This window comes from Paenibacillus paeoniae, from assembly GCF_003388735.1.
Classification (GTDB): Bacteria; Bacillota; Bacilli; order Paenibacillales; family Paenibacillaceae; genus Pristimantibacillus; species Pristimantibacillus paeoniae.
In genome coordinates this window covers 1-57,671 of record NZ_QUBQ01000002.1, presented here as the reverse complement: position 1 = coordinate 57,671, position 57,671 = coordinate 1, and the positions used below count along the sequence as shown (strand labels likewise).

At 49.5% G+C, this 57,671-nt stretch carries 51 protein-coding genes, 1 rRNA gene and 1 riboswitch (1 of these 53 running past the window's edge); of the genes, 41 read left to right on the top strand and 11 right to left on the bottom strand.

Annotated elements, in window-relative coordinates; all coding sequences use genetic code 11:
* The 6 genes from DX130_RS12710 to DX130_RS12685 all read left to right on the top strand — a co-directional run.
* Positions 1-603 carry the 3' portion of an AraC family transcriptional regulator gene (locus tag DX130_RS12710; protein ID WP_116046037.1) on the top strand. It extends 1,356 nt beyond the left edge of the window, so 603 of the gene's 1,959 nt are visible here — the last part of the coding sequence; the start codon falls outside the window, past its left edge; it ends in the stop codon at positions 601-603.
* Between the two features lie 68 nt (positions 604-671).
* A complete protein-coding gene (locus DX130_RS12705; protein WP_116046036.1) occupies positions 672-2,387 on the top strand; it encodes an ABC transporter ATP-binding protein in 1,716 nt (571 codons plus the stop codon).
* Between the two features lie 74 nt (positions 2,388-2,461).
* Positions 2,462-3,523 carry a FecCD family ABC transporter permease gene (locus tag DX130_RS12700; RefSeq protein WP_116046034.1) on the top strand — a complete coding sequence of 354 codons (1,062 nt, stop codon included), beginning with the start codon at positions 2,462-2,464 and terminating at the stop codon, positions 3,521-3,523.
* A complete protein-coding gene (locus DX130_RS12695) occupies positions 3,523-4,554 on the top strand; it encodes a FecCD family ABC transporter permease (protein WP_116046032.1) in 1,032 nt (343 codons plus the stop codon). The genes DX130_RS12700 and DX130_RS12695 overlap by 1 nt, the downstream gene beginning before the upstream one ends.
* 71 nt (positions 4,555-4,625) lie before the next feature.
* A complete protein-coding gene (locus DX130_RS12690; protein WP_116046030.1) occupies positions 4,626-5,678 on the top strand; it encodes an NAD(P)/FAD-dependent oxidoreductase in 1,053 nt (350 codons plus the stop codon).
* A gap of 200 nt (positions 5,679-5,878) precedes the next feature.
* A complete protein-coding gene (locus tag DX130_RS12685) occupies positions 5,879-7,735 on the top strand; it encodes an SLC13 family permease (protein WP_165861322.1) in 1,857 nt (618 codons plus the stop codon).
* 59 nt (positions 7,736-7,794) lie between these two features.
* On the opposite strand, the gene DX130_RS12680 is transcribed toward DX130_RS12685, so the two are convergent.
* The 5 genes from DX130_RS12680 to corA form a co-directional block, all read right to left on the bottom strand.
* Positions 7,795-8,103, bottom strand: coding sequence for a winged helix-turn-helix transcriptional regulator (locus DX130_RS12680; protein WP_116046026.1), 309 nt, complete (start codon positions 8,101-8,103; stop codon positions 7,795-7,797).
* Positions 8,104-8,358: 255 nt separating this feature from the next.
* A complete protein-coding gene (locus tag DX130_RS12675) occupies positions 8,359-9,204 on the bottom strand; it encodes a DMT family transporter (RefSeq protein WP_116046024.1) in 846 nt (281 codons plus the stop codon).
* 222 nt (positions 9,205-9,426) lie between these two features.
* Positions 9,427-10,236, bottom strand: a complete 810-nt coding sequence (locus DX130_RS12670; protein ID WP_116046022.1) for a histidinol-phosphatase — start codon at positions 10,234-10,236, stop codon at positions 9,427-9,429.
* Between the two features lie 11 nt (positions 10,237-10,247).
* Positions 10,248-11,150, bottom strand: a complete 903-nt coding sequence (locus tag DX130_RS12665; protein ID WP_116046020.1) for a LysR family transcriptional regulator — start codon at positions 11,148-11,150, stop codon at positions 10,248-10,250.
* 84 nt (positions 11,151-11,234) lie between these two features.
* Positions 11,235-12,170, bottom strand: coding sequence for a magnesium/cobalt transporter CorA (corA, locus tag DX130_RS12660; RefSeq protein ID WP_116046018.1), 936 nt, complete (start codon positions 12,168-12,170; stop codon positions 11,235-11,237).
* 394 nt (positions 12,171-12,564) lie between these two features.
* A riboswitch (SAM riboswitch) is annotated at positions 12,565-12,671 on the top strand.
* A 104-nt stretch (positions 12,672-12,775) separates the two neighbouring features.
* Here corA and metA point away from each other — a divergent pair.
* The 21 genes from metA to serC all read left to right on the top strand — a co-directional run bounded on the left by metA (position 12,776) and on the right by serC (position 36,248).
* Positions 12,776-13,699: a homoserine O-acetyltransferase MetA gene (metA, locus tag DX130_RS12655; RefSeq protein ID WP_116046016.1), complete on the top strand. Its 924-nt coding sequence runs from the start codon at positions 12,776-12,778 to the stop codon at positions 13,697-13,699.
* Between the two features lie 145 nt (positions 13,700-13,844).
* Positions 13,845-15,005 (top strand): aminotransferase class I/II-fold pyridoxal phosphate-dependent enzyme, encoded by a 1,161-nt coding sequence (locus DX130_RS12650; protein WP_116046014.1) that lies wholly within the window; start codon positions 13,845-13,847, stop codon positions 15,003-15,005.
* A 175-nt stretch (positions 15,006-15,180) separates the two neighbouring features.
* Complete coding sequence (gene mqnC / locus DX130_RS12645) at positions 15,181-16,317, top strand: cyclic dehypoxanthinyl futalosine synthase (RefSeq protein ID WP_116046012.1); 1,137 nt, start codon at positions 15,181-15,183, stop codon at positions 16,315-16,317.
* A gap of 205 nt (positions 16,318-16,522) precedes the next feature.
* Entirely contained in the window at positions 16,523-16,813 is a 291-nt protein-coding gene (locus DX130_RS12640) for a hypothetical protein (RefSeq protein WP_116046010.1), read from the top strand.
* A 151-nt stretch (positions 16,814-16,964) separates the two neighbouring features.
* Positions 16,965-17,573, top strand: a complete 609-nt coding sequence (locus tag DX130_RS12635) for a hypothetical protein (RefSeq protein WP_116046008.1) — start codon at positions 16,965-16,967, stop codon at positions 17,571-17,573.
* A 4-nt stretch (positions 17,574-17,577) separates the two neighbouring features.
* A complete protein-coding gene (locus DX130_RS12630) occupies positions 17,578-18,501 on the top strand; it encodes a putative sporulation protein YtxC (protein ID WP_116046006.1) in 924 nt (307 codons plus the stop codon).
* 413 nt (positions 18,502-18,914) lie between these two features.
* Positions 18,915-20,849 (top strand): threonine--tRNA ligase, encoded by a 1,935-nt coding sequence (thrS, locus tag DX130_RS12625; RefSeq protein WP_116046004.1) that lies wholly within the window; start codon positions 18,915-18,917, stop codon positions 20,847-20,849.
* Positions 20,850-20,919: 70 nt separating this feature from the next.
* Positions 20,920-21,486 carry a 3D domain-containing protein gene (locus tag DX130_RS12620; RefSeq protein WP_206098819.1) on the top strand — a complete coding sequence of 189 codons (567 nt, stop codon included), beginning with the start codon at positions 20,920-20,922 and terminating at the stop codon, positions 21,484-21,486.
* A 58-nt stretch (positions 21,487-21,544) separates the two neighbouring features.
* Positions 21,545-21,700 (top strand): hypothetical protein, encoded by a 156-nt coding sequence (locus tag DX130_RS26460; protein WP_165861263.1) that lies wholly within the window; start codon positions 21,545-21,547, stop codon positions 21,698-21,700.
* Positions 21,701-21,834: 134 nt separating this feature from the next.
* Positions 21,835-23,223, top strand: coding sequence for a methyl-accepting chemotaxis protein (locus tag DX130_RS12615; protein ID WP_116046003.1), 1,389 nt, complete (start codon positions 21,835-21,837; stop codon positions 23,221-23,223).
* Positions 23,224-23,401: 178 nt separating this feature from the next.
* Positions 23,402-24,421: a cell wall-active antibiotics response protein LiaF gene (gene liaF / locus DX130_RS12610; RefSeq protein ID WP_116046001.1), complete on the top strand. Its 1,020-nt coding sequence runs from the start codon at positions 23,402-23,404 to the stop codon at positions 24,419-24,421.
* A gap of 7 nt (positions 24,422-24,428) precedes the next feature.
* Positions 24,429-25,466 (top strand): sensor histidine kinase, encoded by a 1,038-nt coding sequence (locus DX130_RS12605; protein ID WP_116045999.1) that lies wholly within the window; start codon positions 24,429-24,431, stop codon positions 25,464-25,466.
* Positions 25,463-26,128, top strand: coding sequence for a response regulator (locus DX130_RS12600; RefSeq protein ID WP_116045997.1), 666 nt, complete (start codon positions 25,463-25,465; stop codon positions 26,126-26,128). The genes DX130_RS12605 and DX130_RS12600 overlap by 4 nt, the downstream gene beginning before the upstream one ends.
* Before the next feature lie 71 nt (positions 26,129-26,199).
* A complete protein-coding gene (locus DX130_RS12595; RefSeq protein WP_116045995.1) occupies positions 26,200-26,613 on the top strand; it encodes a YugN family protein in 414 nt (137 codons plus the stop codon).
* A 505-nt stretch (positions 26,614-27,118) separates the two neighbouring features.
* Entirely contained in the window at positions 27,119-28,702 is a 1,584-nt protein-coding gene (locus tag DX130_RS12585) for a trypsin-like peptidase domain-containing protein (protein ID WP_116045991.1), read from the top strand.
* A gap of 79 nt (positions 28,703-28,781) precedes the next feature.
* Positions 28,782-29,477 carry a response regulator transcription factor gene (locus DX130_RS12580; RefSeq protein WP_116045989.1) on the top strand — a complete coding sequence of 232 codons (696 nt, stop codon included), beginning with the start codon at positions 28,782-28,784 and terminating at the stop codon, positions 29,475-29,477.
* A 4-nt stretch (positions 29,478-29,481) separates the two neighbouring features.
* Positions 29,482-31,014 carry a sensor histidine kinase gene (locus DX130_RS12575; RefSeq protein WP_116045988.1) on the top strand — a complete coding sequence of 511 codons (1,533 nt, stop codon included), beginning with the start codon at positions 29,482-29,484 and terminating at the stop codon, positions 31,012-31,014.
* Positions 31,015-31,055: 41 nt separating this feature from the next.
* A complete protein-coding gene (locus DX130_RS12570) occupies positions 31,056-32,024 on the top strand; it encodes a 4-hydroxy-3-methylbut-2-enyl diphosphate reductase (protein WP_116045986.1) in 969 nt (322 codons plus the stop codon).
* Positions 32,025-32,205: 181 nt separating this feature from the next.
* Positions 32,206-33,270: a 3-deoxy-7-phosphoheptulonate synthase gene (aroF, locus tag DX130_RS12565; protein ID WP_116045985.1), complete on the top strand. Its 1,065-nt coding sequence runs from the start codon at positions 32,206-32,208 to the stop codon at positions 33,268-33,270.
* Between the two features lie 255 nt (positions 33,271-33,525).
* Positions 33,526-34,950 (top strand): type I glutamate--ammonia ligase, encoded by a 1,425-nt coding sequence (glnA, locus tag DX130_RS12560; protein WP_116045983.1) that lies wholly within the window; start codon positions 33,526-33,528, stop codon positions 34,948-34,950.
* Positions 34,951-35,162: 212 nt separating this feature from the next.
* Complete coding sequence (gene serC, locus DX130_RS12555; RefSeq protein ID WP_116045982.1) at positions 35,163-36,248, top strand: 3-phosphoserine/phosphohydroxythreonine transaminase; 1,086 nt, start codon at positions 35,163-35,165, stop codon at positions 36,246-36,248.
* 77 nt (positions 36,249-36,325) lie between these two features.
* On the opposite strand, the gene DX130_RS12550 is transcribed toward serC, so the two are convergent.
* A complete protein-coding gene (locus tag DX130_RS12550; protein ID WP_116045980.1) occupies positions 36,326-37,045 on the bottom strand; it encodes a response regulator transcription factor in 720 nt (239 codons plus the stop codon).
* A 122-nt stretch (positions 37,046-37,167) separates the two neighbouring features.
* On the opposite strand from DX130_RS12550, the gene trmL reads away from it, so the two are divergent.
* The 3 genes from trmL (at position 37,168) to DX130_RS12535 (ending at position 39,603) form a co-directional block, all read left to right on the top strand.
* Positions 37,168-37,632 carry a tRNA (uridine(34)/cytosine(34)/5-carboxymethylaminomethyluridine(34)-2'-O)-methyltransferase TrmL gene (gene trmL / locus DX130_RS12545; protein WP_116045978.1) on the top strand — a complete coding sequence of 155 codons (465 nt, stop codon included), beginning with the start codon at positions 37,168-37,170 and terminating at the stop codon, positions 37,630-37,632.
* A gap of 118 nt (positions 37,633-37,750) precedes the next feature.
* Entirely contained in the window at positions 37,751-37,999 is a 249-nt protein-coding gene (locus DX130_RS12540) for an AbrB/MazE/SpoVT family DNA-binding domain-containing protein (protein WP_116045976.1), read from the top strand.
* A 410-nt stretch (positions 38,000-38,409) separates the two neighbouring features.
* A complete protein-coding gene (locus DX130_RS12535) occupies positions 38,410-39,603 on the top strand; it encodes an aminotransferase-like domain-containing protein (RefSeq protein WP_116045974.1) in 1,194 nt (397 codons plus the stop codon).
* Here DX130_RS12535 and DX130_RS12530 read toward each other — a convergent pair.
* A complete protein-coding gene (locus DX130_RS12530) occupies positions 39,587-40,306 on the bottom strand; it encodes a DUF2161 family putative PD-(D/E)XK-type phosphodiesterase (RefSeq protein WP_116045972.1) in 720 nt (239 codons plus the stop codon). The two genes, DX130_RS12535 and DX130_RS12530, sit on opposite strands and share 17 nt — an antisense overlap.
* Positions 40,307-40,543: 237 nt before the next feature.
* Here DX130_RS12530 and DX130_RS12525 point away from each other — a divergent pair, with 237 nt between their 5' ends.
* The 7 genes from DX130_RS12525 to DX130_RS12495 all read left to right on the top strand — a co-directional run bounded on the left by DX130_RS12525 (position 40,544) and on the right by DX130_RS12495 (position 48,245).
* The gene (locus DX130_RS12525; RefSeq protein ID WP_116045970.1) at positions 40,544-42,439 is read left to right on the top strand and encodes a PrkA family serine protein kinase; all 1,896 of its coding nucleotides are present in this window, start codon (positions 40,544-40,546) and stop codon (positions 42,437-42,439) included.
* 199 nt (positions 42,440-42,638) lie between these two features.
* Positions 42,639-42,941, top strand: coding sequence for a rhodanese-like domain-containing protein (locus tag DX130_RS12520; protein ID WP_116045968.1), 303 nt, complete (start codon positions 42,639-42,641; stop codon positions 42,939-42,941).
* Between the two features lie 112 nt (positions 42,942-43,053).
* Complete coding sequence (locus DX130_RS12515; protein ID WP_116045966.1) at positions 43,054-44,067, top strand: globin-coupled sensor protein; 1,014 nt, start codon at positions 43,054-43,056, stop codon at positions 44,065-44,067.
* Between the two features lie 222 nt (positions 44,068-44,289).
* Positions 44,290-45,747 carry a circularly permuted type 2 ATP-grasp protein gene (locus tag DX130_RS12510; protein WP_116045965.1) on the top strand — a complete coding sequence of 486 codons (1,458 nt, stop codon included), beginning with the start codon at positions 44,290-44,292 and terminating at the stop codon, positions 45,745-45,747.
* A 13-nt stretch (positions 45,748-45,760) separates the two neighbouring features.
* Positions 45,761-46,744, top strand: coding sequence for an alpha-E domain-containing protein (locus tag DX130_RS12505; protein ID WP_338068638.1), 984 nt, complete (start codon positions 45,761-45,763; stop codon positions 46,742-46,744).
* On the top strand, positions 46,741-47,637 hold the full coding sequence (locus DX130_RS12500; RefSeq protein ID WP_116045961.1) for a transglutaminase family protein: 897 nt from the start codon (positions 46,741-46,743) through the stop codon (positions 47,635-47,637). Before DX130_RS12505 ends, DX130_RS12500 begins: the two co-directional genes overlap by 4 nt.
* A gap of 65 nt (positions 47,638-47,702) precedes the next feature.
* The gene (locus DX130_RS12495) at positions 47,703-48,245 is read left to right on the top strand and encodes a YhcN/YlaJ family sporulation lipoprotein (RefSeq protein ID WP_116045960.1); all 543 of its coding nucleotides are present in this window, start codon (positions 47,703-47,705) and stop codon (positions 48,243-48,245) included.
* Between the two features lie 70 nt (positions 48,246-48,315).
* Here DX130_RS12495 and DX130_RS12490 read toward each other — a convergent pair whose 3' ends face one another.
* The 3 genes from DX130_RS12490 to DX130_RS12480 all read right to left on the bottom strand — a co-directional run bounded on the left by DX130_RS12490 (position 48,316) and on the right by DX130_RS12480 (position 51,424).
* Positions 48,316-48,825, bottom strand: a complete 510-nt coding sequence (locus DX130_RS12490; RefSeq protein ID WP_116045958.1) for a WGxxGxxG family protein — start codon at positions 48,823-48,825, stop codon at positions 48,316-48,318.
* 117 nt (positions 48,826-48,942) lie between these two features.
* Positions 48,943-50,397 carry a SpoVR family protein gene (locus DX130_RS12485; RefSeq protein WP_116045957.1) on the bottom strand — a complete coding sequence of 485 codons (1,455 nt, stop codon included), beginning with the start codon at positions 50,395-50,397 and terminating at the stop codon, positions 48,943-48,945.
* Positions 50,398-50,515: 118 nt separating this feature from the next.
* Positions 50,516-51,424 carry a GGDEF domain-containing protein gene (locus tag DX130_RS12480; RefSeq protein ID WP_165861262.1) on the bottom strand — a complete coding sequence of 303 codons (909 nt, stop codon included), beginning with the start codon at positions 51,422-51,424 and terminating at the stop codon, positions 50,516-50,518.
* A gap of 260 nt (positions 51,425-51,684) precedes the next feature.
* Here DX130_RS12480 and DX130_RS12475 point away from each other — a divergent pair, with 260 nt between their 5' ends.
* From DX130_RS12475 to DX130_RS12465, 3 genes are all read left to right on the top strand, one after another.
* Positions 51,685-53,412, top strand: a complete 1,728-nt coding sequence (locus DX130_RS12475) for an ABC transporter ATP-binding protein (protein ID WP_116045953.1) — start codon at positions 51,685-51,687, stop codon at positions 53,410-53,412.
* The gene (locus DX130_RS12470) at positions 53,405-55,240 is read left to right on the top strand and encodes an ABC transporter ATP-binding protein (RefSeq protein WP_116045952.1); all 1,836 of its coding nucleotides are present in this window, start codon (positions 53,405-53,407) and stop codon (positions 55,238-55,240) included. Before DX130_RS12475 ends, DX130_RS12470 begins: the two co-directional genes overlap by 8 nt.
* A 79-nt stretch (positions 55,241-55,319) precedes the next feature.
* Positions 55,320-55,802, top strand: a complete 483-nt coding sequence (locus DX130_RS12465; protein WP_240644484.1) for a YkvA family protein — start codon at positions 55,320-55,322, stop codon at positions 55,800-55,802.
* Positions 55,803-55,937: 135 nt separating this feature from the next.
* Here DX130_RS12465 and glsA read toward each other — a convergent pair whose 3' ends face one another.
* Complete coding sequence (glsA, locus tag DX130_RS12460) at positions 55,938-56,894, bottom strand: glutaminase A (protein WP_116045950.1); 957 nt, start codon at positions 56,892-56,894, stop codon at positions 55,938-55,940.
* Between the two features lie 574 nt (positions 56,895-57,468).
* Here glsA and DX130_RS12455 point away from each other — a divergent pair.
* Positions 57,469-57,671: ribosomal RNA gene (locus DX130_RS12455) — 16S ribosomal RNA — on the top strand; the annotation flags it as partial.

Sequence of the window (57,671 nt, the reverse complement as noted above, 5' to 3'; positions counted from 1 at the left end):
GATCTGATCGTAACAGGCGCTTCGATGGACGATGCCAGATACGAACAGTTGTCCAAAATCGCGCCAACGCTGTCCGTCCCCTATGGCAATTTGAAAAACGCCCAGGAGGAACTGACGTATTTCGGAGAGCTGCTTGGCAAGGAGAAGGAAGCGAAGGCATGGCTCGAAGATTACGACCGCCGGATTGCTGCTGCGAAAGAGAAAGCCCATCAAGCGGTGTCGGAGGGAGCGTCCTTCTCGATTATCGAGTGGGCCGATAATTCGATTTACGTATACGGTGACAACTTCGGGAGAGGCGGACAACCCGTCTACCAAGCGCTTGGCTTCAATCCTCCATCGGGAGTCGCATCCGAAATTATGGAGAAGCAATGGGCCAGCTTGTCCAATGAAGTGTTGCCGAAGTATGCCGGCGACTACATTATTCTGACCTCCAACGATCGTTCCTTAGAGGATGTGAAGGCCGATCCCATCTGGGGCACGCTTGACGCGGTGAAGAATGACCGGGTTTATGTGTGGAAGGAAGAGCGTTCGTGGTATTACGATCCGCTTGCCGTCTTGTCCCAGACGGAAGAACTCGCTGACTGGCTGGCGGGGCAAAAATAAGGAGCAGCATAGCGCTTGAGAGAAATCAGGCCATTTTAGATTGATTATACACACCGTTGGAGGTAGTCATGTTACGTCGTTTTTTTGAGTATTATCGTCCCTATAAGGGCCTGTTTATATTGGATTTTTCATGTGCGATACTAGCTGCCTTGCTGGAGCTGGCATTCCCGCTTGCAGTCCACCGTGTCGTTGATGATTTGCTGCCCAGCGGCAATTGGGTGTGGATCTTATATTCTTGCCTCGGTTTGCTTGGCATCTACATCATCAGCTCCGCCCTTCATTATGTCGTGACGTATTGGGGCCATAAGCTGGGCATTAATATTGAGTCGGATATGCGGAAGAGGCTATTCGATCGGGTTCAAAAGCTGTCATTCCGGTTTTTCGACAATAATAAGACCGGGCATCTCGTCTCCCGTATGACCAATGATTTGATGGATATCGGCGAGATTGCCCATCACGGTCCAGAGGACTTGGTAATCGCCATCATGACGTTGGCTGGAGCCTTCGGCATCATGCTGGGCATTAATTGGCAGTTGGCAGTAATGACGTTTATTATCGTACCGCTTATGATTTATTTGTCCATGTATTTCGGTAAGAAAATGTCGGCTGCCTTCAAACGAATGTTCTCGGACATCGCTGACTATAACGCAAGGGTTGAGAACAACGTCAGCGGCATTCGCGTTGTTCAAGCATTTGCAAATGAAAAGCATGAAATTAACCGTTTTGCACAAAACAACGAACGGTTTCGTATCACGAAGCTTCTTACTTACCGAATTATGGCTTGGAACTCGTCGCTTAGCTTTATTCTGATGAAGCTGGTGTCATTGTTCGTGCTAATATGCGGAACATGGTTTGTAATTGAAGGCCGGATGTCGTACGGCGAATTTATTGCATTTGTGATGTTGTCCAATGTATTTCTGGGACCGATTCAGCAAATTAACTCTGTCATAGAGACGTATCCGAAAGGAATTGCGGGCTTCAAACGTTATCTGGAACTGCTTGAGACGGAGCCGGATGTGAATGATGCGCCGAATGCTCGCCATGTGAAACATCTGAATGGGGAAATCCGCTTTAACGATGTTACGTTCGGCTACGAAGGCAAGGATAAGGTGCTTCAAGGCGTGAATCTAACCATTCGTGCCGGGGAGACTGCTGCGCTTGTAGGACCGTCGGGTGCAGGGAAAAGCACCTTATGCTCACTGCTGCCGCGATTCTATGATGTGGAGGGCGGGGCCGTCACCATTGACGGCATGGATGTTCGAAGCATGACGCTGGAGTCGCTGCGCTCGCAGATTGGCATTGTCCAGCAGGACGTCTTCCTGTTCGACGGCACCATCCGCGAAAACATCGCTTACGGCAAGCTGGGCGCAAGCGATGAAGAAATCTGGACGGCTGCGAGACGCGCTCAGTTGGTAGATTTGATCAAGTCGCTTCCAGATGGTCTGGATACCTTTATCGGTGAGCGGGGTGTGAAGCTGTCAGGAGGACAAAAACAGCGGCTGTCGATTTCTCGCATGTTCCTCAAAAATCCGCCTATCCTTATTCTTGATGAGGCTACATCGGCGCTGGATACCGAGACGGAAGCCGCTATTCAATTGGCATTGTCTGAACTGTCGCAAGGGCGCACGACGCTTGTTATTGCGCATCGTCTGGCTACGGTCAAAAACGCGGATCGTATTATTGTCGTAGCGGAACAAGGAATTGCCGAGCAAGGCAAACATGAGGAATTGATTGCACAGGAAGGTGTATACAGCCGTCTGCACCGCGCTCAATTCGGCATGTAACCAATTATTAGTGCTAGCCATAATTAGTTTCTATATTACAGGCATCGCGATCAAGACTAATGAGGAGTAAGATTATGTCGGTATGGACTGAGAAAATAGACAAAGATGAAATCGGCGGGAAAAGGAAGCAGCAGTTTCGCTCGCGTCCTTGGGCTGCATCGCTAATCTTGATCGGCGGATCCATTGCTACTGTGCTTAGTGTTGCATTGTCCGTGTCGTTCGGAGCGGCTGATATCGAGTTTGCAACGGTGTGGGAGGCGATATTCGCCTTTGATTCGACCATTACGCAGCACCAGATCATTCAGGAGCTTCGCTTGCCGCGCGTACTGGGCGGCGCTATGGTGGGTGCAAGCTTTGCAGTAGCGGGTGCGATTATGCAAGGCATGACGCGCAATCCTATGGCGGATTCCGGCTTGCTGGGATTAAATGCTGGAGCTGGTTTTGCGCTTGCCCTATGCTTTGCATTTTTCCCTGGCTTGCCCTTTATGTATCAGATCATGTATTCCTTTCTAGGAGCGGGACTCGGCGCTGGGCTTGTATTCGGCGTAGGCTCATTGGCTAAGGGCGGACTGAGTCCCGTCCGATTGGTGCTCGCTGGCGCTGCGGTCAGCGCGCTGCTGGCGGCGTTAAGTGAAGGTGTCGCGCTCTATTTCCGCGTCGGCCAGGATATGGCGTTCTGGTATGCGGGTGGCGTAGCGGGAACAAAATGGAATCAGCTCGAACTGATGGCGCCATGGGTGCTCGGCGCTCTAATCGCCTCGATGGTGCTGTCCAAATCGATTACGCTGCTTACGCTGGGTGAAGAGATTGCCTCGGGCCTTGGACAGCGGACTAGACTAGTTAAGCTGGCGGGTACCATCATTGTGTTAGTGCTTGCGGGCTCTGCTGTATCGGTCGTTGGCGCAGTTGGCTTTGTCGGCTTGATTATTCCGCATTTGACACGTTATTTGGTCGGCGTGGACTACCGTTGGATTATTCCTTGTTCGGCTGTACTGGGCAGCTTGCTCGTCATGCTTGCAGATTTGGCGGCTCGAATGATTAATCCTCCATATGAGACGCCTGTAGGGGCACTTATTGCACTTATTGGCGTTCCGTTCTTTCTGTATTTGGCACGGAAAGAAAGGAGGGAGCTGTAATGAAAACGGCAGATGTATTATCCGCCAGCGAGAACAGGCTGCGGAGAGGACTTATCGTTATGGCGATTCTTGGCGTGCTTATTATCATCGCGTTCATCATTAGTATGAATACGGGTTATATACGGCTTTCGCCGCTGGATGTACTGAAGACCCTGTTCGGCATGGGGACAGAGAAACAGTCGCTTATTCTCTATCAATTCCGGCTTCCGCGAATTGTCATTGCACTGCTGATTGGTGCGGGACTCGCCGTATCTGGCTGTATCATGCAAGGTATATCGCGTAATGCACTCGCCGATCCGGGCCTGCTTGGCATCAATGCGGGAGCAGGGCTGATGGTGATGCTGTTTATCTCCTTCTACCCGACAACGGCGGCGGCGCCTGTATATCTCTTGCCTGTGCTTGCCTTAGTCGGAGCCGGCTTAACTGCAGCGCTCATTTATTCACTGGCCTATAAGCGGCATGAGGGGATATCGCCGACCCGACTTATATTGACAGGTATCGCTGTAGCAGCAGGGATAAGTGCGGCGATGATCGTGTTGACGCTTCGTCTTGATCCGAATAAATATCAGTTTTTGGCGACTTGGCTGGCAGGCAGCATCTGGGGCTCCAACTGGAAGTTCGTGCTCGCCCTGCTGCCTTGGATCGTCATAATTTTGCCTTTTGTATTCTTCAAGGCGCGTGTCATGAATGTGCTGAGCCTTGGTGACCAGATTGCCTCAGGGCTCGGCACATCCGTGGAGAGGGAGCGTCTGGTACTGCTCATCGCGGCTGTAGCACTTGCTGCATCCTCCGTAGCCGTCAGCGGCGGCATCGGTTTTGTGGGACTAATCGGACCTCATCTGGCGCGGCGGCTAGTGGGACCGAAGCATCAGCTGCTGCTTCCGGCATCGGCTTTGGCGGGAGCTCTGCTAGTCATTGTTGCCGATACGTTAGGACGCTGGATTCTTCAACCCTCGGAGATTCCGACGGGTATCGTGGTTGCTGTCATAGGCGCCCCTTACTTCTTGTATTTGCTCGCGCGTTCAAAGTAATACGGATAAGAGGCGCAGCGTGGTAGTTGCATAGGACGATCCTTTAAGACAAAAAGAGGGAGATGATAGAGATGGAGAAGGAACAACTATTTGATGTTACGATTATCGGCGGAGGTCCTGCGGGCTTATATTCCGCCTTCTATAGCGGCTTGCGCGAAATGAAAACCAAAATTATCGAATTTCAGCCGTTTCTGGGCGGCAAGGTGCATGTCTATCCCGAAAAAATGATTTGGGATGTGGGCGGTGTGACCCCGATCACGGGTGCGCAACTAATCGAGCAAACCGTGGCGCAGGGACTCACCTTCGAACCGGAGGTCGTGTTGGGGCAGAAGATCACGTCCATTTCCAAAAATGATGAAGGGCAATTCGTCCTGCATACTCATACTGGCGAAGCTCATTATTCCAAGACGGTTATTCTGGCTGTCGGCGGCGGCATTCTGAAACCGACAAAGCTGGAGGTTGAAGGCGCGGAGCGCTACGAGCTGTCCAATCTGCATTATACGGTCAAATCGCTCGCGCGCTTCAAAGGGAAGACGGTGTTGATCTCCGGCGGCGGCAACGCGGCGATTGACTGGGCCAATGAACTGGAGCCGATTGCGAAGAAAGTGTACTTGACCTACCGTAAGGAGATGCTGAGCGGCCATGAAGCGGAAGTGAGCAGATTGAAGAACAGCTCGGTGGAATGTCTGCTTAATACTACAATTGAAAAGCTGATTTCAGAGCCCGGCCATGAAAAAATTGACAACGTAGTACTGAAGCGCAGCTCTGACGGTGAAGAAATCGTGCTGAGCGTTGACGAGGTCGTTATCAATCATGGGTACGAGCGAGATAAGGAATTGTTGCAGAATAGCGAGCTGAAAATTGAGATGGAAGATGAATATAGCGTGAAAGGGAAGCCTACAAGCGAGACATCGGTAGAGGGCTTGTACGCCGTCGGCGACATTCTCTATCATGAGGGCAAGCTGCACCTGATTGCTGGCGCGTTCAACGATGCGGGCAACGCGATTAATAAAGCGAAGCAGTATATTACCCCTGATGCCAGGGGCTGGGGCGTAGTTTCCTCGCATAATGAATTGTTCGATAAGAAAAACCGCGAGCTGATGAAACATCTGTACACGTCTTAATCCCCGTCTTACCAGGCTCCCGAGCGGCACAAGCTGTTGCCCGGGAGCTTTTTTATGCGTTTTGAGCAGGCCCTGGCAGTGGAAACGATTCCATTATTGTGCTAAAAAAGTCACTCTATGAATCTTATCCTCCTGTATAATCGTATAGAATAGAGCGAATGTGCGTTAGAGCATCAGGAGGGAGTCGTTTGCAGTTGGATATGATCGTAACCTTATCTGTATTGGCAGGGGCCGCGGCCCTATTTGTAAGCGGCAAAGTGCGGTCGGACCTTGTCGCTATATGCGCCCTTGTCATATTGGTATTATTCGATATTCTTACACCGACCGAAGCGTTGTCCGGATTTGCCAATTCCGTCGTTATTATGATGATTGGACTATTCATTGTTGGAGGAGGCATCTTCCAGACAGGGCTGGCGAATATCGTGAGCGGCAAGCTGCTTAAGCTTGCCGGCACGAATGAGACCAAGCTGCTTGTAACCGTTATGCTGTCTACTTCGTTTATTGGAGCTTTTGTCAGCAATACGGGGACGGTTGCCGTCATGCTGCCGATTGTGATCAGTCTGGCAATGAGCGCGAATGTCAGTCCGGGCAAATTGCTGATGCCGCTCGCTTTCGCCAGCAGTCTTGGAGGAACGCTGACACTGATCGGTACGCCGCCTAATATGGTCATTAGAGAAACGCTCGCGAAAAACGGAATTGCGGAGCTGACGTTTTTCTCCTTTACGCCGATTGGTCTTGTTTGTTTAGCGCTTGGCACAGTACTAATTATCGTGTTCAGCAAATGGCTGCTGAAGTCGCGCACCGATGAAGACGGGAGTCGCTCCGGGGGTCAAAGCGTACATCATTTGGCTCAGCGATACAGCCTTACCGGCCACTTGTACCGCGTGCAGGCGGACAGCAAGTCCGGCATTGTATTGAAGCCGCTTAAGGAGCTGTCCGTCCTACAGCAATACGGCATACATATTAGCGAGGTCAGACGAAAGACGTCGCATAAAAATCCGTTTTTCAAAACGATCAATGGTGAAATGGCAGGGCCCGACACCGTTGTGATGGATCAGGATATCCTGTATGTCAAGGGCACGTTCCAGCAGGTAGAGGCTTTCGCCGAAGATTGCGGATTAACGCTGCTGGATCACCAGGCGACAGAACGGGTAGGAGGTGCGGAGACAGACGGTTACGCATCTGCCGAGAACGGTATTGCCGAGGTGCTTATTCCGCCAAACTCCAAACATATTAACCAGTTGATTAAGCATTCCGGCTTCCGGGAGCAATACAGCGTCAACGTACTAGGCATTCAGCGCAAGGGCGAGTATGTGCTGCATGGACTCAAGGATGAGAAAATCCGGCGCGGCGACGCGCTGCTGGTTCAGGGCACATGGAAGAATATTGCTGTTTTGTCCAATGAGCAGGCTGATGTTGTCGTTGTCGGGCAGCCGCAGGAAACGGCCGCTTCTATGCCGCTTAGCCACAAAGCGCCGTTAGCAGGCGGTATCATGGCTTTGATGGTTGCGCTCATGATCGCTGATTTGTTCCCGGCGGTTATATCCGTTATGATTGCCGCGGTGTTAATGGTAGTGACGGGATGTCTTCGGAATATGGATTCCGCCTATAAAACGGTCAATTGGGAAAGCGTCGTCCTTATTGGCGGCATGATCCCGATGTCGGTGGCCATCGAGAAGACCGGCGCTGCTTCGCTAATCTCACAAGGTCTTGTCGACAGCTTGGGCAGTGCTGGACCGCTTGCGCTGCTGGCGGGCATCTACTTTGCGACATCGACTTTGACACTGTTCATCAGCAATACGGCATGCGCTGTCTTGTTCGCGCCGATTGCGCTAGCAGCGGCGGTGCAACTGGGTGTTAATCCGGTACCATTCTTGTTCGCCGTAGCGCTTGCCTCCAGCATCTGCTTCGCCGTGCCGTTCTCGACGCCGCCGAATGCACTGGTCATGTCGGCAGGACGGTACACCTTTATGGATTATGTGAAGGTTGGCTTGCCCGTACAGCTGCTGCTGGGAGTTGCGATGGTGGCGCTGCTTCCGCTATTTTTCCCGTTTTGATTGCCGTAGCACAAAAAAGAGAGGCCCGATGGCCTCTCTTTCCTGTTTTCTTGGATGACTTACATCCAGCTCTCGCCCCATGCCTGAATGGATTCAATGACTGGCTGCAGGTCTCTGCCCTTAGGCGTAAGCTCGTACTCAATCCGAACGGGCATCTCTGGATACACCTGACGGTTGACGATGCCGAGCGTTTCGAGTTCTTTCATCCGGTCCGTCAGCATTTTGTCGCTCATTTCCGGGATTTGTTCCTTAATATCTTTAAAGCGCTTCGGTCCGCCTAATAAAACTCGAATGATTCTACCTGTCCATTTTTTTCCTAATAGATCAGCCGCAGCTTCATATCTCGGGCACATTGTCGAATAATCCAACAGAATCACCCCTCTTTTCATAGTTCTATTGTAGCATATGTACGAACGAAAAGTAAGTGTGCCAGGCAACAAAGACATTTAGCAGGCTTATGCGCAGGCAGAGACTTACTTTTACTAGGGCGGCTTCCATAACTTTAGCGTCACAGAACCATGGATATTGTCTTTCATTTTCGTGGATGAATATGTCTTCCGTAAGTATAGCTGTTAATCTAACGTATGAAAGTGCGGAAAAGTTGCAATTTATTCCCATAATAGTTACAGCTTAATGACTATGAGTCCGGCAAGCATGAACAGGAACGCAGCCCATTGCTGTAGGGATAGTCTTTCCTTGTACAACAGGATGGAGCCGATGGCTACAACAAGACTGTTGGTCGCAAAGATCGGAGCGGCCAGATTCGCCTGACCGGTCGAGATTGCAATCGCATAGAGTTGAAGGCCGCCGTAAGAGAATAGTCCGGCTGCAAGTCCAAGCTTCATGCCGATGCGTCTGGAGGCTGGTGTTATGATCTCCTTCGATGGAATAAGGAACCAGGCGATTGACAGCGCATAAGCGACGAATAAGATGGGCGCGCTTGCCAGGCCAAGCTCATCGGTTACTTTCAGGCCGCCGTTGCGCAAAGTGAACATCAGGATAGCCAGGCCAACGAGCAGGAACCAGCGCTTTTCTTTAATCGTGAGCGGCTCCTTGCGCTTGTAGGCAATCAGCATGACGGACAATAGAAGCAATAACACGCCAATCCCCTGCGGCAAGCTAAGCGGCTCATGGTACCACAGTGTAGCCATCGCTACAACCAGGACGATGTTGAAGTTCGTCAGTGGAGAAGTCAAGCTGGCGGGGCCATGCTCCAGCGCCTTCATGAATAGCGCATTGCCCCAGGCAGAGCCGGCGCCGATCATAACGCCTGCTGCCCATACTCTACTATCTAATAAAGCGCCGAGGCTGCCCTCGATGGCCGTATGAATGCCGAACCCTGCTGTACCTGCGGTGTAGAGAGCAAGCAGCAGCATGCGGGTCGAACCCCCGCGCATTTGCGATACTTTCATCCACCAGCCTGCCAGTCCGAACAAGACAGCGCTGCCGATGGCTATAGCTAACCACATTGAAATTCACGCTCCCGAATTTGTTACACAATTGAAATAGTCCTGTTACCGCCCTAACATATGTCTGGGCTATTATAATAAACAAGACCCCCTTTTATATAACCTTTTAGGGCCTGCAGCGTGCAGGCCCGCTTTTTTTTGTCTCTATAGGGTTGTCCTGCAGTGCAGATCAGTAATCACAGAGAAGGGGAGGGACGCGATTCGCATCCCTCCCCAACGCTGTTACAGCGGCACGATTACTTGCTGACGCTGACGGTAGAATACCCAATGCTTGAAGCCGATTTCCTTCAGCCGCTTAGCAACAAGGTCCCATTCATCCCCAACGCGGCTAGGGATATGCGCATCCGAGCCAAACGTGACATTGACGCCGAAGTGATGAGCACGCTCCAGAATGACGTCAGACGGATACCAGCCCCCGACATCCTTTGTGCTGCCTGATGTATTGATCTCAATCGATACGCCGTATTCCGCAATGGTGCGCAGCGTGTCGTCAATATGCTCATGCGCGGGAATATCTGAGAATGCAGGGTAGTACCCCTTCATCGCATCGATATGTCCCAATATATCGAACATGCCGCTTTGAGCGGATTGCTTAATGAGCTCGTAATAGCTTTTCTTTTCATTCATATGCTGGGTATCGTCCAGGTTCTTCCAGCGGTTTCGGTTGAAAATGCTGACACCGTTCACCTGATGCACGGAACCGATCAAATAATCGAACGGCACCCCCTTGTAGGCTTCCCGGTACGCTTCAGCATGGTCGGCGAAATAGTCCGATTCCATACCTAGCAGCACTTCGATTCGGCCTGTATACTTCTCCTTCAGACGCAGCACTTCATTGATATAATTGGAAAAGTCGCTTCTCGCCATGGCAATGCCGGGCCAAGGCTGGTCCTCTTGATGGAAGAAATAAGGGGAGTGATCGGATATGCCGATAACGCTCAGTCCAGCGTCAATACCGGCCAAAATATAATCTTCAATGGTACCATCCGCATGTCCGCATCTAACGTGGTGTGTATGTAGATCGAATTTCAACGTGAACCCTCCTACTCGCTGCTGATGAATTGATGCTCGGGCATGCCCTTGAGATCGCTTAAAAACTGATGCATCGCCGTATTCAGATAACGGCCTGACTTGTAGACAACTCCTACGGGGTGGGTAGTCTCGAGTTCATGGACTTTAATGATCTTCAGCGTACCAAGCTTAAGCTCAGTCGGGATCGACAGCTTGGAGACGATGGCTACGCCCAGATCAATCTCAACCATCCGCTTAACTTCTTCACTGCTGGACAGCTCCATGACGATATTAGGCTGAATATTGTACTTCCTGAACATGGCATCCACGAATCGTCTGCCCAGCGTATCTGGCGCCAGCATGATCATAGGGACGTCTTTCAGCTTGTCTACGGTCGTATGCGTAAGGCTGCTGAGCGGATTTTCCGGGGAGACGACTAGCTCGAACGTATCGTAATAAAGAGTGGATGAGGCAATGTTCGGATTTCTCTCCGATAGATAGGTTATACCGACGTCAACGGAACCATTCTCGACGCTGGCCATAACTTGGGATGATGGCATGGTATGTATCGTTGTTTTAATAAGCGGGTATTGATTTTGAAAGTAGGACAACACTCGTGGCAATATTTGAATAGCGATCGACGAGGTCGTGCCAAGCAGAATATGTCCTTGAGGCGTAAGGTTCAGATCGTTAAGCTTCTGCTTCAATTCCTCTACAATCGCCAGCACGCGCTCCGCATGCTCTAGGAAGACTTGACCATGATCCGTAAGGGTAACAGGTTGATTACGGTCAATTAGTACGGTCTTAAATTCATCCTCCAGGCTCTTGATTTGGGCTGATACGGCGGGCTGAGTCAAATTCAGCAGTTCGCCTGCCTTGCGGAAGCTCATCGTCTTGGAGATCGTGAGCAGTGTTTCCAACTGGCTAATATTCAAGTCCAGTATTCCCCCTTCCGACGTTCTCTGGGCGTACCTTTATTATATCCTATATAAAAGGGTGCAGCAAAAAAAGAATGGCTGTTAGAGCCATTCTTTCTTACGGAAAATAATAAACATGCTGAATCCCAGCACAATCATAATGCCGAGCAAAATATAGGCTCCAAGCTTGAAGTGGAGGCCGGGAATATCGTCGAAGTTCATACCGTATATGCCCGTAATAAAGGTGAGCGGCATGAAAATCGTCGTAATGGCAGTGAACACGCGCATAATTTCGTTGGCACGGCTCGACAGGCTGGATTGATAGGCCTCGCGAAGGTTGCCCATCAGATCGCGGTACGTGTCGAAGGACTCTGATATTTTAAGGGCATTCTCATAGACGTCGCGGAAATACTTCTGCAGCTGCTCATCGATAAGCTTGAGTTCTTTCTTATTAAGCGTAAAGATGACCTCGCGCTGAGGGCCGAGCACCTTCTTCACCCAAAGAATTTCACCACGCAGACCGATAATCTCATTCAGATGAGACTTCTTGGTATGCATAAGGATGTCTTCTTCAAGTGTCTCGATCCGACTGTCAATCCGGTCGCCGACGAGGAAGTAATTGTCGACCACGAGGTCGACCAAATAATAGAGGAACTGATCCGGACGATTAACCTCCTGCTCCCAAAGAATGGGCTTCAAGGAACGGAGCTCGTTAATTTTTTGATGAGTTACCGTTATAATATAGTGGCGTCCCAAAAAAATGTTAAGCGACCGCAAAAATATTTCTTCATTATCGAAACGAATACTGTCGATGACGATAAAATAATGATTTTCGTAAATCTCGATTTTAGGGCGCTGTTCTTCGTCGTTGAGGCAATCCTCCACGGCGAGATCATGCATGCCGAATAGCGGCTGCAGGACCGTCAAGTCCTCTACATCCGCATCAATCCAGTAGAAGCCTTCTGGCGGCGCCTGTTGCGCCTGCTCAACTTCTTCCACCATCGTAAATTTTCCATTGTAAACATATCTGATTTTCATATGCAGATCTCCTCTCTCGTCTTACAGGAGACTGCCGGTCAGAAACAAAAGCGGAGCCTTCAAATAAAGGCAAGTCGGCCCGCCTATCCGTTCCGCAATAAGGTTCGCGCAGGAGGGATGGAGGAGCGGCTTCGTTTCGGCTGAGCCGACAGCGGCCTAATTCGGTTGGTTTCGGGCTTCGGTATATCACCTTCCATGTCCTCATACACTCCTTTAATGTCGAATGAATGTCCCAATCCTTGTCTAGTATACTCCCGCTCTGGCAGAACATTCAAGGAAAAAATGGCTTCGTGGGAGAGCCGGTTTGACAGTATATGCATCGGAATCCTTGACGGGAAGGGCAGAATGAATTAAAGTAAACTTAATTGGAATCGAAACAACTGAATAGACTACTTTCTTATCAAGAGCAGGCGGAGGGACTAGCCCGATGAAGCCCGGCAACCGGCATTTAAGCACGGTGCTAATTCTTGCGGAAACAGGTATGTTTCTGAGAGATGAGAGAGGCGGACGGCTACTTATGAGCAGACGACCTTTTCTCACGCAGAAGGGGTCTTTTTTTGTTTCTCAACTTCTAATTATTAACGATTTTTAGGAGCGTGGTCAGAATGCCTATCAAAGTACCAGACAACTTGCCTGCGAAGGAAATTTTGAGTAATGAGAACATATTCGTCATGGATGAAAGTGTTGCTTATCAGCAGGACATTCGCCCATTGCGTATCGCCATATTGAACCTGATGCCTACCAAAGAGACGACGGAGACGCAGTTGCTTCGCCTGATCGGCAATACGCCGCTGCAAGTAGAGGTTGTACTGCTGCATCCCAGAACGCATCAATCCAAAAACACGTCGGCCGAGCATCTGGAATCATTTTACAAAACATTCGACGAGATTTCCCATCAGTATTTTGACGGAATGATCATTACAGGCGCACCGGTGGAGCATCTTCCTTTCGAGGAAGTCAACTATTGGGAAGAGCTCCAGGAAATTATGGAGTGGACGAAGCGGCATGTCACATCGACGTTCCATATCTGTTGGGCTTCTCAAGCGGGCCTCTACCATCATTATGGCGTGCCGAAATACAATCTGGACTTCAAAGTGTTCGGTGTATTCCCGCATACGGTGACAGACGAGAAGCGAAATGTACAGCTGCTTAGAGGCTTCGACGAGCTGTTTTTCGTGCCTCAATCCCGCCATACGGAAGTACGCAGAGAGGATATTGAGCCGATCGAGGAACTGGAGATTTTGTCGGAGTCTGGGGATTCGGGCATCTATATAGTAGCTTCACGCGACGGCAAGCAAATCTTCGTCACTGGCCATTCCGAATACGATCCTACGTCGCTCAAGTTCGAATACGACCGCGATGTAACGAAGGGAATGGCAATTGATCTTCCCAGAAACTATTTCCCGGGCGATAATCCTTCCTGTATGCCTTTATCGACCTGGAGAGCGCATGCCAATCTGCTCTTCTCGAATTGGCTGAACTATTATGTGTACCAACAGACGCCGTATGATCTCGGTGCTGGCATTTAATTGTGCGTGTTCAAAAAGTCGGGTTTTCAGCACCGAGAAGCTTCTCGCAAGATTCGATGTCGAATACGCTTCTTGGCTTGCTTCGTGATCAAAAGATGACTTTTTGAATAACCTCTAATACATGTAAAGGGAGTTGCGAAGTTAAATGAAAATAGAAAGTCACTTGGCTCAAATCGGTTCTGTTCAGGAGCCTGTTACGGGAGCGGTCAGCTTCCCTGTCTATCAAGCTACAGCATTTCGCCATCCCAAGCTGGGACAAAGCACGGGCTTCGATTATGCCAGAACCAAAAGTCCGACTAGAGCCGTACTGGAAGAAGCAGCAGCGAAGCTGGAGTCTGGTGATGCCGGATTTGCCTGTAGCTCTGGCATGGCCGCGCTGCAGACGATCTTTGCTTATTTTAGTCAAGGCGATCATCTGATTGTTTCACTGGATTTGTACGGAGGAACGTATCGTCTGCTGGAGCGCATTATGTCGAGATTCGGCGTAACAGCATCCTATGTTGATACGAATGATATAGATGGCATGTCCAGCTTGCTGCAGCCGAATACGAAGGCGGTGCTTATTGAGACGCCGACTAACCCGCTTATGATGATTACCGATCTGGAGCGTGTATGCTCATGGGCCAAATCGAGGGGGCTGCTGACGATTGTCGACAACACCTTGCTCACTCCTTATTTGCAGCGCCCAATTGAGCTTGGAGCCGACATTGTCATTCATAGCGCGACCAAATATTTGGGCGGGCATAATGACGTGTTAGCGGGCCTGATTATTACAAAAGGCGAGGAGCTGTCCAAGGAGATGGCGATTCTACATAACTCCATCGGAGCCGTATTGGGACCGCAGGATTCCTGGCTGCTGATGAGAGGCATGAAGACGCTCGCGCTGCGTATGGAGAGGCATCAGTACAATGCGACGAAAATCGCGGAGTACTTGCTGGAGCATCCAGCGATTGATGATGTTTACTATCCGGCCTTGCCGCATCATCCAGGGCATGATGTTCAGAACAAACAGTCTTCGGGCAATACGGGTATTTTCTCGTTCCGCTTGAAGGATGCTCGTTATATCGAGCCGATTCTGCGGCACATTAAGCTGATTGCTTTCGCTGAGAGCTTGGGCGGCGTAGAATCGCTAATGACGTATCCGGCTGTACAGACTCACGCCGATATACCGGAAGAGATTCGCAAAGCAGTTGGGGTAGATGACCGCTTGCTGCGCTTCTCCGTCGGGATCGAGCATGTGGATGATTTGATCGAAGATTTGGAGCAGGCGCTTCGCGAGGCCAAACAAGAGATCGAGGAGCAATAGAGCTCAAACGGACAGACACGGCCAGCCGATGCTATCGGGGATGCAGTGTCTGTCTTCCTTCCTATATAAATTTCGTTAATTTGCCATAATGGTTTTGCTGCGGGAGGATGACTAGTCTTCTTGATCTATGATAGGATTAAGTATTAGCACTTGAATAGTTAAGGAGGTCTTGCGGATGAGCGCGATAGACCGGATATTGGATAAAGCCTTGAGTGGCAATAGATTAAGTCTGGAAGACGGGATGGAATTGCTCGCTTCCGATCAGATCGAGAAGATGGGACATGTAGCTAACCAGGTGATGCTGAGAAAGCATCCGGAGCCGATTACGACGTTCGTGGTTGGACGCAACGTCAACTATACGAACGTATGTGACGTATATTGCCGATTCTGCGCCTTTTACCGTGCGCCAGGCTCGAAGGAAGGCTATGTGCTGGATGACGAAGTCATTTTAAATAAAATTCAAGAAACGGTCGATGTTGGTGGTACCGAAATATTGATGCAAGGCGGCACGAATCCGAATCTTCCATTTACGTATTACACGGATTTGCTTCGCAAAATTAAAACTCGCTTCCCTGACATTACGATGCACTCCTTCTCGCCAGCCGAAATTCAGAAGATGAAGGTGGTCTCGGACGGATTGTCGCTGGACGAAGTGATTGCTCAGCTTCATGAAGCGGGATTGGATTCCTTGCCGGGCGGCGGGGCGGAGATATTGGATGATCGCACACGCCGGAAGATTAGCCGGATGAAGGGTCCATGGCAAGACTGGATGGACGTTATGAACTCTGCCCATCGCCACGGTATGAATACAACGGCAACGATGGTATACGGCTTGGGTGAAACGATAGAGGAGCGCGCGCTTCATATGCTGCGCATCCGAGATGAGCAAGATAGGGTGTTGGCGAATAATTATCCGACACCGGGCTTCCTTGCCTTCATATCTTGGCCGTTCCAACCGGACAATACTAACCTGAAGCTGGAGAAGGCGAAGCCGGAGGAATATCTTCGTATTGTCGCGGTTAGCCGCATGATGCTGGACAATATCAACAATTTCCAGTCGTCTTGGGTGACGATGGGACCGGAGATGGGGAAACTAAGCCTGTCTTACGGCTGCAACGACTTTGGCAGCACCATGATCGAAGAGAACGTCGTATCCGCTGCCGGTACAACGCATAAAGTGAACATTGACCTTATTCTTCAATTAATTCGCGAAGCGGGCAAAATTCCGGCTCAGCGTGATACCAAATACAACATTCTTCGCATGTATCATGAATCGGAGAAGGCGGAACGCGACTTTATTATGCAAAACTAGTGTGAACGATAAGGGAACACAGGACAATTACACAGCGAATAACAGCGCCAGTGTATCATTATTCCAATTGGAGGACTAATGATACACTGGCGCTTTTTGTCGTCGGGCAGAGATGTTTATTACAATTGAAAGGTAATGAAAAGTCATGGCTGACTCATATAAAATATGGTAAATTAGGAGTATTGGACTAGGGGAGGATTTAGACTTGAAAAAAAGATGGCTGCCTATTCTATTAATTGTTTTTGTTATTCTGGCTTTTACAGTACCCACAACTGAAGATTACAATGAGGCTCTGAAAAATAAAATTAAAAAGGAAACCGGAAACCATATTTTAGTCAATGTTGGGGTGAGTTTACTTGGAGATGTCATGAACACTCTAATTGATACCTCAACTAGTTGCCAGAAATACGTCGTGATCAGGGCTTGTGAAACTAAAATAACAAACTCAGATCGATTCAAGAGTATCGGACTCCTTAATTATTACATATTTTATTAATCAAACGGATTTCATCAAAGAGCAACCTCCATCAGCAGACGGATTTCTTAAATGCTCTATGATCCCATTATAAAGTATTGTATGATATTGAGAATCAATATCATACAATACTTTTCTTTTTACAGGTATTCTTTTCGATAGGGTGATAGCTATGCAAGAGGACAAGTCAAAGATGCTTGCGGCGGATGCTATGTTGTTTAAGCTTGAAGAGATCCGTCTATTGAATAAGGAAGAATATATCCGATTGGGAAAAAGCATCCTCACTTTACATACACTGCTGCTTGTAAGCGGGGGCAGCGGTGTGTGCGGAATTAATGGAGACAGCATAAAGATAAGTCGCGGTACCTGCCTTGTACTGACGCCTGGAGTTCTGTTGGAGACCAGTGCGGAAGAAATCAGGGAGGTCCAAATCTATCTCATTACCTTCTATGTATATGATGCCTCAGAGCCCTTCCGTATTGAACAAGGAGAACTACCTTGTCGTCAGGTTGTTATGGTTCCTTCTTATTCTAGATTAGAAGAACTCGCTCTCCATATGGTTCAGCACCAGCAGAGGTCGAATACATGGGACAAGCTCAAAGCGAATATGTGGTTTCAGGAGCTCCTGCTCGATTTATTGTTCGGAGAGATCGCCCGACTAGGTCAGATAGGCCAGTCGCGGCGGTCGTTTTTATTTCTCCTGTCGTTCGCCTCATGCCAAACTCTTCTTTGTATATACGTTGCCTGCGGGCCATATACTGTAACGGAAGGAAAGGGGTGAGCGCATGGATTTGTTCAGAATCGCATTGCCAAATGAGGAATCAGTCGACAGCTTGCATACGTTGTTACAGGAACAAGTAGATGCTGATTTACATAGGTCGGCCAAGGGCAGCGGTCAACCGCTCGTTCAGTTTGTGAAGGAGCCGGAAGCCGTAAGATGTATCGCCCAACTGCCGCATTTTCAATTGAAGACGGACGGCCCTTTCTTCTATAAAGCATCCGCCAGCGCAATCGCGGAGTATGTTGTGAGCCAGATGGAACCAGACCTATTGTCCAGCATAATCGGGAAAAAATATCGGGGCAACCCATCCATGGATGCTGTTCTGATCCAGAAGTATTGTTACGATCTTCTGCACGGCAAGGAATGGGAGGGACTGGGCAGTCGCTTCCAGGAAGCGGATCGGGCTAGACGTAAGGGCAAGATCGCCGAGGAAATCGAGAAGTTCCTCGAAGTTGAGAATGATCTCAATATAAGCGGCTTATTAACCTTCCGCTTGCGCGCCTATCGCAATGAGCTTACGGAAATTGTGGAGTATGCGCTGGATGAATATGTACTGGATAAGCAGTACCAGGAGTTTATTTCACTGCTCAAATATTTTGTGCAGCTGCAGGAGTCGAAAGTGCCGCTTGTCCATTTGCTGCACAAAGGCGGGCATGATTTCACCCTATACAATGAAAGCTTCCAGCCGCTGGAGGCTAAGCCGCCGTCAGATCGGATTGTAGCGGAGATGCTGGAGACCGAGATGAATATCGAAGATATGGTCATCAGCTCTTTAATATCCGTATCTCCCAAACAAATCATGATTCATACGCGCCATCCCGAGATGCAAGTCATTCGGACGATCGAGACGATCTTCGATAGCCGGGTGAAAGTATGCGTGAAATGCCCGTCCTGTTCCAGTACACTGGATGAGTTGATACAACCCTAAGAAGGGATGCTTGCAAAAGCGCCCTTGACCATTCTCTCTTATCGGTCTATAATGATGCTCATATACGTTGCAACAGCCATGACAAGAGTCATGTGTTTGCCAGATGCGCTTGGACCAGAGAGAGGAATTCGTGCTGAAAGTTCCTTCCTAGACGCGGGCAGATGTACCTCTCTTGTAGCTGTATGGTTGAACCTGCGTTGCTCTTGGGCAACAGCAGCAGTAAGCCATACCGGATATCTCCGTTACCAGATACGTACGAGGACTGCCGTCTTGTTTTATAATGGAGATGGTTCAGTTGAAGTAGGGTGGAACCACGAGCTGACAAGCACTCGTCCCTTTTGCGGGACGCGTGCTTTTTTTGTTGCGCTCTCGCTGCTTCGCTTGCAATAGACGAATTGGGAGGATGAAGTGAAATGAGCATTAAAATTACGTTGCCAGACGGCGCTATTCGGGAGTATGAAGCCGGCACAACGATTGAAGACGTAGCGGGTTCGATCAGTACAGGACTTAAAAAAAATGCGATTGCCGGCAAAATCGACGGTAAAGTCGTTGATGTATATAGCCCGATCGAGCAGGATGCGGCGATTGAGATCGTAACCGTTGACTCTGCGGACGGCCTTGAAGTATACCGCCACAGTACAGCGCATTTGCTGGCACAGGCGCTTAAGCGTGTCTATGGCAATAAGGACATTAAACTAGGTATCGGTCCCGTTATCGAGGATGGCTTCTATTACGATATCGACATGGAGCAGTCGTTGACACCAGACGATCTGACAGCCATTGAGAAAGAAATGAACAAGATTATCGGCGAGAACCTGGAGATTCGCCGCAGAGTCGTTAGCCGCGACGAAGCGCTGGCTATCTTTACTGAGCTTGAGGACAACCTCAAGTTGGAGCTAATTCGCGACTTGCCGGAGGATTCGGAGATTACGCTGTATGATCAAGGCGAGTTCTTCGATCTATGCCGTGGTCCGCATCTGCCATCAACTGGCCGGATCAAAGCTTTTAAATTGCTTAGCGTAGCGGGTGCTTACTGGCGCGGCGATTCCAAGAACAAGATGCTTCAACGTATTTACGGTACTGCTTTCCCTAAGAAAGCACAGCTCGACGAACATTTGCATTTCCTTGAGGAAGCGAAGAAGCGCGACCACCGGAAGCTGGGCCGTGAGCTGAAGACGTTCACGTTCTCCCGTGAAGTAGGTCAAGGGTTGCCGCTATGGCTGCCAAATGGAGCTAAAATCCGCAGAACGATGGAACGCTACATCGTCGATCTGGAAGAACGTCTTGGTTATGAGCATGTCTATACACCTGTACTGGCTAATGTAGAGTTGTACAAAATTTCCGGGCACTGGGATCACTACAATGAAGATATGTTCCCGACTATGGTAATGGACAACGAGGAATTGGTGCTTCGTCCGATGAACTGTCCGCATCATATGATGGTATTCAAGAGCGACATGCGCAGCTATCGCGATCTGCCGGTTCGTATCGCTGAGCTGGGCACGATGCACCGCTACGAGATGTCGGGTGCGTTGACTGGCTTGCACCGCGTTCGCGCAATGACACTGAACGACGCACACATCTTCTGCCGTCCGGATCAAATCAAAGAAGAGTTCGCGCGTGTTATTAATTTGATTCGCAAGGTTTATGAAGATTTCGGCATTAAGGAATACCGCTTCCGCTTGTCCTACCGTGATCCGCAGGATACCGAGAAGTACTTCCAGAATGACGAGATGTGGGAAATGTCCCAACGTATGCTGCGCGAGGTTGTTGAGGAGCTTGAGCTTCCGTTCTTCGAAGCAGAAGGCGAAGCGGCTTTCTACGGGCCGAAGCTTGACGTTCAGATCAAGACGGCGCTGGGCAAGGAAGAGACACTGTCCACCGCACAGCTTGACTTCCTGCTGCCGGAGCGCTTCGAGCTTGAATACGTCGGGGAAGACGGCAAGAAGCACCGTCCGGTCGTTATCCACCGCGGCATTATTAGTACAATGGAGCGCATGACCGCATACCTGCTTGAGAACTTTGCAGGCGCACTGCCGCTATGGCTGTCTCCCGTACAAGCGAAGGTCATTCCAGTATCCACTGCTTACGAATCCTACGCTCGTCAAGTGGCCGAGCAGCTGCAGGAAGCGGGAATCCGTGTGGAGAGCGATTTGCGCAATGAGAAGCTTGGATACAAGATTCGTGAAGCGCAGCTTGAGAAGGCTCCATACATGCTCGTCGTTGGCGAGAATGAAATGCAATCCGGTTCCGTATCCATCCGCAAGCGCGGCGAGGGTGACATCGGAGCGAAATCCATCGCTGAATTAATTCAATATCTGCAAGGCCAAATCGCGGCTAAGGAATAACAAGCCGCACAATTAGCGCATAAAGCTTGAACGATCGGGGCAATATTCTTCTGAGGAGGAGTTTGCCCAGATGGTTACAAGCTTTTTTCTTTGTGCAAGGAAATGGATGTTGATGCTCATGTTCCTGGCGATAGTGGAAGTAATTGGAGCATCGATCGCCTATAGCGCGCCAATTCAATCTGCAAGCAGTTATCGCCCTGAGCAATCCCATACTACAGCTACTGCTGCATTGGATGTCATAGAAGTGGTGGCAACCGGCTATACGGCAGGCGTGGAGTCGACAGGAAAACGTCCCGGCCATCCCGGATATGGCATTACGTATTCAGGCGTCAAGGTTAGACGGGACCAGGTTTCAACCATTGCGGCTGATCCCAAGCAATTCCCGATCGGGACATTGCTTTATATACCGGGCTATGGCTACGGAGTAGTAGCCGATACGGGTTCCGCCATCAAAGGGAACCGTATTGATCTATATTTCGAAACCATTAAAGAAGTATATGAGCAGTGGGGCAAGCGCAAGGTTGAGGTTCAGGTGCTGAGGCGTGGAAACGGCAAGTTAACCCAGTCATGGCTGAACGGAATCAACCAAGCGATCGAAGTTGGCAAGCCGATTCCCCAGTCTTACCTCGAATCGTAATTTCTGTATAAGAAGCCGAACGCTTGCCATACTATAGGTGGACGGGGAGGTGAAGACCATGACCAATAAAAACAAAAACAAAGCAGCACAAAATCAAAACAATAAGCACAACGCTGAATTTGCTGAAGAGTTCAACCAAAATAATGCTACCAACAATCAATCTGCTAATCAAAACGAGAACCAAGCCGCTCAGAATAATCAAAACCAACAATAAGGTTAGATTATATGACATCATGCTTCAAAAAAGAAGGGAAACCGACACTGGTTTCCCTTTTCTTTTGTCTAATACTGGATTATAATGTAGGGAAAATTCACATAACCCACTTGGAGAGGGGCGGTTTTACCGTCATGCGTGCTGCAGCCCAATGGTTTTCCCGAAATACAGAAGGTGAATGGAATAAGACGGAGCAACAGGAGAAGATGACAACGCTGCTTCATGAATCGGTTGTCATCTCTGATCAATTGAACGCTGCTGTGGATGAGGTGGGTGGCGCTATTCATCATCTCTCGGATGTCGCCGACCGGTCGGCAGCTCAAGAATTGGCGCTCCGAAGCTCGAGCGCCGGAGCAATGAGTCGTATGGAGGAAGCATTCTCCGCCCTTCAGGAGGTTGCATCCGCCGCAGAAGAGATAAGCGGGGCTTCATCCAATTTAAAGGCTAAGAGTTATGAAGCGAAAGAAATTGTACTCGACGTCAGCCAATCCCTGCAGGCTACCAATGAAGTGATGAGTCAACTGATCATTCAGAATCAAGCCATGGACGCGCATATCCGTGAGCTGATTGAACAGATGTCCCATGTCAGCGAGATGAATGCTCTTATTCATCAGATTGTATCTCAAACTTCCTTGCTGGCGCTCAATGCTTCCATCGAGGCCGCACATGCCGGAGAGTACGGCAGAGGATTCGCAGTGGTTGCCGATCAAATCAAGAAGCTTGCCGAACAAAGCGGAGAGGCGGTCAGACGCTCGTCCGGGGTCGTAGAGCAAATCGAGCTTGGCGTCAAGCAAGTCATTCTTGCGGTCGATGAAGAGAAGAGTTCTGTAGAACGCGGAGCTTCGGAGATGAAGTCAACGAAAGCCAGAATGGCTGTCATTCTGAGCAAAATTTCCGAGGTGGACGAATTGGCTGGCGGTACTGCAGTAGCTAGTGCCAGACAGACGGAGCATATGTCCAATATGACCAGCATGCTGAAGGAAGTTGTAGAATCAGTGGACGAGACGGTCCAGAGCATTGACGAAACGCTAAAAATGACCCAACAGCAGAGAGAGCAGATTACTAAGCTTGGCAAAATTAAAGGCAATCTGGGCCGTTCATCCGGTGAACTTGTAAAAGCGATCGACAATGTGGGTATCAAACATACGATTAATAAGGCAATGGGCAACGTTGCTGCTCTCCAGCAATGGCTGAAGCAAGCGGCTGCCGACAATCGGTTGCGATCGTTGAAGGAAGACGAGCATCAGAAGCTATTGACCGAGCTTCTACGCTCCAAGTCGGATATTGAGGCGATTTGGTCGAACAGGAAGGATGGCTCCTTTATCGTGTCCTTGCCAGAGGCTGGATTGTTGAACGCAAAGGGGAGACTATGGTGGAAGCAGGCAATAGCCGGGCATGCCTTCCAATCTGATATTTATGTCTCTGCGATTACCAAGCAACTGTGCATGACGATTTCCGTTCCGATTCATGATGAGAACGGTGAGACGATTGGTGTCATTGGTGCGGATATGTCGATTCAATAGAACCCCCTACCGTCATTGCCTGGGCAACGGCGGTATTTTTTTGGTCAAACTATTTTCCATAAAATTACTTTCATATCGGTCTAGAGACTGAGATGAAGTTCAATCGGCCGTCCCTTATGGAGAGACGGGCAATCAGGTATACTTAGCATATAAATTGAAGGGCATAGGAGTTGGCGACATGAATGGAAACTTCGCAAGCCGGTTGCTGACCGGACTTGTTATCATTTCGTTGGGTGTAGCATTTCTGCTTAGGCAGCTCGGTTATTTGGATTTTAGCATTGGAGATGTGTTTTCGACCTTTTGGCCGTGTATCCTCATTTATTTCGGCTTGACGCAGATGATGTCTGGACGCGGCCACGGCGGCTCGGGCTCATGGGGTTTATTTATGGTCATGTTTGGTGCGATATTCCTTGGCACCAACTTGAATTTCCTTACGTGGTCCGTCAGGGATATTATTCCGTTTTTGATTCCGGTTGTCATCATATTCGTCGGACTTCGAATGATCTGGAGTCCCCGTAAGAAGAAGAAGCATTCGCCGCCTGCCGAGGATTGGCAGTCCTATCGTCCTTACCAGGACGAATCGCCGGTACCTCCGGCACCTCCGCTTCATCCCGACCCGACGGGAAGGGACGACTCTGACGAATATAACGGTCATAACAGCCACGGAAATTCGGCACAATCGAAAACGAAGCAGCATGAGTATGACAGCGATCCTTACGAAATGGATGATGGCTATAGCAAGCATAAAAAACGCAAATATTCCGGTTTCCAAGGTAGCGGACATAAGGAACATGTGGAATGGTGGAACCACGACGCTGGAACGATTAACCGATCCGGATTTATCGGCGATATTCACATGGGGCATGATTACTGGGAGTTGAAGCCGATGAACATTTCCCATTTTATCGGAGATACTGTTCTTGATTTGACTAAAGCACAGATTCCGTTTGGTGTAACCAAAGTTACGATTTCTTCCTTTATCGGCGATGTGAAGGTATATGTTCCGAATGACTACGAGGTAGGCGTGCAGGTTGTATCCAGCGCATTCATCGGGGATGTGAAGGTGTTTGGCCAGAAAGAAGGCGGTATATTCACAAACGTCAATGCGAAGTCCTCGCATTATGCGGACGCCGACAAAAAAATCAAGCTCATCGTCAGTACCTTTATCGGCGATACACGCGTGACGAAGGTAGGGTGAAGCTGGCATGATGGTTCGTTTCTTGCGGAGCGGCAAGTGGGAACTGATTGGCATGTTCGCCCTGTCGTCTCTCGTATCCGTATTGCTGGTCATGCTATTAGGGACAGTCATTGTCGGTCATCAATTTACATCATTTGAGCTTAAGCTATGGTCGGGCCTGCTTATCGTGTTAGTAAGCGGGGGATTCGGCTACTGGGCAGCGCAGCGATTCGGCCAAAGGCTGGATACGCTGCATTTGTCCTTGAAGCAGGCAGTGAACGGCAATTACGAAGTGCGCATTACGGAAGAAGGTCATAATTCTTTTGTGCCGCTCTATCGGGAGTTCAATGAACTGGCCGAGCAGATGGAAGAGAAGATGAAGCTGCTGCAGCAAATGGGCGAGGAAAAGGTGCTTATTGAAGCGGCTTCCAATGAAGCAGCCGTGCTGGAGGAGCGCAAGCGTATGGCACGCGATCTTCACGATACGGTTAGTCAGCAATTATTTGCGATTCATATGTGCGCTTCTTCCCTGCCAAAGCTTCAGCAAGTGGATGAAGAGCGGGCAAAGTCGGTGCTCGACCAGCTTATTCAAATGTCCAATTTGGCGCAAAAGCAGATGCGTAACTTCATCGCTCAACTGCGTCCGATGGAGCTGGAGGGCAGGACGCTTCAGGAAGCGCTGGACAAGTGGTTCCCCGATTATTGCCGTCAGAACGGCCTGCAAGGCTCATTGGAGTGGCGGCTGTCAGAGCAGCTTAGCGAAGCGAAGGAGCATCAGCTGTTCCTGATCGTGCAAGAGGCGATGGCGAACATCGTCAAGCATGCTGGAGCTACCAGCTGTACGTTAACGCTGGCAGATACGGAACGGCAAATCGTGATGATGCTCGTAGATGACGGGAGAGGGTTCAAAGCAGACGCGGTAAAGACGGGCTCTTATGGCTTGTCCACAATGCAGGAGAGAGCGCAGAAGCTGAGCGGCAACGCAGATATCGTAAGCAAGGTTGGCAGCGGAACAAGAGTGAAGGTAACGATTCCGAAAATATACCGGGGAGAGCAGAGCCGATGAATGGATCAGATACGATAAAGGTTATGATTGTCGACGACCATGATATGGTCAGAATTGGACTTCGCACCTATTTGATGCTGGAACCTAAGTTAGACATCATTGCAGAAGCGGGCAACGGCAGAGAAGCACTGAACTGGTTGGATAGCAGATCGGAAGAGGAGCGCCCGGACATTATATTGATGGACCTGATGATGCCGGAGATGGACGGGATCGAGACAACTCGCGCCGTAATCTCGAAATATCCTCATATGAAGATCGTGATGCTCACCAGCTTCTTGGAAGACGACAAGGTATACGGGGCGATCGAGGCAGGAGCGGTCAGTTATGTTCTTAAGACGGTATCGGCGGAAGAGCTGATCTATGCCATTAACGGAGCATTCAAAGGCATGCCGGTGATGACAACGGACGTATCGCAGGCGTTGACAAGAGGACTGCGGCAGCGAACGGCTCAGTCCGGCGATGAAGACTTGACGGAGCGGGAGAAGGAAGTGCTGCTCCTTATTGCGGACGGCTTGTCGAATAAGGAGATTGCAGAAGAACTTCATATTAGCATCAAGACGGTGAAAACACATGTCAGCAATTTGCTGATGAAGTGCGAGCTGGAGGATCGGACGCAGCTTGCGGTGCTCGCTCACCGCAAAGGCTGGGCGAATCGCGTCTAGCATAACGTAACTTGGCTGCGGGCATACTACCTTTTAGCAAATACGGAAAAAAAGGCTGGAGGTATGCCCGCATGATTCCGATCGCTTCGGAAGTGGAAGGCGTAGAGAAGAAATTTACAGAAATGCAGGTGCTGCTGGAAGAACAAGGCTTCACGCTTGGCGGCAATTGGGATTATGACGGCGGCTCGTTCGACCGTGCGCTCGATAATGAGAACAAGGTATGGCTTCGTATTCCGTTCCAGGTGACTGACGGTAATATCGACAGCGAGCTGTCGGAGAACAATGCCATCATTCGGTTCGCTACACCCTACGTGCTGCGGCATCTGTATCAAGAGGGCAATGATCCCGAGGCGTCCTTCCGGGTAGTGGGCGCGATGTTCGACCAGTTTCAATCGCCCTCCGATCCCGACGCTCCAGTAGATGATCGCTGGACGGAGCGGGCGAAGGAGATTATGAGCGAAGTGGATCGTTTGTTGAAACGCTGATCATAAAACAGCCAGTCCTGGATATTTTCCGGTGACTGGCTGTTTTATTTGTTCTAGGGCGTGTCTGAAAACCCATTTAGTGGCACCTTTCACCGCCTTTCCGCCCCCTGCTTCGTTCCGTTTGCTTGACGTACCCCCGGGTACGTCAAGCAAACGCGCCTTGCATGGAACGAAAATTCGGCAAAATTTGCTGCCCTCAGCGTTCTCAGACACACCCTAGTCCTTTTCAGATTGACTTGTTCTAGTATAGACACCTATATCGTATTAGAAGTAATATCGCTAGATCCCCACAGAAATTATAAATATGCTAAACTAATAAAGAGCCGCGAGGGATGCCTCCCCTGGCTCTTTCAATTTAAATGATGAATATTGACGAGCCCAAAAGTTATCTAAAATTCATGGTTTTTTAAGTTTGTTTTAAGGTAGAATGTGCATGATAGAACTAACAGATAAATGTGCAAGGAAATAGATTAAATGACATGCAATCGAACGGAGGAGAACGCATATGGATGATCAAAACAACAAAAAGGGATACGACGACTTTTTCAATCCGGGGGAGCCGAAGCGTCCAGACGATACGAACAATACGAACGAAGCAAATGATGCGAATGACCATGTCGGGGCAGCGGAACATGCTCACGTCCAAGAACAGAAGCCTTCTTACTATTATTCTTATGGTCCTACCGTCAATGAACCATCACAGTCTATTACTAGCGGGAATGGCTATGAACGAGCGGATGGATATGAGAGAGGGACGCCGCAACTGCCGCATTCTTATCCGCCTCAGATCAGACCGGTTCCACCAGCAGGCGGGAATGTGAAAAATGCTTTTCAAGTAAGGGAAAAGAAAGGCCCGACATTCAAATCGATGTTCCTGTCCTTTATGGCAGGCGTACTGGTCGTAGGCGGACTTATGTATGCGGCGGATACGCGCAACTGGTTTACGGGCAATGCGGTTGCAACGCAGTCGGCAGGCAGCGGCGCAGGTTCGGGAACGACGGTAAGCGGCAGTGGTGCAGGCAGCGGATCGAACGTTGTAGCTAGACCCGACAATATCGCTCAGCTCTTCGAGCAGGCAAGCCCGGCTGTGATCAAGATTGAGACCTATGCGAAGGCAAGGACGAACAACGGCGGCAACAGCCTGTTCAACGATCCGTTCTTCAGACAGTTCTTTGGCGACAATTATCCGGGAACACAAGCGCCGAGTGAGGAGAAGGGCGGCGAGCTGCAACAATCCGGCATCGGCACCGGGTTCTTCTTCGAGGCTGACGGATACATTCTGACGAATCAGCATGTGGTCGGTCAAGCCGACGAAATTCGGGTTACGGTACAAGGCTATGACAAACCATTCAAGGCAAAGCTACTGGGCTCAAGCTATGATTTGGACTTGGCTGTGCTGAAGATTGAAGGGGATAAGGCATTCCCGACACTGTCGCTTGGAAGCTCCGATGATATTAATATTGGCGACTGGGTAGTGGCAATCGGCAATCCTTACGGATTTGATCATACGATTACAGCAGGCGTGCTTAGCGCCAAAGAACGTCCAATCGATATCCCTGACCAGCAGGGCGAGCGCAATTACAAGCATTTACTCCAGACGGACGCTTCCATTAATCCGGGCAACTCCGGCGGACCGCTTCTGAATGTGAAGGGTGAGGTTATCGGCATTAATACGGCAGTTAGCTCGCAAGCCCAAGGGATTGGTTTTGCGATTCCGACCAGCACGATTACAGAAGTGCTGGACAGCTTGAAAAACAACACTGAGGTACCTAAAGAAGCGGCACCGTTCATCGGGGCAGAGCTATACGATGTAACGGATGAAATGGCGAAGCAGCTTAAACTTGAAAAAACGGAAGGTTCGCTAGTGAAAAGCGTTTATTACAATTCACCAGCCTACCTGGCAGGACTTACGCAATTCGACGTTATTATGGGCGTAGAAGGTAAAAAGATGTCTTCTTCGGCAGCGCTGATTGCTGATATTAAATCCAGAAAAGTCGGCGAGCAGGTGGAATTCAATATTATCCGCCAAGGAAAAGAGATGAACTTGAAGGTCGAAATCGGCGATAAAAACGTATTTGGATTAGAATAACCAACTGCTGCTCAACTAGCGAACAAGGCGCAGAGTTTCGACTCTCTGCGCTTTTTGTTCGGATGAAAGGATTATGCCCATGAGACCGCATATCGTAGTCGTGGATGACGACGAGAGAATTATATCGATGCTGCGCAGAAGCTTGGCTTTCGAAGGTTATGAAGTGACGACGGCATCTAACGGAGCCGAGGGTCTGAAGACTCTTCTGAATGTCGACCCCGATTTAATCATACTGGATGTCATGATGCCTAAGATCGACGGATGGGAAGTATGCCGACGCGTTCGCGAAAGCGGCAGCACTGTGCCGATCATGATGCTGACGGCAAAGGATGATGTGATCGACCGGGTGAAGGGGCTTGATCTGGGTGCGGATGATTACCTGGTGAAGCCGTTCGCGCTGGAAGAGCTGCTGGCGAGAGCCAGAGCGCTGCTTCGTCGCAAATCGGACAAGCTGGATGAGACCAGCAGCCATCAACTTAGCTTCGAAGATCTGGTTCTGGATATGGACGCGCGCGAAGCGATTCGCTCAGGCCGTCGCATTGAGTTGACGAGCAAGGAATACGACCTGCTGCTGCTTTTTATGCAAAATCCAAGAAGGGTTCTGACGCGTGACGCCATCATGGAGAAGATATGGGGGTTTGACTTTAGCGGCGAATCCAACGTGCTGGAGGTATATATCGCCATGCTGCGGCAGAAGGTAGAAGAAGGTGGCGGAAAACGGGTTATTCAGACCGTTCGCGGTACGGGCTACGTGCTCAGGGGGGAGGCAGGATAGAGGAATGTCCATTCGGCTTCGTCTGACCTTGTGGTACTCCGGATTGCTGGCGATCACTTTGCTAGTGTTCGGCGTCAGCGTCTATTTGTTTGTGAATTGGAATACGTACAACGACTTGAAAGTTATGCTCAAGAAGCAAAGCAGTCAAGTGAATGTCAATGCCAGTCTTCTAATGTTAAAAGATAGAGATATCTTGAATTTGAGGCTGAATGGCGAAAGCCGGCTGCTGGATAAAGATACATTTGTTCAGCTCGTCAATTATCACGAGAAGGTTATTGATCAATCTCCAAATTTATCGCAATTAGGGGTTAAGATCTCATATCCCGATGAGAAGAGCAAGCCGGAAGAGGGGTATTATAAGCGAGTCATTGAAGTAGGAAAGACTAAATATGATTTGTTGACGTACCAAAGGCTGATTCCTTCCCCTATATCGGATGGACAAATAGTCGGCCTGCTCCAGGTTGGCGTTTTAACCTATAATGAAGACAAATATTTGTCCGGCCTGCGCAACACACTTATTTCTTATTCCATTCTTATCGTTATTATTGCCTTTACAGTAGGTATGCTCATCGCTCGTCAGGCGCTTCGCCCAATCGGGCGAGTGATCGATGCCACGCAGCAGATCGAGAAGGGCTCTGATCTGAGTATGCGAATCCCTTCAGAGGGACCAAAGGATGAGGTAGGTGTGCTTGTCGATACGCTTAACTCCATGCTCTCGCGGCTGGAGACGGCGTATAATGAACTCGATGACGCTTATAAAGCGCAACGGAGATTCGTCTCCGATGCTTCTCATGAGCTTCGTACGCCGCTGACGACTATACGCGGCAATATCGATTTGCTGGAGAAGATGTGGTCTCGTGCCAAAGAATCAGGTGAATCTATGGGGACAGACGGTCTCATGCTGACGACGGACCATTGGCAGATGTCCAGTGAAGCGATGTCCGACATTGCGGCGGAATCACGGCGAATGAGTACACTCGTCGGCGATTTGCTGGCGCTGGCGCGCGCGGATGCGGGTTACGTGATGGAGAAGGAGCAGCTGCAATTGCTGCCGCTGACGGAAGAAGTGGTAAGAAGAGCGCAGCTTCTGCCTCGAACGGCAGAATGGCAGATGGGCGACTTATCCAAGCTGGTTGGGGTGCCGGTATACGGCAATTATGATTACCTGCAACAGCTGTTGTTTATCTTTATCGAAAATGCATTCAAATACACATCATCCGGGCATGTGGAGTTAAGCTCTGTCCGTACCGCTACTTATGTCGGTTGGAGAATTCAGGATACGGGCATCGGTATGGATCCGGATGAGATTCCGCATATTTTTGACCGTTTCTATCGCGCTGATGAATCACGTGGTGTTACTGTCGGAACGGGCCTAGGATTATCCATTGCCAAGTGGATATTGGATGAACATGGAGGCTCGGTTGAAGTGGTTACGCTGGAGAATGAAGGGTCTACATTCACGATTTGGCTGCCGATAGACTTTTCCGAGCGGGATGATTCGTCTATAATAGTAGAAACGGACCCGAACCTAAGCTAGCGATCGCGTAACGGAGGTTCGTCAGAAAGCAGGTGCAACGGATGGAAATCGTGAAAATATCGCCGAGAGGCTACTGCTATGGCGTGGTCGACGCTATGGTGCTTTCATTGCAAACGGCCAAAAATCTGGATTTGCCTAGACCGATCTATATTTTGGGTATGATTGTTCATAATGCTCATGTAACGGAAGCGTTCGAGAAAGAAGGCGTTATTACGCTTGACGGTGCGAATCGTCTTGAAATATTGGATCAAATCAATGAGGGCACTGTCATTTTTACCGCTCACGGTGTATCGCCTGAGGTGCGCGAGCGTGCCCGGCAGAAGGGCTTGTCCGTCGTGGACGCGACTTGTCCGGATGTCACGAAGACGCATGATCTCATTCGGGAGAAGACAGCGGCGGGCTATCATATTATTTATATCGGCAAGAAAGGCCATCCAGAGCCGGAAGGAGCGCTTGGCGTCGCTCCGGACATGGTTCATCTCATTGAACGGGAAGCGGAGATTGATGAGCTGGAGATTACACACGACAAAGTCATCATAACGAACCAAACGACGATGTCGCAATGGGATATCCGCCACATTATACAGAAGCTCCAGGAAAAGTATCCCCATGCCGAAGTGCATAACGAGATCTGTCTGGCTACTCAGGTACGCCAGGAAGCTGTTGCAGGTCAGGCGGGTACGGCTCAGCTCTGCATCGTTGTTGGCGATCCGCGGAGCAATAACTCTAATCGTCTGGCGCAAGTATCTGAAGAGATCGCGGGCGTGAAGGCATACCGTGTATCCGACGTCAGCGAGATCAAAGGGGAGTGGCTTCAAGGGATTGACCGCGTAGCTGTTACGTCCGGCGCCTCGACGCCGACGCCAATTACGAAGGAAGTCATCACTTATTTGGAGCAGTATGACTATCGTGACTCTTCTACCTGGGAAATCAAGCGGACCGTCAATATGAACAAGCTCTTGCCTAACATACGCGTGAAATCTACAGTCAATACGGAATCGTCCGTATAGTGTTACGAATTTAGACGAAATTAGATCGCTCAAAGGTGTTGACGTTGAGCGATTATTTCGGTATATTTACTTTAGCGATTAAAAGCATAAAAGCTTAAAAGCCAAAAAGCTTAAAAGCGCGAAAGAAAATAATGGCAATGACCTAAAGATTGCCACATTGAACAATTGAGGAGAGATGGACATGATCGTCATTACAAAACATAACATCGCTGATGAGCGAATTAATGAGATTGTCGCATATATCGAGAACACGGGCGTGCAAGCACATGTATCCAAAGGAACCGACCGTACAGTTATCGGCATCATCGGGAATGCTGAGCCTACTTTGGCCGAGCATCTGCGTCAGATGAAAGGCGTAGACAATGTCATTAAAATTTCGAAGTCCTACAAGCTTGCAAGCCGGGATTTCCACCCGGATGATACCATCATTGACATTAAAGGCGTCAAGATTGGCGGCAGCAACCTGGTTGTCATGGGCGGCCCATGCGCCGTCGAGACGCCGGAGCAGATCGACGAGATTGCAAGATTGGTGAAGGCGGCAGGCGGTCAAGTTCTTCGCGGCGGGGCATTCAAGCCGAGAACAGGACCATACAGCTTCCAAGGCGTTGGCGTAGAGGGACTAGTGATGATGGCGGAAGCGGGCAAGAAGCATGGTCTCTTGACCATTACGGAAGTGATGACGCCGGAATACGTGGACGTATGCGCGGAATACGCAGACATCCTGCAAGTCGGAACGCGCAATATGCAAAACTTCGATCTGCTGCGCAAGCTGGGTACGATCAAGACCCCTGTCTTGCTGAAGCGCGGTTTCAGCTCCACTTACGATGAATTCCTAAATGCGGCGGAATACATCTTGGCAGGCGGCAATCCCAATGTCATGTTGTGTGAACGCGGAATCCGAACGTTCGAGACTTACACAAGAAATACGCTTGATCTTAGCGCAATTCCGGTGCTGCAATCGCTTAGCCATTTGCCTGTCATCTCCGATCCAAGCCATGGTACGGGCAGACGTGAGCTGGTAGAGCCGATGACAAAAGCATCGGTTGCAGCCGGAGCGAACGGTTTGATTATCGAAATGCATACCGATCCTGATAATTCCATGACAGGAGATGGCGTCCAATCGCTGTTCCCGGATCAATTTGCAGCTTTGCTGAAAGACCTTGCCTTGCTCGCTCCGATCGTTGGCAAAACGTTCGATACGGAGAAAGCGCCGGCTGAAGCCTTTAAGGAATGGAAAATCGTATAACCATTGCATAACCCGAAATTTCGCGTCCCGCCTGCTCTCCCAAGCAGGCGGGGCTATTTTGTATGCAACGAAAACGCTATCATTGTGAACAACTGTTCAAACTTGTAAGTATACCTGACATGGGAATAAAAAATACCTGACATAAGTATTGACGGAGTGGAAAGCTGAGTTTTATAATAACAACAAGATTCGGAGCAATTATTGAACAATAAACGCTCATACACTAGTTAATGTTCGGAAATGGAGGAAATTTAGATGTCAGTTCAAAAAGTTTTGGAGCAAATTAAAGAAAACAACATTCAATTCGTAGATTTCCGTTTTGTGGGTCTCTCCGGTGGCGCGCATCACATCACGTTACCTTCTACAGAGGTGGACGCTGATACTTTCGTGAACGGCGTTGCTTTCGACGGTTCCTCGATCCCTGGTTTCCGCGGTATCGAAGAGTCCGATATGGTTATGATGCCTGACACTGAGACAGCTTATGTTGATCCTTTCACTAGCCATCCTACTTTGAACATTATGTGTAACATCCACACTCCAGATGGACAGCGTTATGATCGTGATCCGCGCAGCATCGCTCAAAGAGCGGAAGAATACCTGCAAACGACAGGTGTCGGCACGACAGCATTCTTCGCGCCAGAATCCGAATTTTTCATTTTCGACGATGTTCGCTACGAAAGCTCGATGAACACTTCGTTCTTCTCGGTTGATTCCGAAGAAGCGGCTTGGAACACAGGTCGCAAAGAAGAAGGCGGCAACCTTGCTTTCAAAATTCCGGTAAAAGGCGGTTACGTTCCAGTAGCTCCGGTTGACTCCCAACAAGACATCCGCAGTGAGATGGTACGCGTGATGCAAGAATCCGGCCTGCGCATTGAGCGTCATCACCATGAAGTAGCAACAGCTGGCCAAGCGGAAATCAACTTTCGTTTCGACACTTTGACAAAAACGGCAGATAACCTGCTTAAATACAAATACATCGTGCAAAACGTAGCTCGTCAATGGGGCAAAGTGGCAACTTTCATGCCAAAACCACTGTTCGGCGACAACGGAAGCGGCATGCACGTTCACTCTTCCATCTTCAACGGCGACACTCCTTTGTTCTACGATAACAAAGAGTACGCTAACCTGAGCAAGCTGGCTATGAGCTACATCGGAGGTATCCTGTACCATGCTCCAGCTCTGATTGCTATTACAAACCCAAGCACGAACTCCTTCAAACGTCTGGTTCCAGGCTACGAAGCGCCAGTTAACTTGGTATTCTCCAAAGGCAACCGTTCCGCTGCAGTTCGTATTCCAATCGCAGCTGTTACGCCTAAAGGCTGTCGTATCGAGTTCCGTACACCGGACTCCACAGCTAACCCTTACCTGGCATTCGCAGCTATGCTGCTTGCAGGTCTTGACGGCATCAAGAAAGGTCTTGACCCGATCGCACTGGGCTACGGTCCTTTCGACAAAAATATCTACGATCTGCCAGAAGAAGAGAAGAAAGAAATCCGCAGCGTTCCAGGCACACTGGACGAAGCGCTTGACGCTCTGGAAGCGGACTCCGGCTTCTTGACAGAAGGCGGCGTATTCTCCCAAGACTTCATCGACAACTATGTGGCACTTAAACGCCAAGAAGCAAAAGCGGTGTCCATCCGTGTTCATCCGCATGAATACAGCCTCTACTTCGATTGCTAATCACAATTGGGATAGAAGAAAAACGAGCCCATCCAGGCTCGTTTTTTCTTGCCCACTTAGAAATGAATGTTCTAAATCCGAATAATTTATTAAGTATTTTATAAATATGTTCGACTTTTCTGCGAAATTGTCCGGAATCTACTTGATGCAGGCGTGCAAACTTGCTATCATAGCCATATCATATACAAAGATTGAAGAGGTGGGATGGGAGAATGGCTAGAGCTTATAACTTTAATGCAGGTCCTGCGGCGATTCCGCTCGAAGTTCTGCAGCAAGCGCAAGAGCAATTTGTCGATTACCACGGTGCCGGTATGTCTATTATGGAGATGTCTCACAGAAGTCCTCTTTATGAGGGCGTGAATAACGAGGCGCAGACGCTTATGCGTGAATTGTTCGGGATTCCGGACAACTACAAAGTGTTGTTCCTTCAAGGCGGAGCCAGCACGCAGTTCGCAATGCTTCCGATGAACCTTCTTCGTCCGGGCCATCCAGCCGCTTACGTACAGACAGGCGCTTGGGCTGACAAGGCAATTAAGGAGGCGAAGCTGATCGGGGATACGGTTATCGCCGCTTCGACAGCATCCGACAGTTTTATGCGCATGCCTAGCTTGTCCGAAATTGAAGTTCCTGCCGGGGCATCTTACTTGCATCTAACCTCTAATGAAACGATTGGCGGAACCCAGTTCCATGAATTCCCGTCGACAGGAGACGTGCCGCTGATCGCGGATATGTCCAGCGATATCTTGAGCCGTCCGATTGATATCAGCCAATTCGGCGCGATCTATGCAGGCGCTCAGAAAAATCTGGGTCCTTCGGGAGTGACGGTTGTTATCATCCGCGAAGATTTGGTCAAGGAAGGGTCGAAGTCGATTCCTGCCATGTTCCGTTATGAGACGCATGCGAAGGCGGATTCGCTTTACAACACGCCACCATCCTTCGCAGTTTATATGGTAACTCTCGTATTGAAGTGGATCAAGGCAAGAGGCGGCGTCGCTCAGATGGAGCAATACAACCGCGACAAGACGAAGCTGATCTATGATGCGATCGATCAAAGCGGCGGTTACTACAGAGGCTGTGCTCAACCGCAAAGTCGTTCCCTGATGAACATTACGTTCCGTCTGGGCAATGAGGAGCTAGAGAAGCAGTTCATTAAAGAATCCGAGCAGCTTGGTTTCGTTGGATTGAAGGGGCATCGTGACGTAGGCGGTTTGCGTGCTTCGACATACAATGCAGTTCCGCTCGAAAGCTGTCAGGCGCTCACGCAGTTTATGACTGATTTCCAGAAACGCAACGGGTAGTTAACGATAAATAGACCGCCCTTCCCTCGCCGTGCAGGCGAATGGGAGGGCGGTCTTTCGTCATGAGTTCTACTTCGTTACGCCAGCGAGGATTCGTTAGCCGCGCTAGGACCGTGCATCTTGTATCCGACGTTGCGGACAGTCATAATATATTCAGGTGAGCGGGCATTCTTCTCCAGCTTATCGCGAAGATGGCTGATATGGACATCCACAATTCGCGTATCTCCGAGGAAGTGGTAGTCCCATACGCCATGCAGCAGCTGTTGGCGGCTTAACACTTTGCCCTTATGCTTCGACAAGAACAGCAGAAGCTCGAATTCTTTTGGCGTAAGGTCGATAAGCTTCCCATCCATAAAAACTTCGCGCTGATCAACATGAACAGAAAGTCGGCCAATGGCGATTTGTGTCTCGTCGGTTGCTCCCGGTATTGTCTGCAATCTGCGGAACAGGGCTCCAATACGGGAGATCAGCTCCTGCGGGCTGAACGGCTTGGTCATATAATCGTCGGCTCCGTTATCGAGTCCCGTGATTTTGTCGGTAATATCCTGCAGGGCGGTCAACATAATGATCGGGACGCCATTGTTCTGCTTCCGTAATTCCCGGCAGACCTGTATTCCGTCCATCTTGGGCAGCATAAGGTCGAGAACGATCAGATCAGGGCGGAACGGCTTCAGCATATCGAATACGGCTTCGCCGTCGCTCACGCAGCGCACTTCGTAACCCGCAAGCTTTAAATTGAATTCGATTAACATGGAGATGGAAGGTTCGTCATCCACGACCAGTATCTTTTTTCGCATCAAATTATCTCCTTTGCCTCCTAGTATACGGTATAGTATGAGGGAAGACGTTTCGCACTAGATTAACCGTACGTAAAGCGAATGTAAAATTATAGCGCTCATAAAGGTGGGAACAAACAGCAATGGCATTTCATATCGTGCTTGTCGAGCCGGAAATTCCGGCGAATACAGGCAATATCTCAAGGACTTGTGCCGCTACAGGCACGCATTTGCATTTGGTCAGACCACTTGGCTTTGACACAGATGACCGGACGCTGAAGAGAGCGGGGCTTGATTATTGGCATTCGGTTCATATTCATTACTATGACAGCTTTCAAGAAGTGCAGGACAAGCATCCGGAGGGCAGATTCTTCTATGCGAGTACAAGAGCGACGAAGGTCTATTCGGAGTTCAGCTATAGAGACGGTGACTTTTTCGTATTCGGCAAAGAGACCAAAGGGCTGCCTCAAGAGCTGATTGATGTCAATTTGGACACTTGCATCCGTATGCCGATGACAGATAATGTCCGTTCTTTGAATCTATCCAACTCTGCGGCGATCGTCGTTTATGAGGCTTTTAGACAGACTGGATTCCCAGGATTGCAATAGTTGCCTGAATTTTAGAAATTAATTTTGCCGGAAGGAAAACCTGAGAGTATGTCGAAATAGTAATATTGCAAAGGTTTCTCAAGCTACTTACAAAATAGACACAAAAGAGGTGAATATGATGAAACCAGCAGGCGTTGTTAGAAAGGTAGACCAGCTAGGACGTATTGTTCTTCCGAAATCGTTGCGTAAACGCTACTTGATGAACGAGGGGGATCCCGTTGAAATATTCGTTCAAGGCGATCACATCATTCTGGAGCGTTACCGTCCGAAATGCGTATTCTGCGGTTCCATGAACGAAGTTCGTGAGTTCAAGGAGCGTTATGTATGCGGAGAATGTATGGAAGAAATGGGATATTTGAAGCGCTAGTCGTTGCAGCGGGCCGAACGCTGTAGGCGATTCTACCGCTAAATGACGAAATGAAGCTTCCAGCCTTAAGCAATTGCTTAGGGTGGAAGCTTCATTTGTTTCTAAATGACACAAGTATCGAGTGATACAGGTGCGTGCTGCTTACAGACCTTTTGATTTGTCGTCGTTGTAAGAGCTCGTTAGAATGGCGGTAATGAACAGAATAAACACGGTCATCACGATCAAAAAGTTCATGTATTCGACACCTCCAATTAACTAGCTTTATTATAACCAACAAGTTTCGAAAAGAAAACTTTAAATGTTGTGAACACATTGTTACCATATAGGATATGAGTAGTAGAAGATGGACTTCGGCGGGAAGCTCCGTAAGCAAGCTACATCCATAGAAAACGTTTGAAGGAGCGAAAGATATGGAATACCGTTTTTCATCCAGAGTATCGCAGCTGAAGTCATCGGCTGTTCGTGATATTCTGAAGCTGACACAAGGCAAGGATATGATATCGTTCGCGGGCGGTCTGCCGGCTGAGGAACTATTCCCGGTACAGGCTGTGCGAGAGGCAGCCGGACGTGTGCTCGATCAAGGAACGGGGGCGCTGCAATACGGATTAACGGAAGGGTATTTCCCTCTTAGAGAACAGTTATCCGAGCGGATGGCGGCCAAAGGTATGAGCGTGACGCCGGAGGAGATGATTCTCACTACCGGCTCTCAGCAAGCGATCGATCTGCTTGTAGGCGTATTGACCGAGCCAGGAGATACGATTCTGGTGGAGCGGCCGACTTACTTGGCCTGCTTGCAGGTATTCGCCCTCCATGGTCTCAACGTGGTGTCCGCGGAGAGCGATGAGTTCGGTATGGTGCCGGAATCAGCGGAAGAGCTTATTCGTAAACATAAGCCCAAGCTTATATACGCAGTTCCAACCTTCAGCAATCCCACTGGCCGCGTATGGAGCCTAGAGCGCCGCAAAAGGATGCTAGGGTTGGCCAAGCAATATGAGTTGCTTATTATTGAAGATGATCCATATGGAGATATTAAGTTCAACGAAGAGAACTATCCCTCCTTGTTTTCTCTTGGGGGCAGTGCTCAAGACAATCCGGTGCTGTATACCAGCACCTTCTCCAAGACAGTAGCGCCGGCCCTCCGTACAGGCTGGGCAGTCGGCGACAGCCGAGTCATAGGGATGGTGGCTAAGGCGAAGCAAGCGGCAGATCTTCAGTCGAGTACGATGGATCAGCAAATCTTAAGCCAGCTTCTGAGTGGATTCGATCTGGATGCGCACATTGCGCTCATCTCCCGTGAATACGGGGAGCGAATGAATGAGATGGATACGCTATTGAAGCGGGAAGCCTTGCCTGGCCTAAACTGGGTAACGCCTCAAGGCGGTATGTTCCTATGGGTTGAGCTGCCGGATGGCCTGGACGCGGAGACGCTGCTGAAATGCGCTGTTCAGAAGGGCGTAGCCTTTGTGCCAGGAAGCTCTTTCTATGCGGATCAGCCGATGCGCAATACGGCTCGTCTGAATTATACGTACAACAAAGGCGAGCGCACGGTGCAAGGCGTGGCTCGCCTGATTGAAGCGATTGGGGAGTTCACGGCTCGTAGCTAGTGATGAATTCCGCAATCACATCCCTATATTGAGAAAGTGCCTCTACGCCCTGCGGAAGCAGGGCGTATTTGCCGCGCTCGACTCGCTGGAACCAGCCGTAATAATTGCTTCTCAGCATGTCGCCGCTTTTGCCAATGCCGGTTGCCGCAACTAGCTCGCGCGGAGCAGAGGGGCCCTTCATATGCAGGACGTAAGCGCATTTGAGCGCCTTTTCGCGATAAGCGGTTACTAGCTTCCTACCGGTGCTCCCACCTACGTTATAATCACCGCTTCGTTCCTTGAATTCCATCAGCAGCTTGCTGCGCTTGCGATGGCGCGCGCCGCGAACGGGCGGTTCGCCAGGCTCGCATAATACATCAATAACAGGTGATTTTGTCTTGTAGAAGGTGACAGTCATTAGTCCAAGTCCAAGCATGCGGCATAACTCTGTCAGATCGCCGAAGCGCTGGTTATGGGCTCCGCTTTTTTTGCGATTCCTCTCCACGGCAAGCATCACATCGCCGCTAAGGCGCAGACGTTCAATTCCTTGCAGGAGCAAGGCGAGATTGAACGTTTTTTTCATTTCTACAAGGATAGTTTCATCCCGTTCCGGATGAATGGCCACAAGATCGCAATGCATCACTTCGGCTTTCACGGTATATCCACGCTGCTCGTAGAACCGTTTGATCGGTATGTACATTTCTTCTTCCAATTGAACAGCCAAGCATAACTCTCCTCTCCCTGGACGTGGCTTAGCTCTGGTGCACCTATTATACCAAAGGACATGGGGCGCTTGTCGATATTTGCAGGACGGCGGGATAAAATAGTGGTCAATTTCCGCTTGGTATAAGCATAGGTATGTAATACTTCAAAAAAATGAGGGCCTTAAGGTTAGCGCATGGAATGAATCCCGAGCGGAGAGGAAATAGCGTATAACGGAAGCGATGGGAGGAGGCACGGCATGGACATTTTCAAGCGAATATCGGAATATCAGGCAGAAGGTGAAAGATTGGCGTGGACTGGAAACTTCAAGGAATACATCGAGCTGCTGAGGAAGGATCCCACTCCGGCCATGACCGCACATTCACGCGTGTACGAGATGATCGAATCCTACGGTGTCGAGGAAGCTGGCGGTCGAAAGACATATAAGTTTTTCGAACAGGAGATCTTCGGTCTGGACCGGGCGGTAGAAAAGCTGGTGGAGGAATACTTCCACTCAGCCGCCCGCAGGCTGGATGTCCGCAAGCGGATCTTGCTGCTGATGGGGCCGGTCAGCGGAGGCAAGTCCACAATTGTTACGATGCTGAAGAAAGGACTCGAAAGTTTCTCCCGCACGCAGAAAGGCGCCGTTTATTCGATTAAAGGCTGTCCGATGCATGAGGACCCTCTGCATCTCATTCCCCATGAATTAAGACCGGAGATTGAGAAAGAGCTGAATGTTAGAATTGAAGGTAATCTGTGCCCATCGTGCCAGATGAGATTGAATACCGAATACGATGGTCAGATTGAAAGCGTCCTGGTGGAGCGTGTCTTTATTTCCGAGGATAATCGGGTAGGTATTGGGACCTTCAGTCCTTCCGATCCGAAGTCTCAGGATATTGCCGACTTGACCGGAAGCATCGACTTCTCGACGATTACCGAATTCGGGTCGGAGTCAGACCCGCGTGCCTATCGGTTTGATGGGGAGCTGAACAAAGCGAACCGGGGACTTATGGAGTTCCAGGAGATGTTGAAATGCGACGAGAAGTTTCTATGGAACTTGCTGTCGCTGACACAGGAGGGCAACTTCAAAGCAGGCAGGTTCGCGTTAATTAGCGCGGATGAGCTTATCGTGGCCCACACGAATGAAACGGAGTACAAATCATTTATTGCCAATAAGAAAAATGAAGCACTTCAGTCCAGAATGATCGTGATGCCGATCCCCTACAATCTGAAAGTATCGGAAGAAGAGAAGATTTATACGAAGCTCATCTCGCAGAGCGACATGCGACATATTCATATTGCACCACATGCTCTCCGTTCGGCAGCTATCTTCTCTATTCTGACTCGGCTAAAGGAAACGAAAAAGCAAGGCATGGATTTCGTCAAGAAGATGCGCATGTATGACGGTCAGGAAGTGGAAGGCTTCAAGGATGCCGATCTGAAGGAGATGCAGAACGAATATATAGAAGAAGGCATGTCGGGGATCGATCCCCGCTATGTGATCAACCGAATTTCGAGTGCGCTGATCAAGCAGGATATGCAGTGCATCAATGCGCTGGATGTGCTTCGCGCTCTCAAGGATGGACTTGACCAGCATCCGTCGATTACGAAAGAGGAGAGGGAGCGATACCTGAACTTCATCTCCATTGCACGCAAGGAATATGATGGGCTTGCGAAGAAGGAGATTCAGAAAGCATTCGTCTACTCCTTCGAGGAGTCGGCACGCACCTTATTCGAAAATTATCTGGACAATATTGAGGCGTATTGCAATTGGGCCAAGATCAAAGATCCGCTGACGGGAGAAGAGATGGACCCGGATGAGCGGCTGATGCGCTCTATCGAGGAGCAAATCGGCGTATCGGAAAATGCGAAGAAGGCGTTCCGCGAAGAAATTTTGATTCGGATATCGTCTTACTCCCGTAAGGGCAAAAAGTTCGACTTCACCAGTCACGAACGTCTAAGGGAGGCGGTAGAGAAGAAGCTCTTCACTGATTTGAAGGATATTGTGAAGATTACGACCTCAACGAAAACGCCGGACGAGAGTCAGCTCAAACGAATAAATGAAGTGACTAAACGACTGATTGACGAGCATTTGTATTGCTCGGTCTGTGCGAATGAATTGCTCCGATATGTAGGCAGCTTATTGAATCGATAAGAGCGGGAAGAGCCTTTGCCTCGTGGCGAAGGTTCTTCTTTTTTTCATTCCTTGCTGGTCGTAAGCGTTGACGCTTCGGCGGATATCGTTTATGATTTTATTATGCCTCATTATACCCATAGGGGTATGTTGTTTGCGATTGATTATTTTGCATTATTAATTCTAGAGTGTACATACCTAGTAGAGAAGGGGTGCGTCGATGAAGGAAATAATGCCGTATGAAGTGGAGCAGCTGCTCAGGCATAAGCCAGTCATTGTAGATGTCCGTGAGTTATCGGAATGGATGACGAACGGTCATATCCCGGGTGCAATCCACATCCCGCTCGGGCAATTGGAGGAGAGAGCAGCCGAGCTTGACCCGATCGCGGATATTATTGTGGTATGCAGAAGCGGGAATCGAAGCGAGGCTGCGTGCGAATGGCTTCAAGCCTCCGGTTATCGGTCATACAATATGAAAGGCGGCATGTCCTCCTGGTTCTGGAACAAAGATTATGGTCAATGAGCGCGATGGAGCAAGCGATATTTTTCGAAAAAAGATAGTGGGAAATTGCGGAATAGTCGATATATAATAGATATTAGACATTTTACTATAACCCTAAGGAGTCGTGTGCGCATTGATTAACGTAACTGCAGAACGTTGGAAGCAATTGGACTACACCGGAATTGGGGAGCAGGATTTGCAAGTGCTGAAAGATTGCAGACCGATATTCCAGCAGGTCGTGGAAGAGGTTGTGAATCGCTTTTATGATAAAATCGGCCAACAGCCGGAATTGCTGGCCATAATCTCACAAGTGAGTACGGTTGATAGATTGAAAGAAACACAAAGAGTATACTGGATGTCCTTGACTGAGGGTGTCATTGATTCCAGCTTTATAGATAACCGCATCAGAATTGGAGCTGTCCATTCCCGAATCGGATTAACGACGGACTGGTATCTTGGATCGTATATGACTTATCTGGATATCGCGACAGATGTATTGAAGCGTACCATGCCTGAACGCTGGCAGGTAGTAGTGCATGCGCTCTCGAAGATGTTCAATCTGGATTCCCAGTTCGTGCTGGAAGCTTATAATATGCATGAGCAGCAGCGGATTCAGGAATTGGCGGATTCCCGCTCGCATATGCTGACGACGGTAACCAGCGCTGTGCAAGAATTGGCAAGCTTAATGGTCGAATTGGATGAAGGGGCGCAGATGATTGCAGCTACCGCCATATCGACATCCCAGTCGCAGGACAAGACGCATACGCTTCTGGGAGAGTTGCGCCAAGAGCTGGACGGCATTCATGAGATGGGAAGCCTCATCAGAGGGTTGTCTGATCAGACTCACTTGCTGGGACTGAATGCGGCGATCGAGGCGGCAAGAGCCGGCGAGAACGGCAGAGGCTTCGAGGTCGTGGCGAACGAGGTTCGGAAGCTTGCCGCTTCCTCGCGCGGAGCTATGGAGGGCATTACGTCCAAGCTTGGAGAAATCGAGAAGAAGCTGCGCGAAGTGCGTCAAGAGTCGGAGCAGACCTCGGTGGAGGCTCGCAACCAGGCTGGACGTTCGCAGGAGCTTGCTTCCTTCGTTCAGATGGTCGAGAAAGTAACCAAGGATCTTCAGCAGTTGAATCATGCGGACCACGAATAATAGTAGGGGTTGAAAGGAGTACTCAGGTGAGTGCTCCTTTTTTTGCGAATTGAATGTAATATAAGTTGACACCAATTTATGGTTTTAGTATGATTATCCTAACATTAGAAGTAGTTGGTCACATTAATGTAAGGAAATATGACTTATTCATATCGAGATTAACGGATTTTCGGCTTTTTGATCAGCAGAATGCTTACATCCGCTATGAAGGAGGAGGTTGTCATGTCGACAGCCCAACAATCGCAATTCCCTTATTACGATGCTCAATCATTTTATGATGAGATGTTTGAGAAGGATTGCTCGATTAGGCCGCATTACCGTAATGTGCATCGCTTGTTCAATCGGCTGCAGCCAGCGGAGCTTGTACATCGGGAGCAAGCGATCCATAAACGGATGTTGGAGGAAGGCATCACCTTTACCATTAGCCATGAGTCCCAGCAAGATGCGCTGGAGAGGACAATTCCCTTCGATTATATTCCACGGGTTATTCCTCGTCACGAATGGGAACTCGTCGAGAGGGGAGTGCAGCAACGGACGAAAGCATTAAATGCCTTCCTTCACGATGTCTATCATACGGGACGCATCATCGCGGATGGTGTCATTCCGCGCAAGATGATCGTCTCCAATACGTATTTCCGTCCTGAGATGGCAGGGCTTCATGTTCCAGGAGGCGTCTATATAACGGCTTCCGGCATCGATCTTATCCGTGATGAACATGGCGGCTATTATGTTCTGGAAGACAATCTTCGTTCTCCATCCGGCTTTTCCTATCTCTTCAAAGGTCGTACGCTTATGAGCGAGTTGTTTCACGATCTCTATCTGTCCAGCTCGGTGCAGAGTGTGGATAGAAGCCTTAACTCCTTCTTGAGCTCTCTGCGCCAATTGTCGCCCAATGGCAATCGGGATCCGCTTATTGTGCTATTGACGCCAGGGGTTTACAATTCCGCTTATTACGAGCATGCTTTTTTGGCCCAGCAGATGGGCATTCATTTGGTTGAGGGAAGAGATTTGGTATATAAGGATCATAAAATTTATTTGCGTGAGATGCGCGGTTTGCGGCAAGTAGATGTGATCTATAGGCGTATTGACGATTATTATCTTGATCCGCTTTCCTTCCACCCGGATTCGCTGCTTGGCGTTCCAGGACTGATGAATGCTTACCGCGCCGGGAATGTCGCCATCGCCAACGCTCCGGGAACAGGGGTGGCAGATGACAAGGCGATCTATGCCTATGTCCCGGATATGATTCGATATTATTTGAATGAAGAGCCTATTCTGCATAATGTCCCTACTTATATCCTGACTCGCAAGGAAGAGATGGATTATGTGCTGGACCATCTGCATGAGCTGGTGGTCAAGGAAACGTCTTTGTCCGGCGGTTATGGGATGCTTATTGGTCCCACCGCTTCTGAGAAGGAACGAAAGGCTTTTGCTGAAGCGATCAAGAAGGAGCCTGGCCGATACATCGCTCAAAAAACGATGAAGCTGTCGCGTGCGCCTGTAATGGTGGACGGATTGATGACGCCAAGACATATAGATCTACGCGCATTCGCTTTGATGGGTGCTGACACTCATGTCATTCCCGGTGGATTGACGAGGGTGGCGATGCAGGAAGGATCGCTTGTTGTGAATTCCTCCCAAGGCGGCGGGGTAAAGGATACTTGGGTATTGAACCAATAAGCGAGGAGGGCTAATGATGCTGAGTCGAAATGCAGAAGCATTGTTTTGGATCGGGAGGTATATGGAGCGGGCCGAGAACCATGCCAGACTTATTGATGTGCATTATCATCTCCAACTGGATAAGGATACGAGAGCAGGAGAAGGTGAGCTGGATTCACTCCATCGATGGGTGAGAATTGTAGATGCCCTCGGCAGCCGCGAAGCTTATGAAGCACAATACGGCTCCTATACGGAAGAGAATGTGCTTCATTATACGACGCTGGATCGTGATCATCCCAATTCGCTAATCACATGCGTGAGCCATGCCCGCAACAATGTCCGCTCGCTGAGGGAACGGTTGCCTAGCGAGCTGTGGGACGCTGCCAACGGTTTTTATTTGTGGCTGCGGGAGAAGCGCCCCGAGGAATTGCTGCATGAATCGCCGCATATGTTCTACGGCCGAGTGAAGGAATGGACGGGATTATTTCTCGGAATCAGCCACTCCGTCATGCCGCGTGAGAACGAATGGCATTTTATCGAATGCGGAAGGTATCTGGAGCGGGGGGAGAACACGCTGCGTATTATTCGGTCGGCGATTCAAACAGCTGCGTGTGAGGGATGGGATCAAGCTGGTGCTTATCCGTTCCTTCAAGCTGTTCTCCGCTCGGTGGGCGGGTATCAGCCTTTCCGCCGTCAATATGCGGATGGACTGTCGGTCGAGGCAATTATGGAATTTGTTATTTTGAATCAGACGTTTCCTCGGTCGCTGCAGTATGCACTGAACCTGTTGAATGAACATTTGAGAGGGATCGAGCTGCAAGACAAGACGCTGCGTCTGGAGCACGAGCGCATGATTCGTCAAGTCAGAAAGGTAAGAGCCGATATGGCATGTATGGAACGCGACGATCTTACCATCGATTCCGAAGGGATGATTCTGACTCATTGGCTGAAGGCTTGTCAGCAGCTAGGGCTTGCATTTGCCAAAACCTTTTTTCGAATGGGGGAAGCCAGTGCATGAAGCTCAGCATCACTCACTCCACTCAATACGATTACGAGGAAGCTGTGACGGACAGTGTCAATGAGATCAGGCTAACGCCCAGCACGAATGAGCGGCAGTCCTGCTATCACCAGTCTATAACAGTGGAGCCCAATGCGCCGCTTCTAAGTTATGAGGATTATTTCGGCAATCGGGTGCATGTCTTCTCTGTTAATCAGCCACATCAGCGCCTGGCTATTAAGACTTCTATGACGGTTGTAACGAAAGGCGCGCCTACCGCTTCAGACCGCGAGCGATATGCAAGCCGCCAATTGCCTGAACAGGAGTGGCAGTGGCTTCTTTCGGATGAAGCAACGAACCGGTTCGCCGAGTTTCTGCTCGATACGGACTATACATCCGTGACGACGGAGGTCGAGGATTTTGCTGGCGGACTGCTAGGGCTTGACGGAGCCTTTGCTTCTTCCGTTCATCTATTCGATTGGCTGACAGCACTGAGCGATTCCATCAGAGAACAATTCACCTATGACCCGGGAGCCACCACGGTAAATACGACAACTTCTGAGATTTTCGCTGGAAAAAGAGGCGTGTGCCAGGACTTTGCCCATCTGATGATTGCCTGCGCACGCTCGGTTGGAATCCCTGCTCGTTATGTGAGCGGTTATCACTTTGTAGGAGATCTGCAGGGAGGGTTCGCTGACTTTGTGCAAGCTTCCCATGCGTGGGTAGAAGCTTATGTTCCCGCGTTAGGCTGGTGCAGCTTCGATCCAACTAATCGAGATCCGGTTGGCGAACGATATGTGAAGCTAGGTCATGGACGCGATTATAAGGATATCGTTCCGGTGAAGGGGGTATATCGCGGCACGGGCGCACAGACGCTCAAGGTAGCAGTGGATGTATGGCAGTCGGAGGAATGAGGCTCGAATATGTATATTTAAGTAGCCTTCGTACATGTTAAAAGCATATACGGAGGTGCTTGAAGATGAGAATGCCTATCAGAACATCGCTATCCATAGTTATTTTGAGCAGTGCGTTAGTTTTAGGGGGCGGCTGCGGGAATGAACCTGATGATTACACGAATCGCGAACGGAATGTGAAGCAGAATGCGATCAAGCCGCTTAATCGGATCACGTCCGATGGCAAGGCTACGCCGGATGATGGAGCTAGAGCTCCGATTGCTGAGACGAATCCAAAGCAGAACCGAATTAACCATGATCAGCTCGCCCATATTGCAGAAAGCGTGCCGGGAGTCGAAAGCGCCATTGCTGTAATGAATGACACCGATGTGCTGGTAGGACTCCAGATTGAAAACATTGGCAAGCGAAAAATGATTGAAAAGCAAGTAACGTCCGCTCTGAACTGGCAGTATCCGGAGTATCGGTATCATATTACGGCCAACGATGAGCTTCGCGAGCGTATCCGTTCAGTTAGCGCAAGGGTGCAGAATGGATATCATGCACAGATGCTGAATCAGGATATCGGCATCTTGGCAGATACCATTGATGTGTCCTCCATTCGTCATTAATTAGTGATAAAAGAGAAGCCTTCAAGGCCGCGAATCGCGAACCTTGAAGGCTTCTGCCTATAATGGCTAGTTATACGCGATCACGATCGCGGCTTCTCATGCCGGCAAGTCCGAACAAACCAAGCAGGCCAAGCCAGCCCCAGCTAAATCCGCGGTTGGCAGTCGTTGTTGTGTTCGCTGTCGCTCTATAATTCGTGCGGTTCATGTTTGCGTTGTTGCGATTATACGTATTATTATTTGTATTGTAGGCATTGTAATCACGAGCGCCAAGCGCACGGTTTACACCATTCTCCATTCCGGTTGCCGTACGGTTTACACCGTTCTCTACACCTGTAATGGCTCGGTTCATACCGTTCTCCACGCCGGTGATAGCGCGGTTTACGCCATTCCCTACATTAGTTGTAGCGCGGTTAACATTATTCGTTACGGAATTGCCATTGGGATAAGCTGTAGGCGTCGGAGCTACTGACAGGGTGCCATTGGGTTCAACCATGGCGGCGCGGTTAGCGTCGGCGGAAGGAACAGTGAAGATCATTGTGAAGCATGCGAACATAATGGCGAATAATCCTGCTTTTTTCATTTGCTTTGAACATCCCTTTCTCTAATGAATTAGCTTTCCGGCTTATGTTCCGCCGCAACGCTATTTCATATGCAGGCCTTTGGCTAGATCAGGGATGGTAAGTAACGGGGGACGCTGTTAGATGAACTTTCTGCTCGTTTTTTTACCGTCACAGCTAAATACTAATTTCTTATCCTCGACGATCGTTTCCAGATGTACGTTTTTCCCCCAAAGCTGAACGACATAAGGAAGAGTTCGCTCCACGTATTTCAGATCAAGCTCTGTTCCTTCATATTGATGAATTAGATACAATTCCCCAACGCGATTGAAGTCGCCATCTTTTACGAACAAGCTGGGAAACCCGCCGTTCACCTTGGAGTACACGAGTTGATCCCGGATGTTCTCCCATGACTTGTCGGTAATTTTCCACTCCGGACCTTTTTTCTCGAAGATATACAAATCCAGATCGTTAACCAGCTCCTTGGTTAAGTAATTGCGGAGGAAGGAGATGTCGGAATCGAACTCCCTAACTTCGAATATTTTTTCCCGTCCGCTGCCTGGTACACGTCCGAAGCGGGTTTGCTCTTCTTTGGTCGGATTGTCCCAGCGGCGTTCAATATCCTCGAAGATCTTCAAACCCAAATAATAGGGATTCAGACTATGGCGGGATGGGACGACTACGGAAGAGTTCAGCTTGGCGAATTCAATCGTTTCGTCGCTTGTCAGATCCATCTCGCGAATAATTCGTTGATGCCAATACGAAGCCCAGCCTTCATTCATGATTTTCGTCTCGATCTGCGGCCAAAAATAAAGCATTTCATCGCGCAGCATCGTTAATATATCTCGCTGCCAGCCTTCGAGGATAGTGGAGTATTCCTCGATAAACCAGACTAAATCCTTCTCCGGTCTCGGCGGGAACCGCTTGGCTTCTGTTGCGGCTTCGTCAGCTTGGGCACGAGCCTCCGCTACCGCCTCTGTATCCAAATTCCACAAATCCTCATACGCGACTGGCTGGATTTGTACACTGGCTGCTCGTTCCTGCTCTTTCTGGCTCATTTCGATATAACGTTTCTTATCCAGCTGATACGGTTTAATTAAGGTAGGATCTACATGCTCTTGGATGGCGAGGATGGCGTCGATGAACTTCTCGACAGCTTCGGAGCCGTATTGCAGTTCATATTGGTGTATCCGATCGGCTGTGGCCGACATGCTCTCCACCATATTGCGGTTGGTTACGCTGAATCGGGCGTTATTTTTGAAAAAATCACAGTGGGCCAAGACGTGTGCAACGATCAGTTTGTTCTGAATCAGGGAGTTGCCATCGAGCAGAAAAGCGTAACAAGGATTGGAATTGATGACAAGCTCGTAAATTTTGCTAAGTCCAAAATCATATTGCATCTTCATTTTGTTGAACGTTTTGCCGAAGCTCCAATGGCCGAAGCGAGTAGGCATGCCATACGCGCCGAACGTATAGATAATGTCCGCGGGGCAGATCTCGTAACGCATCTGGTAGAAATCCAGGCCGAAGCCCTGTGCGATCTCCGTTATCTCGTCGATGGCTCGCTCCAACTCGCGAATCTCATCCTGATTCATCTCTCATCCCTCCAGGTGGGTAAATAAAACACGGTTCATACCATATGTATGAACCGTGAAGGGCGGTTATGAGGACGACGGTGGACGTTATTTCACTCCTCTGCATGAGGGCGGACGGCTATTTGTTCCTGTCGCTGTTTTTCATATCATACATAGAGTGATCCGCATCGGTAATGAGTTCCCGCAGCGTGGAGCCCCCGCCTTGCTTGGAGCTCATGCCGACGCTGGCATAGATATGAACGAGCTGTTCATCAATGAAGTACGGCTGCTTCAGCGAGAGCTTGATCTTGTCTGCGACGACAGCCAGATCGTTGTTGTCGGCTAGATGCTGAAAGCAGATGAGGAATTCATCGCCCCCATAACGAATAAGCACGTCGGACTTTCGCACGCTCGTCCGGAGCCTGGAGGCTATCTCCTGTAGTAAGGCGTCGCCCGTGTCATGACCGTACCGGTCGTTCACTTCCTTGAAATCATCAATATCGATAAAGAGGACGCTATAAAGCTTATCCGTACCGTTATTGCACAGGTGAGCAAGGTATCTGCGATTATATAAGCCGGTGAGGCTATCTGTTAAGCTGGCATTCTCCAGTTCAATCATATATCCAAGAAGGGAGGACAAGGACTGCAGCGATTCCCGCTCGGCTGTAGACAGCTCGATTGGGGACTTGTCCAGCAGGCAGATGGAGCCGATTAAGGCCGATGTTTCCGCCTTATAGATGGAGACCGTGACCATCGCGCAATCCGTGGTAAAGGGGATAAAGGAAGAACCGGAAATGCGGCCATCGTCCAGTACACTAGGAACACTATGGAATTCAATCGTTTGTTGATGTGGCTGAGTGCTTGTCAGGATGGGTATGGACATTCCGTGCCGTGCAAGCTGTTCGCCGCGATTGTAGACGCCAATGACACGATTGGACATGGCTCCGTCATTCGCAGTTACGCAGATTGTATTGACATTGGAGATATGCTTCAACGTACTTATCATTTCTGCTGCGGCATCTTCGATTGAGCGAATGTGGCTGCCCATGATCTCAACTCCTGCCATATTATGGGGTCTATAGTCCTTGTTATTAGCGGCTTTTATAGTTCTATAGTAGTCTAAATGATGGTTGTCCTCAACCATTTTAGGAGCAAAGTAGGAATTTACCCCTAGAATATGGAATTAGTATCCCTTGCCCCAACATACAGGATAGATTCATGCCATTTTTGAACGATAGGCTTTATAATACATGTATATGGAAACTAAATAGGACATCATGGGATGGTGCCGGAGAGGACACTTTAGTAATGAGAACTGTATTTTCTTATTTGAATCGTTACCGGGCGGCGGCTATCGTCGCCCTTGCACTCATGCTGATTGAACTTCTTATTGAGTTGTTCCAGCCCTATATTATGGCAAAAATGATTGATGAAGGCATTCAAATGCGCGATACGGAAGTGGTTTTCCTATGGGGCGGCATCTTGCTGCTTTGCTCCGTATTGGCGTTTGCCGTTGGAATCTTAAGCTCCTTCTATGCCGCTCACGTCAGCCAGAGCTTCGGATATGACCTTCGAGAGAAGCTATATGAGAAGATCCAGTCTTTTTCTTTTGCCAACTTCAATAGCTTTCCCGAATCTTCCTTAATTACAAGACTGACGAACGACATCACACAATTGCAAAATACGGTATTTATGGGGCTGCGCATTATGCTGCGAGCTCCGCTCTTTATTGTGGGAAGCATCATTATGGCGTTTGTAGTTAACCCGAAGCTTGCTCTATGGTTCGCTGGCGCGATCCCGTTCCTGGCTGTCTTTTTGTTGTTGGTCATGAAGCGGGGCGAGAAGCTGTTCCGATCGGTCCAGCAAAAGCTTGATCGGGTCAACGCCATTATTCAGCAGAACTTGATTGGAATGCGGTTGATCCGTGTATTTGTGCGCATGAAGCATGAGCGTGGCCGATTCGATAAGTCCAGTGGGGAACTCATGGATCGGACTGTTGCGGCACTTCGGCTGACAGAGATGACGATGCCCGTCATTTTGCTTGTCATGAACGCAGGCATTATTGCCGTGCTGTGGTTCGGAAGGGTGCAATTGGACGCTGGAAGCGCGACGGTAGGCGAGATTGTAGCGATCGTCAACTATGCGACCAGAACGGTGGGCGTCTTTTCTCTGGTCTCCATGATTGTCGTGAATTTCTCCAGGGCCAGAGCATCTTCAGAACGGATCGAAGAGGTGTTGGTAACGGATTCCGCGCTTGCGGATGGAAAAGCTTCTCCTTCATCGTCCGATATAAAGGGAGGTCTCTCGTTCCAGAACGTTACCTTTCGATACCCTGACTCGGAAGAAGCGATATTGAGCGGGATTTCATTCCGCGCAATTCCTGGGGAGACGCTGGCAATTATGGGCGCAACAGGCTCCGGCAAGTCATCGCTGCTGCAGCTAATCCCCCGATTTTACGATCTAACCGAAGGTGCCGTCTATGTTGACGGTCTTAGTCATAACGGGATGAAGCTGGAACGTCTGCGAAATTCAATCGGCTATGTGCCGCAGGACATTGTGCTGTTCTCCGGGACGGTAGCGGACAATATCCGTGTAGGCAAAAATGACGCTTCGATGGACGAGGTCATGGAAGCGGCCAGGCTGGCTCAAATCCATGAGACGATTATGCGTTTTCCGAATCAATACGATACGGTTATTGGCCAGATGGGCGTCAATCTGTCTGGCGGACAGAAACAAAGGCTGACCATTGCAAGGGCGCTTGTGCGGAGACCTGTTATTCTATTGTTGGATGATTGTACGAGCGCGCTGGATGTCCGAACGGAAGCTGCACTGCTGGAAGCGCTCAAGGCGATGAGCTGTACGACCCTGCTTGTGACGCAGAAGGTCAGCTCGACCGCAAATGCGGACCGGATCCTGCTGCTTGACGACGGAAGGCTTCTGGCCAGTGGGACGCATGAGGAAATGCAGCGAAAGTCCGGTCTTTATATGAAGATTTGTCTGTCTCAATCCGGAAAGGCGGGTGCAGCCCATGCTTAAGCAATTAAGGGATCCGTTCCGCTATGAACCTCCGGAATCACTGGGTCGAGGGCGAGGCGAGGGGAAGACGGGCAAAAAACGTCCCTCTAAGGCAAAAGATACTACAGGCACGCTCAAGCGACTTTGGCGTTATTTGGCCCATCATCGCATCAGGATGTCGGCTGTTTTCGTAATGATTGTGCTCAGCACGGTCCTATCGTTGCTTGGACCTTATTTGGCAGGGACGGCTATTGATCAATTTATAGAGAAGCGCAATTCAGGATTTATTCCTTTTCTTATTGGAATGGCTGTCGTGTATGGACTATATGCTTGTACGATGTGGCTGCAAAACATATGGATGATCGGGGTGGCACAGGAAACGGTGCGCGCGATGCGCCAGGATTTGTTCGCTCATCTGCATAAGCTGCCGATTCCGTTTTTTGCGAAACGCCAGCATGGTGAATTGATGAGTCGCGTAACAAACGATATCGAAAATGTCAGTTCGTCCTTGAACAGCTCATTCATCCAACTCGTGTCAAGCGTGCTTCTTCTAGTTGGCGTTGTCGGCGTTATGCTATCGCTAAGCCCGTTGCTGACGCTGCTTACCTTCATGGTGATTCCGCTTATGGTTATAGGTATGAAGTGGATTACGAACCGAACGAGCCGCTTATTCAAAGAACAGCAACGGAATCTTGGCGATTTGAACGGCTTTGTGGAGGAGACACTATCCGGTCAACGGATTATTAAAGCATTCTCTCGTGAAACCATCGTGATAGAAGCCTTTAATGAACGTAATAAAAGAATTCATTCCTCCGGATTTTGGGCGCAAGCGATCTCCGGCTTTATCCCTAAGCTGATGAATGGTTTGAATAATTTAAGCTTTGCGCTCATCGTTGGCGTGGGGTCTTTGCTAGTCATTCACGGTCATGGCGTTACGGTAGGCACGATATTGATTTTTGCTGAATTCTCACGACAGTTCACGCGTCCGCTTAATGATTTGGCGAATCAATGGAACACGATGCTGTCCGCTATGGCGGGAGCCGAGCGCGTATTTCACATTATAGATGAACCGATAGAAGCGGCAGATGAGCAGGAAGCGATAGCTTTGGGTACGATGAAGGGTCATGTGGCATTTCACAACGTTTCATTTGCCTATCAGGATGGACATCCCATCTTGCATCATATCAGCTTTGAAGCGACTCCCGGCGAGACGATAGCATTTGTTGGTCCGACAGGAGCGGGAAAATCAACAATTATCGGGCTATTATGCCGATTTTATGAGCCGTCATCTGGACTTATTCGGATGGACGGACGACCCGCCAGATCCATTCGACGCGATAATTTGCGTTCCCATATGGCTTTCGTGCTGCAGGATCCGTTCCTATTCGAAGGGACAATTCGCGAAAATATCCGTTACGGCAAGCTGGATGCTAGCGATGAAGAAGTAGAAGAAGCGGCGAAGCAAGCCAATGCTCATTCTTTTATTATGCGGCTGAAAGGCGGCTATGGAGCCAAGCTGAAGCCGGATGGCGGTGGTATTAGCCAAGGACAGAAACAGCTCATTGCCATAGCGCGGGCTATTCTGGCGGACCCGACGATTCTTGTGCTCGACGAGGCGACCAGCAGTATCGATACGGTTACAGAAATCAAAATCCAGGAGGCGCTCCAACGGTTAATGAAAGGGAGAACCAGCTTCGTTATTGCCCACAGGCTCAATACGATTCAGACGGCGGACCGGATCATTGTCCTGCAAGACGGGGAAGTAACGGAGAGCGGTACACATGATGAGCTGCTGCTTCAGGACGGATTTTACAGCAAGCTGGTCAATGGACAGGTTGTGCTGACGTAAGCTTGATCCATGAGCAAATGAAACGTTTTTCATATTGCACAGTATTAAGGGGTAGTACAAGCTTCAAGGAGGCTATGATATGGAACGAACCGATAAAGATGAAGGAGCCGAGACCCGCGAGGAACAAGCTCAAATGGAGGAGTCGCCCGCCGGGAAAGTGGAGGCTGAGCAGTTGCAAGAGACGGATATTCAGAAGTGGGCGGGGAAAATCGGTGATTACAATCAGCAAGAGAAGTATGTGCAGGAGGGATTCTGGGGCAAAGTGAAGCGATATGCAGCCAAGGTTCCATTTGCGAGAGAAGTGGTTACCTTGTATTATTGCGCTGCCGATCCGGCAACACCGATGAAGGCGAAAGCAACGGCCATTGGGGCGCTAGCCTATTGGATATTGCCAATCGATCTTATTCCGGATTTTGTTCCCGTTATTGGATTTGCCGATGATGCTACAGCCGTCCTGCTTGCTTATAAAGCGCTCAGCAGTCAAATTTCGGATGAGCATCGGGAGAAGGCGGAACAGTTTTTTGCCATCAATCGTGACTTTAAGGTCATTACGCGCCCGTAACCGGATGTTGGATTCCGGCAGTACGATTATACTATATTGAATGACGTCCTCGGCTGAGGAATTATAAGTCTTGGCCATAAAGGGCTGTGTGCCGGCAATGTAATCTGCTGGCTCACAGCCCTTTATGTTTTTCGTTCAAAACAAACTCCAGTCCATTTCCCTCGAAAGCGTCTCGAGTACATGCACGCCGGCGATGCTGTTGCCCTTTGGATTTAAGGAAGGTCCTATGACGCCAATGCCGTATCGTCCCGGTACCATAGTCAGAATGCCGCCAGCCACACCGCTCTTGGCCGGAAGTCCAACCTCAATGGCGAATTCGCCCGATGCGTTGTACATGCCGCATGTGACCATAAAGGTTTTGGCGATCTGAACGTAACGACGAGGGATCAGATTAACCCCTGTCAGGGGGTCAGTGCCGTTATAGGCAAGCACCAGAGCCATTCGCGCCAAGTCTGCACAGGTGACGCTGATGGAGCAATGGCGGAAGTATATATCCAGGACCTCGTTCACATTGCCCTTAAGCACGCCATTGTCTTTCAGGAAGTAAGCCATCGAACGGTTCAAATCCGCTGATTCGGCTTCCGAGCGATAAACGGCCATATCATAAGAAAGGGAGTCGTTCCGTGCCAGCTTTCGGAAAAATTGCAGCGTTCGCTCGGATTTTTCCTCAGAGGTGCCTCCGGCAATTAGGGATGAGATGGCGATCGCTCCTGCATTGATCAACGGATTGAAAGGGATGCCGGGCTGCACAAGCTCAAGCTTCAGCATGGAGTTGAAGTTGTCGCCTGTCGGCTCCATTCCCACTTTATCGAACACGACATCCTCGCCGTTGTCCATCAGCGCAAGAAGGAGGGTGAATACTTTCGATATGCTCTGCATGGTGAAGGTCAGCCCGGAGTCGCCTGCTGTGACGGAATGTCCTGCTTGGTCAATGATATGAATGCCCAGCGCTTCTTGCGGCGCTTTGGACAATTCGGGGATGTAGGAAGCGACCTTTCCTTCCAGGCAGAGCTCTTTGCTGGATGCCAGCCAAATCGGCAACTGTCTTTTCAGCAAATCAAGCTCCGATTCGTGGCTATGTGCTTGTGTCACGGGCCTCACTCCTCTAAGTACGCTATTTCAGAAAATGATAATGGATGCAGGATTGCAGGAACAACAGTAGTCTGTGCTGTAATCCCGACTTTTTTTACGAAACGGTTGAGATCACCACTGTTTTGTTGTCGGCATTCCTATACAACACTCCTTAGGATTCCAACTTCCCTCCATTATATCGCGCTAGTTCTTCCACGAATATAAGTGTTTTGCGAAACGCACTTTATTGAAGAAACACTATGGTGATTCATATAAGGCAGAAGCGGGTAAAGTTTTTTTATAAAAGTGCTTGACCAATTTGAATAGGCTATGGTATATTCTAATTCCGGCCGAGAAATACGGCGGGCGTCAACGAGAAGCTGAAAAAGATTTTAAAAAAAAGCTTGCACGATGACGAGATATATGATAGGATAAAAAACGTTGTCACTGAAATTGATTGTTCTTTGAAAACTGAACAACGAGCGAAACTGCCCTGTTAATTCTAAGGAATTAATAGATATAAGAAGAACTCACATTGGCCTTGGTTGATGTGAAGGACTTCGAAGCAACAACGTAATGAGCTTTCAAACTAACTTTTATGGAGAGTTTGATCCTGGCTCAGGACGAACGCTGGCGGCGTGCCTAATACATGCAAGTCGAGCGGACTTGAAGAAGTGCTTGCACTTCTGATAGTTAGCGGCGGACGGGTGAGTAACACGTAGGTAACCTGCCTGTAAGACTGGGATAACATTCGGAAACGAATGCTAATACCGGATACGCGAATTGGTCGCATGGCCG

Bases quoted from the DNA above. Each gene is read 5' to 3' on its own strand.
- DX130_RS12630 (WP_116046006.1), top strand. From the start codon at position 17,578: ATGGATTTGTTCAGAATCGCATTGCCAAATGAGGAATCAGTCGACAGC.
- DX130_RS12615 (WP_116046003.1), top strand. From the start codon at position 21,835: ATGCGTGCTGCAGCCCAATGGTTTTCCCGAAATACAGAAGGTGAATGG.
- DX130_RS26460 (WP_165861263.1), top strand. From the start codon at position 21,545: ATGACCAATAAAAACAAAAACAAAGCAGCACAAAATCAAAACAATAAG.
- DX130_RS12485 (WP_116045957.1), bottom strand. From the start codon at position 50,397: ATGAATCAGGATGAGATTCGCGAGTTGGAGCGAGCCATCGACGAGATA.
- DX130_RS12490 (WP_116045958.1), bottom strand. From the start codon at position 48,825: ATGAAAAAAGCAGGATTATTCGCCATTATGTTCGCATGCTTCACAATG.
- DX130_RS12675 (WP_116046024.1), bottom strand. From the start codon at position 9,204: ATGTGGTTAGCTATAGCCATCGGCAGCGCTGTCTTGTTCGGACTGGCA.
- DX130_RS12480 (WP_165861262.1), bottom strand. From the start codon at position 51,424: ATGGGCAGCCACATTCGCTCAATCGAAGATGCCGCAGCAGAAATGATA.
- DX130_RS12505 (WP_338068638.1), top strand. From the start codon at position 45,761: ATGATGCTGAGTCGAAATGCAGAAGCATTGTTTTGGATCGGGAGGTAT.
- DX130_RS12585 (WP_116045991.1), top strand. From the start codon at position 27,119: ATGGATGATCAAAACAACAAAAAGGGATACGACGACTTTTTCAATCCG.
- DX130_RS12475 (WP_116045953.1), top strand. From the start codon at position 51,685: ATGAGAACTGTATTTTCTTATTTGAATCGTTACCGGGCGGCGGCTATC.
- DX130_RS12580 (WP_116045989.1), top strand. From the start codon at position 28,782: ATGAGACCGCATATCGTAGTCGTGGATGACGACGAGAGAATTATATCG.
- trmL (WP_116045978.1), top strand. From the start codon at position 37,168: ATGGCATTTCATATCGTGCTTGTCGAGCCGGAAATTCCGGCGAATACA.
- DX130_RS12500 (WP_116045961.1), top strand. From the start codon at position 46,741: ATGAAGCTCAGCATCACTCACTCCACTCAATACGATTACGAGGAAGCT.
- DX130_RS12465 (WP_240644484.1), top strand. From the start codon at position 55,320: ATGGAACGAACCGATAAAGATGAAGGAGCCGAGACCCGCGAGGAACAA.
- DX130_RS12540 (WP_116045976.1), top strand. From the start codon at position 37,751: ATGAAACCAGCAGGCGTTGTTAGAAAGGTAGACCAGCTAGGACGTATT.
- aroF (WP_116045985.1), top strand. From the start codon at position 32,206: ATGATCGTCATTACAAAACATAACATCGCTGATGAGCGAATTAATGAG.
- DX130_RS12550 (WP_116045980.1), bottom strand. From the start codon at position 37,045: ATGCGAAAAAAGATACTGGTCGTGGATGACGAACCTTCCATCTCCATG.
- DX130_RS12650 (WP_116046014.1), top strand. From the start codon at position 13,845: ATGAAAATAGAAAGTCACTTGGCTCAAATCGGTTCTGTTCAGGAGCCT.
- DX130_RS12600 (WP_116045997.1), top strand. From the start codon at position 25,463: ATGAATGGATCAGATACGATAAAGGTTATGATTGTCGACGACCATGAT.
- DX130_RS12605 (WP_116045999.1), top strand. From the start codon at position 24,429: ATGATGGTTCGTTTCTTGCGGAGCGGCAAGTGGGAACTGATTGGCATG.
- DX130_RS12575 (WP_116045988.1), top strand. From the start codon at position 29,482: ATGTCCATTCGGCTTCGTCTGACCTTGTGGTACTCCGGATTGCTGGCG.
- DX130_RS12595 (WP_116045995.1), top strand. From the start codon at position 26,200: ATGATTCCGATCGCTTCGGAAGTGGAAGGCGTAGAGAAGAAATTTACA.
- DX130_RS12510 (WP_116045965.1), top strand. From the start codon at position 44,290: ATGTCGACAGCCCAACAATCGCAATTCCCTTATTACGATGCTCAATCA.
- liaF (WP_116046001.1), top strand. From the start codon at position 23,402: ATGAATGGAAACTTCGCAAGCCGGTTGCTGACCGGACTTGTTATCATT.
- DX130_RS12570 (WP_116045986.1), top strand. From the start codon at position 31,056: ATGGAAATCGTGAAAATATCGCCGAGAGGCTACTGCTATGGCGTGGTC.
- DX130_RS12695 (WP_116046032.1), top strand. From the start codon at position 3,523: ATGAAAACGGCAGATGTATTATCCGCCAGCGAGAACAGGCTGCGGAGA.
- DX130_RS12535 (WP_116045974.1), top strand. From the start codon at position 38,410: ATGGAATACCGTTTTTCATCCAGAGTATCGCAGCTGAAGTCATCGGCT.
- serC (WP_116045982.1), top strand. From the start codon at position 35,163: ATGGCTAGAGCTTATAACTTTAATGCAGGTCCTGCGGCGATTCCGCTC.
- glnA (WP_116045983.1), top strand. From the start codon at position 33,526: ATGTCAGTTCAAAAAGTTTTGGAGCAAATTAAAGAAAACAACATTCAA.
- DX130_RS12470 (WP_116045952.1), top strand. From the start codon at position 53,405: ATGCTTAAGCAATTAAGGGATCCGTTCCGCTATGAACCTCCGGAATCA.
- DX130_RS12520 (WP_116045968.1), top strand. From the start codon at position 42,639: ATGAAGGAAATAATGCCGTATGAAGTGGAGCAGCTGCTCAGGCATAAG.
- DX130_RS12525 (WP_116045970.1), top strand. From the start codon at position 40,544: ATGGACATTTTCAAGCGAATATCGGAATATCAGGCAGAAGGTGAAAGA.
- thrS (WP_116046004.1), top strand. From the start codon at position 18,915: ATGAGCATTAAAATTACGTTGCCAGACGGCGCTATTCGGGAGTATGAA.
- mqnC (WP_116046012.1), top strand. From the start codon at position 15,181: ATGAGCGCGATAGACCGGATATTGGATAAAGCCTTGAGTGGCAATAGA.
- metA (WP_116046016.1), top strand. From the start codon at position 12,776: ATGCCTATCAAAGTACCAGACAACTTGCCTGCGAAGGAAATTTTGAGT.
- corA (WP_116046018.1), bottom strand. From the start codon at position 12,170: ATGAAAATCAGATATGTTTACAATGGAAAATTTACGATGGTGGAAGAA.
- DX130_RS12620 (WP_206098819.1), top strand. From the start codon at position 20,920: ATGGTTACAAGCTTTTTTCTTTGTGCAAGGAAATGGATGTTGATGCTC.
- DX130_RS12700 (WP_116046034.1), top strand. From the start codon at position 2,462: ATGTCGGTATGGACTGAGAAAATAGACAAAGATGAAATCGGCGGGAAA.
- DX130_RS12685 (WP_165861322.1), top strand. From the start codon at position 5,879: ATGATCGTAACCTTATCTGTATTGGCAGGGGCCGCGGCCCTATTTGTA.
- DX130_RS12495 (WP_116045960.1), top strand. From the start codon at position 47,703: ATGAGAATGCCTATCAGAACATCGCTATCCATAGTTATTTTGAGCAGT.
- DX130_RS12705 (WP_116046036.1), top strand. From the start codon at position 672: ATGTTACGTCGTTTTTTTGAGTATTATCGTCCCTATAAGGGCCTGTTT.
- DX130_RS12690 (WP_116046030.1), top strand. From the start codon at position 4,626: ATGGAGAAGGAACAACTATTTGATGTTACGATTATCGGCGGAGGTCCT.
- DX130_RS12635 (WP_116046008.1), top strand. From the start codon at position 16,965: ATGCAAGAGGACAAGTCAAAGATGCTTGCGGCGGATGCTATGTTGTTT.